At 67.3% G+C, this 57,671-nt stretch carries 55 protein-coding genes and 1 tRNA gene (2 of these 56 running past the window's edge); 31 read left to right on the top strand and 25 right to left on the bottom strand.

Features of this window, described 5'->3' with window-relative positions; all coding sequences use genetic code 11:
- Window positions 1–238, bottom strand: the 5' portion of a protein-coding gene (locus tag A5790_RS17500; RefSeq protein WP_066846878.1) for a hypothetical protein. It extends 632 nt beyond the left edge of the window; only the first 238 of its 870 coding nucleotides appear in the window; it begins with the start codon at window positions 236–238; its stop codon lies off the left edge, out of view.
- A gap of 179 nt (window positions 239–417) precedes the next feature.
- On the opposite strand from A5790_RS17500, the gene A5790_RS17505 reads away from it, so the two are divergent.
- The gene (locus A5790_RS17505) at window positions 418–2,313 is read left to right on the top strand and encodes a DNA polymerase III subunits gamma/tau (protein ID WP_066847204.1); all 1,896 of its coding nucleotides are present in this window, start codon (window positions 418–420) and stop codon (window positions 2,311–2,313) included.
- A gap of 14 nt (window positions 2,314–2,327) precedes the next feature.
- On the opposite strand, the gene A5790_RS17510 is transcribed toward A5790_RS17505, so the two are convergent.
- A complete protein-coding gene (locus A5790_RS17510) occupies window positions 2,328–3,641 on the bottom strand; it encodes a class I SAM-dependent methyltransferase (RefSeq protein WP_066846881.1) in 1,314 nt (437 codons plus the stop codon).
- Window positions 3,638–5,029: an FAD-binding oxidoreductase gene (locus A5790_RS17515; protein WP_066846883.1), complete on the bottom strand. Its 1,392-nt coding sequence runs from the start codon at window positions 5,027–5,029 to the stop codon at window positions 3,638–3,640. Before A5790_RS17515 ends, A5790_RS17510 begins: the two co-directional genes overlap by 4 nt.
- A 69-nt stretch (window positions 5,030–5,098) precedes the next feature.
- Between A5790_RS17515 and A5790_RS17520 the strand changes: the two genes are divergently transcribed.
- Window positions 5,099–5,536, top strand: coding sequence for an SRPBCC family protein (locus A5790_RS17520; protein ID WP_066846886.1), 438 nt, complete (start codon window positions 5,099–5,101; stop codon window positions 5,534–5,536).
- A 65-nt stretch (window positions 5,537–5,601) separates the two neighbouring features.
- Here A5790_RS17520 and A5790_RS17525 read toward each other — a convergent pair whose 3' ends face one another.
- Window positions 5,602–6,375 (bottom strand): Rv3717 family N-acetylmuramoyl-L-alanine amidase, encoded by a 774-nt coding sequence (locus A5790_RS17525; RefSeq protein WP_066847207.1) that lies wholly within the window; start codon window positions 6,373–6,375, stop codon window positions 5,602–5,604.
- A 111-nt stretch (window positions 6,376–6,486) separates the two neighbouring features.
- Here A5790_RS17525 and A5790_RS17530 point away from each other — a divergent pair, with 111 nt between their 5' ends.
- The 3 genes from A5790_RS17530 to A5790_RS17540 are packed head-to-tail and all read left to right on the top strand — an operon-like array spanning window position 6,487 to window position 7,843.
- Entirely contained in the window at window positions 6,487–6,819 is a 333-nt protein-coding gene (locus A5790_RS17530; protein WP_064419215.1) for a YbaB/EbfC family nucleoid-associated protein, read from the top strand.
- Complete coding sequence (recR, locus tag A5790_RS17535; RefSeq protein ID WP_064397861.1) at window positions 6,820–7,431, top strand: recombination mediator RecR; 612 nt, start codon at window positions 6,820–6,822, stop codon at window positions 7,429–7,431. It begins immediately after the preceding gene.
- 16 nt (window positions 7,432–7,447) lie between these two features.
- Window positions 7,448–7,843, top strand: coding sequence for a hypothetical protein (locus A5790_RS17540; RefSeq protein ID WP_066846891.1), 396 nt, complete (start codon window positions 7,448–7,450; stop codon window positions 7,841–7,843).
- Window positions 7,844–7,946: 103 nt separating this feature from the next.
- On the opposite strand, the gene A5790_RS17545 is transcribed toward A5790_RS17540, so the two are convergent.
- Complete coding sequence (locus A5790_RS17545) at window positions 7,947–8,663, bottom strand: type 1 glutamine amidotransferase (protein WP_066846894.1); 717 nt, start codon at window positions 8,661–8,663, stop codon at window positions 7,947–7,949.
- A complete protein-coding gene (locus A5790_RS17550; RefSeq protein ID WP_066846898.1) occupies window positions 8,656–9,927 on the bottom strand; it encodes a Mur ligase family protein in 1,272 nt (423 codons plus the stop codon). Before A5790_RS17550 ends, A5790_RS17545 begins: the two co-directional genes overlap by 8 nt.
- Before the next feature lie 83 nt (window positions 9,928–10,010).
- Between A5790_RS17550 and A5790_RS17555 the strand changes: the two genes are divergently transcribed.
- Window positions 10,011–11,051, top strand: coding sequence for a DEDDh family exonuclease (locus tag A5790_RS17555; RefSeq protein ID WP_066846901.1), 1,041 nt, complete (start codon window positions 10,011–10,013; stop codon window positions 11,049–11,051).
- Window positions 11,052–11,064: 13 nt separating this feature from the next.
- Here A5790_RS17555 and leuA read toward each other — a convergent pair whose 3' ends face one another.
- Complete coding sequence (gene leuA / locus A5790_RS17560; RefSeq protein ID WP_231987825.1) at window positions 11,065–12,924, bottom strand: 2-isopropylmalate synthase; 1,860 nt, start codon at window positions 12,922–12,924, stop codon at window positions 11,065–11,067.
- A gap of 173 nt (window positions 12,925–13,097) precedes the next feature.
- Between leuA and A5790_RS17565 the strand changes: the two genes are divergently transcribed.
- The 7 genes from A5790_RS17565 to A5790_RS17605 all read left to right on the top strand — a co-directional run bounded on the left by A5790_RS17565 (window position 13,098) and on the right by A5790_RS17605 (window position 23,762).
- The gene (locus A5790_RS17565; protein WP_231987826.1) at window positions 13,098–13,550 is read left to right on the top strand and encodes a hypothetical protein; all 453 of its coding nucleotides are present in this window, start codon (window positions 13,098–13,100) and stop codon (window positions 13,548–13,550) included.
- Window positions 13,551–13,571: 21 nt separating this feature from the next.
- Window positions 13,572–14,555, top strand: coding sequence for a linear amide C-N hydrolase (locus A5790_RS17570; protein WP_066846911.1), 984 nt, complete (start codon window positions 13,572–13,574; stop codon window positions 14,553–14,555).
- A gap of 102 nt (window positions 14,556–14,657) precedes the next feature.
- The gene (locus tag A5790_RS17575; RefSeq protein ID WP_066846913.1) at window positions 14,658–15,923 is read left to right on the top strand and encodes an aspartate kinase; all 1,266 of its coding nucleotides are present in this window, start codon (window positions 14,658–14,660) and stop codon (window positions 15,921–15,923) included.
- Window positions 15,923–16,960 carry an aspartate-semialdehyde dehydrogenase gene (locus A5790_RS17580; RefSeq protein ID WP_066846915.1) on the top strand — a complete coding sequence of 346 codons (1,038 nt, stop codon included), beginning with the start codon at window positions 15,923–15,925 and terminating at the stop codon, window positions 16,958–16,960. Before A5790_RS17575 ends, A5790_RS17580 begins: the two co-directional genes overlap by 1 nt.
- A 67-nt stretch (window positions 16,961–17,027) precedes the next feature.
- Window positions 17,028–18,104, top strand: a complete 1,077-nt coding sequence (locus tag A5790_RS17585) for a DUF4185 domain-containing protein (protein WP_231987827.1) — start codon at window positions 17,028–17,030, stop codon at window positions 18,102–18,104.
- Between the two features lie 286 nt (window positions 18,105–18,390).
- Window positions 18,391–22,983, top strand: a complete 4,593-nt coding sequence (locus tag A5790_RS17600; protein WP_231987839.1) for an Ig-like domain-containing protein — start codon at window positions 18,391–18,393, stop codon at window positions 22,981–22,983.
- Between the two features lie 467 nt (window positions 22,984–23,450).
- On the top strand, window positions 23,451–23,762 hold the full coding sequence (locus A5790_RS17605) for a DUF3303 domain-containing protein (RefSeq protein WP_066846938.1): 312 nt from the start codon (window positions 23,451–23,453) through the stop codon (window positions 23,760–23,762).
- A gap of 87 nt (window positions 23,763–23,849) precedes the next feature.
- Here A5790_RS17605 and A5790_RS17610 read toward each other — a convergent pair whose 3' ends face one another.
- Window positions 23,850–25,067, bottom strand: coding sequence for an oxygenase MpaB family protein (locus A5790_RS17610; RefSeq protein WP_066846941.1), 1,218 nt, complete (start codon window positions 25,065–25,067; stop codon window positions 23,850–23,852).
- 143 nt (window positions 25,068–25,210) lie between these two features.
- Between A5790_RS17610 and A5790_RS17615 the strand changes: the two genes are divergently transcribed.
- The 8 genes from A5790_RS17615 to egtE all read left to right on the top strand — a co-directional run bounded on the left by A5790_RS17615 (window position 25,211) and on the right by egtE (window position 32,384).
- Window positions 25,211–25,606: a hypothetical protein gene (locus tag A5790_RS17615; protein WP_231987828.1), complete on the top strand. Its 396-nt coding sequence runs from the start codon at window positions 25,211–25,213 to the stop codon at window positions 25,604–25,606.
- 208 nt (window positions 25,607–25,814) lie between these two features.
- Window positions 25,815–26,243: an organic hydroperoxide resistance protein gene (locus A5790_RS17620; protein ID WP_197696821.1), complete on the top strand. Its 429-nt coding sequence runs from the start codon at window positions 25,815–25,817 to the stop codon at window positions 26,241–26,243.
- Window positions 26,244–26,297: 54 nt separating this feature from the next.
- The gene (locus tag A5790_RS17625) at window positions 26,298–26,897 is read left to right on the top strand and encodes a sensor domain-containing protein (RefSeq protein ID WP_064425936.1); all 600 of its coding nucleotides are present in this window, start codon (window positions 26,298–26,300) and stop codon (window positions 26,895–26,897) included.
- Window positions 26,898–27,018: 121 nt separating this feature from the next.
- Window positions 27,019–28,311: an ergothioneine biosynthesis glutamate--cysteine ligase EgtA gene (egtA, locus tag A5790_RS17630; protein ID WP_066847210.1), complete on the top strand. Its 1,293-nt coding sequence runs from the start codon at window positions 27,019–27,021 to the stop codon at window positions 28,309–28,311.
- A complete protein-coding gene (gene egtB / locus A5790_RS17635) occupies window positions 28,308–29,594 on the top strand; it encodes an ergothioneine biosynthesis protein EgtB (protein WP_066846947.1) in 1,287 nt (428 codons plus the stop codon). Before egtA ends, egtB begins: the two co-directional genes overlap by 4 nt.
- Window positions 29,594–30,283, top strand: coding sequence for an ergothioneine biosynthesis protein EgtC (egtC, locus tag A5790_RS17640; RefSeq protein ID WP_066846949.1), 690 nt, complete (start codon window positions 29,594–29,596; stop codon window positions 30,281–30,283). The genes egtB and egtC overlap by 1 nt, the downstream gene beginning before the upstream one ends.
- Window positions 30,283–31,272, top strand: a complete 990-nt coding sequence (gene egtD / locus A5790_RS17645; protein ID WP_066846953.1) for an L-histidine N(alpha)-methyltransferase — start codon at window positions 30,283–30,285, stop codon at window positions 31,270–31,272. The genes egtC and egtD overlap by 1 nt, the downstream gene beginning before the upstream one ends.
- Entirely contained in the window at window positions 31,269–32,384 is a 1,116-nt protein-coding gene (gene egtE / locus A5790_RS17650; RefSeq protein WP_066846956.1) for an ergothioneine biosynthesis PLP-dependent enzyme EgtE, read from the top strand. Before egtD ends, egtE begins: the two co-directional genes overlap by 4 nt.
- Window positions 32,385–32,388: 4 nt before the next feature.
- On the opposite strand, the gene A5790_RS17655 is transcribed toward egtE, so the two are convergent.
- Window positions 32,389–32,829, bottom strand: coding sequence for a hypothetical protein (locus tag A5790_RS17655; RefSeq protein ID WP_231987829.1), 441 nt, complete (start codon window positions 32,827–32,829; stop codon window positions 32,389–32,391).
- 8 nt (window positions 32,830–32,837) lie between these two features.
- The gene (locus tag A5790_RS17660) at window positions 32,838–34,322 is read right to left on the bottom strand and encodes a glutamate--cysteine ligase (protein WP_066847215.1); all 1,485 of its coding nucleotides are present in this window, start codon (window positions 34,320–34,322) and stop codon (window positions 32,838–32,840) included.
- Window positions 34,323–34,370: 48 nt separating this feature from the next.
- Between A5790_RS17660 and A5790_RS17665 the strand changes: the two genes are divergently transcribed.
- Both A5790_RS17665 and A5790_RS17670 read left to right on the top strand, forming a co-directional pair.
- A complete protein-coding gene (locus A5790_RS17665) occupies window positions 34,371–35,204 on the top strand; it encodes an MBL fold metallo-hydrolase (protein WP_066846959.1) in 834 nt (277 codons plus the stop codon).
- A gap of 10 nt (window positions 35,205–35,214) precedes the next feature.
- Window positions 35,215–36,357, top strand: a complete 1,143-nt coding sequence (locus A5790_RS17670) for an acyltransferase (protein ID WP_066846962.1) — start codon at window positions 35,215–35,217, stop codon at window positions 36,355–36,357.
- Window positions 36,358–36,484: 127 nt separating this feature from the next.
- On the opposite strand, the gene A5790_RS17675 is transcribed toward A5790_RS17670, so the two are convergent.
- On the bottom strand, window positions 36,485–37,318 hold the full coding sequence (locus A5790_RS17675; RefSeq protein ID WP_369829791.1) for a class I SAM-dependent methyltransferase: 834 nt from the start codon (window positions 37,316–37,318) through the stop codon (window positions 36,485–36,487).
- Window positions 37,319–37,354: 36 nt separating this feature from the next.
- Between A5790_RS17675 and glpK the strand changes: the two genes are divergently transcribed.
- Complete coding sequence (gene glpK, locus A5790_RS17680) at window positions 37,355–38,881, top strand: glycerol kinase GlpK (protein ID WP_082961769.1); 1,527 nt, start codon at window positions 37,355–37,357, stop codon at window positions 38,879–38,881.
- Here glpK and A5790_RS17685 read toward each other — a convergent pair.
- Complete coding sequence (locus A5790_RS17685) at window positions 38,878–39,750, bottom strand: oxidoreductase (protein WP_066846965.1); 873 nt, start codon at window positions 39,748–39,750, stop codon at window positions 38,878–38,880. The two genes, glpK and A5790_RS17685, sit on opposite strands and share 4 nt — an antisense overlap.
- 29 nt (window positions 39,751–39,779) lie before the next feature.
- The gene (locus A5790_RS17690; RefSeq protein WP_082961774.1) at window positions 39,780–40,337 is read right to left on the bottom strand and encodes a PadR family transcriptional regulator; all 558 of its coding nucleotides are present in this window, start codon (window positions 40,335–40,337) and stop codon (window positions 39,780–39,782) included.
- Between the two features lie 79 nt (window positions 40,338–40,416).
- On the opposite strand from A5790_RS17690, the gene A5790_RS17695 reads away from it, so the two are divergent.
- Window positions 40,417–41,751 carry a carotenoid oxygenase family protein gene (locus tag A5790_RS17695; RefSeq protein ID WP_066846969.1) on the top strand — a complete coding sequence of 445 codons (1,335 nt, stop codon included), beginning with the start codon at window positions 40,417–40,419 and terminating at the stop codon, window positions 41,749–41,751.
- A 16-nt stretch (window positions 41,752–41,767) separates the two neighbouring features.
- On the opposite strand, the gene A5790_RS17700 is transcribed toward A5790_RS17695, so the two are convergent.
- Window positions 41,768–42,631 carry an RDD family protein gene (locus tag A5790_RS17700; protein ID WP_066846971.1) on the bottom strand — a complete coding sequence of 288 codons (864 nt, stop codon included), beginning with the start codon at window positions 42,629–42,631 and terminating at the stop codon, window positions 41,768–41,770.
- A gap of 28 nt (window positions 42,632–42,659) precedes the next feature.
- Here A5790_RS17700 and A5790_RS17705 point away from each other — a divergent pair, with 28 nt between their 5' ends.
- Window positions 42,660–43,652, top strand: a complete 993-nt coding sequence (locus A5790_RS17705; RefSeq protein WP_066846973.1) for a stage II sporulation protein M — start codon at window positions 42,660–42,662, stop codon at window positions 43,650–43,652.
- Here A5790_RS17705 and A5790_RS17710 read toward each other — a convergent pair.
- The 5 genes from A5790_RS17710 to A5790_RS17730 are packed head-to-tail and all read right to left on the bottom strand — an operon-like array spanning window position 43,649 to window position 48,923.
- Window positions 43,649–44,971: a DUF58 domain-containing protein gene (locus A5790_RS17710; protein ID WP_066846975.1), complete on the bottom strand. Its 1,323-nt coding sequence runs from the start codon at window positions 44,969–44,971 to the stop codon at window positions 43,649–43,651. The genes A5790_RS17705 and A5790_RS17710 overlap by 4 nt on opposite strands.
- Window positions 44,971–45,933 carry a MoxR family ATPase gene (locus A5790_RS17715; RefSeq protein WP_066846976.1) on the bottom strand — a complete coding sequence of 321 codons (963 nt, stop codon included), beginning with the start codon at window positions 45,931–45,933 and terminating at the stop codon, window positions 44,971–44,973. Before A5790_RS17715 ends, A5790_RS17710 begins: the two co-directional genes overlap by 1 nt.
- The gene (locus A5790_RS17720) at window positions 45,930–47,078 is read right to left on the bottom strand and encodes a DUF4350 domain-containing protein (RefSeq protein ID WP_066846977.1); all 1,149 of its coding nucleotides are present in this window, start codon (window positions 47,076–47,078) and stop codon (window positions 45,930–45,932) included. Before A5790_RS17720 ends, A5790_RS17715 begins: the two co-directional genes overlap by 4 nt.
- Window positions 47,075–47,728 (bottom strand): DUF4129 domain-containing protein, encoded by a 654-nt coding sequence (locus A5790_RS17725; RefSeq protein ID WP_066846980.1) that lies wholly within the window; start codon window positions 47,726–47,728, stop codon window positions 47,075–47,077. The genes A5790_RS17720 and A5790_RS17725 overlap by 4 nt, the downstream gene beginning before the upstream one ends.
- Window position 47,729: 1 nt before the next feature.
- On the bottom strand, window positions 47,730–48,923 hold the full coding sequence (locus tag A5790_RS17730) for a glycerophosphoryl diester phosphodiesterase membrane domain-containing protein (RefSeq protein ID WP_066847223.1): 1,194 nt from the start codon (window positions 48,921–48,923) through the stop codon (window positions 47,730–47,732).
- 82 nt (window positions 48,924–49,005) lie between these two features.
- Between A5790_RS17730 and A5790_RS17735 the strand changes: the two genes are divergently transcribed.
- Genes A5790_RS17735 through A5790_RS26030 form a run of 3 tightly spaced genes read left to right on the top strand, consistent with a single transcriptional unit; the run spans window position 49,006 to window position 50,679 of the window.
- Window positions 49,006–49,470, top strand: coding sequence for a GatB/YqeY domain-containing protein (locus tag A5790_RS17735; RefSeq protein ID WP_064399344.1), 465 nt, complete (start codon window positions 49,006–49,008; stop codon window positions 49,468–49,470).
- 49 nt (window positions 49,471–49,519) lie between these two features.
- Window positions 49,520–50,506 (top strand): LLM class F420-dependent oxidoreductase, encoded by a 987-nt coding sequence (locus A5790_RS17740; RefSeq protein WP_066846982.1) that lies wholly within the window; start codon window positions 49,520–49,522, stop codon window positions 50,504–50,506.
- Window positions 50,507–50,517: 11 nt separating this feature from the next.
- Window positions 50,518–50,679: a hypothetical protein gene (locus A5790_RS26030; RefSeq protein WP_164674022.1), complete on the top strand. Its 162-nt coding sequence runs from the start codon at window positions 50,518–50,520 to the stop codon at window positions 50,677–50,679.
- Here the strand turns inward: A5790_RS26030 and A5790_RS17745 are convergent, their stop codons facing one another.
- The gene (locus tag A5790_RS17745; protein WP_066846992.1) at window positions 50,680–51,351 is read right to left on the bottom strand and encodes a phosphodiesterase; all 672 of its coding nucleotides are present in this window, start codon (window positions 51,349–51,351) and stop codon (window positions 50,680–50,682) included. It abuts the gene before it with no gap.
- 124 nt (window positions 51,352–51,475) lie between these two features.
- On the opposite strand from A5790_RS17745, the gene A5790_RS17750 reads away from it, so the two are divergent.
- Both A5790_RS17750 and A5790_RS17755 read left to right on the top strand, forming a co-directional pair.
- Window positions 51,476–52,171: a HemK2/MTQ2 family protein methyltransferase gene (locus A5790_RS17750; RefSeq protein ID WP_066846995.1), complete on the top strand. Its 696-nt coding sequence runs from the start codon at window positions 51,476–51,478 to the stop codon at window positions 52,169–52,171.
- Complete coding sequence (locus A5790_RS17755; protein ID WP_066847005.1) at window positions 52,168–52,422, top strand: CDGSH iron-sulfur domain-containing protein; 255 nt, start codon at window positions 52,168–52,170, stop codon at window positions 52,420–52,422. Before A5790_RS17750 ends, A5790_RS17755 begins: the two co-directional genes overlap by 4 nt.
- Here the strand turns inward: A5790_RS17755 and A5790_RS17760 are convergent.
- From A5790_RS17760 to ponA2, 5 genes are all read right to left on the bottom strand, one after another.
- The gene (locus A5790_RS17760; RefSeq protein ID WP_197696822.1) at window positions 52,402–53,421 is read right to left on the bottom strand and encodes an iron-containing redox enzyme family protein; all 1,020 of its coding nucleotides are present in this window, start codon (window positions 53,419–53,421) and stop codon (window positions 52,402–52,404) included. The two genes, A5790_RS17755 and A5790_RS17760, sit on opposite strands and share 21 nt — an antisense overlap.
- 92 nt (window positions 53,422–53,513) lie before the next feature.
- A tRNA-Pro gene (locus tag A5790_RS17765) sits at window positions 53,514–53,587 on the bottom strand.
- A gap of 344 nt (window positions 53,588–53,931) precedes the next feature.
- On the bottom strand, window positions 53,932–55,038 hold the full coding sequence (locus A5790_RS17770) for a PLP-dependent cysteine synthase family protein (RefSeq protein ID WP_066847010.1): 1,107 nt from the start codon (window positions 55,036–55,038) through the stop codon (window positions 53,932–53,934).
- Entirely contained in the window at window positions 55,035–55,997 is a 963-nt protein-coding gene (locus A5790_RS17775) for a metallophosphoesterase (protein WP_066847013.1), read from the bottom strand. The genes A5790_RS17770 and A5790_RS17775 overlap by 4 nt, the downstream gene beginning before the upstream one ends.
- 72 nt (window positions 55,998–56,069) lie before the next feature.
- Window positions 56,070–57,671: the 3' portion of a transglycosylase/D,D-transpeptidase PonA2 gene (gene ponA2 / locus A5790_RS17780; protein WP_066847017.1), read on the bottom strand. 852 nt of this gene lie beyond the right edge of the window; only the last 1,602 of its 2,454 coding nucleotides appear in the window; the start codon falls outside the window, past its right edge; it ends in the stop codon at window positions 56,070–56,072.

Genomic DNA, 57,671 nt, shown 5'->3' on the forward strand with positions numbered 1-57,671 from the left:
CCGACCCGTCGATGTACTTGGTGCCCAGTACCGCCGCTGCCGACAGGCCCGCGACGATTCCGCGCCGCTTCGACCACAGCCAGGCCGCTTGCGCCCGATCGCGCGCCGACACCGTGGCGTCGCGTGGGACGTAGACACCCGGATACATCGGGACGTACAGGCGGCGCATCGCGCGCTCGGAGACGGCGCCGGTCGCCAACGCTTCGCTCCCGACGAAGGGCCACGGCAGCTCGGTCATGCTCGAACGGTGCATGCGGGGACCGACGGATCACGGCCGCGGTCCCGAGTCATCCACAGGGTCGCCACCGTTTGTGAACCTGACGACGCTTTGAGCGTCCAAACCGTCGCCAGATGCACAATCCAGCGACACCGTGGTGGCCCGGCGAGCCGTCACACCACGCCGGTAGCCTGCTGATCGTGGCGCTCTACCGCAAGTACCGGCCCGCGACCTTCGCCGAAGTCGTCGGCCAGGAACATGTCACCGAGCCGCTGTCGACGGCACTGACGTCGGGCCGGATCAACCACGCGTATCTGTTCTCCGGTCCGCGCGGGTGCGGCAAGACCTCGTCGGCGCGCATCCTGGCGCGGTCGCTGAACTGCGAGCAGGGCCCGACGGCCACCCCGTGCGGAGTGTGCGATTCGTGCGTGGCACTCGCACCGAACGGGCCCGGCAGCGTCGACGTCGTCGAACTCGACGCGGCCAGCCACGGCGGCGTGGACGACACCCGCGAGTTGCGTGACCGCGCGTTCTACGCCCCCGCGCAGTCGCGGTATCGGATCTTCATCGTCGACGAAGCGCACATGGTCACCACGGCGGGCTTCAACGCGCTGCTGAAGATCGTCGAGGAACCGCCCGAACATCTGATCTTCGTGTTCGCGACCACCGAGCCGGAGAAGGTGCTGCCGACCATCCGCTCGCGAACCCACCACTACCCGTTCCGGCTGCTGGCCCCGCGCACCATGCGCACGCTGCTGGAAGGCATCTGCGAGCAGGAGAACGTCACCGTCGACGACGCGGTGTACCCGCTGGTGATCCGCGCCGGCGGCGGGTCACCCCGCGACACCCTGTCGGTACTCGACCAATTGCTCGCCGGCGCCGAGGGCAACCACGTCAACTACACGCGGGCGTTAGCACTGCTGGGTGCGACGGACGTCGCGCTCATCGACGACGCGATCGACGCGCTCGCCGCCGGCGACGGCGCGGCGCTCTTCGGGGTCGTCGAGGCGGTGATCGACGCCGGTCACGACCCGCGCCGGTTCGCGACCGACCTGTTGGAGCGGTTCCGCGACCTGATCATCCTGCAGTCGGTACCCGACGCCGCGGCGCGTGGAGTCGTCGACGGACCGGAGGATGTGCTCGACCGGATGCGCGAGCAGGCCACCCGCATCGGCATCGCGACGCTGACCCGCTACGCCGAAGTGGTACACGCCGGCCTCGGTGAGATGCGCGGCGCCACCGCACCCAGGCTGCTGCTCGAGGTGGTGTGCGCGCGGCTGCTGCTCCCGTCCGCTAGTGACACGGAATCGGCGCTGCTGCAACGGATCGAGCGCATCGAGACCAGGCTGGACATGTCGATACCGGCCGGGGAGGGCCAGTCGGTTCAGGCGGGTGGGCCGCCGCGGCAGTACGCCCGCAGGAGTAAGGCCGAGGCGCAGCCCGCCGATTCGTCGCCGCCGCCCCGTAGCGAGCCGTCGCCGCCCCGCAGCGAGCCGCGGCCCGAACCGAAACCCGAACCCAAGCCAGTACCCAAGGCCGAACCCAAGCCTGAATCCCCGCCGACGGCGCCGGCTGCCGAGAGCAAACCGCCGTCGCCGCCGCCGGTGCGGCCGCCGTCCGATCCGGTCGTGGCGGCGCCGCCGCCTGCCGCGGTGACCGGTGAGCCGAACGCCGCCGCCGTGCGCAGCATGTGGTCGACGGTGCGGGACAAGGTGCGCGAGCGCAGCCGCACCACCGAGGTGATGTTGTCGGGTGCGATCGTCCGCGCGCTCGAGGGTGACACGCTGGTGCTCAGCCACGACTCGGCGCCGCTGGCCAAGCGGTTGACCGAACAGCGCAACGCCGACGTCATCCGCGAAGCGCTGAAGGACGCCCTCGGGGTGAACTGGAAGATCCGCTGCGAGGCGGGTTCGGCCGCCGCGCCACCGCCGACGGAACCGGTCCCGGCCGGCCCGCCGCCCCGCAGCGACGACGACGAGGAAGCCATGCTGGCCGAGGCCGGCAGCGACACCTCGGACACACCGCGCCGCGATCCGGAGGAAGCCGCGCTCGAGCTACTGCAGAACGAGTTGGGCGCCCGGCGTATCGACGGCTGAAGCTACGGCCTCGACTATGGCGTCCACCACGGACGCAGCGGCAGCCCGCCGTCATAGCCGTCGCGATCCAGCTTGACCGCCAGGACCTGGTGCAGCTGAACGACATTCGTCTCGAAGCCCAGGCGCGAGCCGGCCATGTACAGACCCCACACCTTGGCCGTCGCCAGCCCGACCTCGGCCACGGCCTCGTCCCAGTGCTCCACCAGGTTGCGGCACCAGTCGCGCAGCGTCAGCGCGTAGTGGTGACGCAGGTTCTCCTCGTGGACCACTTCCAGGCCGACGTCCTGCGCCTCGGTGATGATGCGTCCGGAACCGGTGAGCTCCCCGTCGGGAAAGACGTAGCGGTCGATGAAGCCGCCTGCGGTGGAGCCGGTTCGGTTGTCCGGTCGGGTGATGCAGTGGTTGAGCAGCAGTGCGCCGTGGCGCATCTTCGACTGGAGGAATTCGAAGTAGGCGGGATAGTTGTGCACGCCGATGTGCTCGGTCAACCCGATCGAGGACACCGCGTCGAAATCGGACTCGCGCACATCGCGGTAGTCGGCGTGACGGACTTCGGCCAGATCCTCGAGCCCGTCGCGAGCGATCGCCTCTCGTGCCCAGGACGCCTGCTCCTTCGACAGCGTGACGCCGAGCGCCTTGACCCCGTGCCGCGCGGCGTAGCGCACCATGCCACCCCACCCGCAGCCCACGTCGAGTAGGCGGTCGCCCGGCTTGAGGCGCAGTTTCTCGAACACCAGTCGGTACTTGTTCTCCTGGGCCTCTTCCAGCGTCGACCCGCTGTGCGGATAGCACGCGCACGTGTAGGTCATCGACGGGCCGAGCACCCATTCGTAGAACATGTTGGAGACGTCGTAGTGGTGATGGATCGCCTCGGCATCACGAGTCTTGCTGTGGCGCAGACCTTCTGCGATTCGACGCCACCGCGGCAGCGCCTCCTGCGGCGGGGGCGCGATCGGCTTGAGATGCTCGATGCCGATGGAGCGCACGATCTGGGCGAGCACCCGTGCCGGCGGACGTCTGAAGTCCATCTTGTCGGCGAGCGCCCTGAGCAACTCGTAGGGATCGCCGGGATGCACACCGTGTGTGGCCAGATCGCCCGATACGTAAGCCCGGGCCAGTCCCAGATCCCCAGACGCAGTAGCCAGATACGTCGTACCGCGCGGCGTCAACAGCTCCAAGCCGAGCGGGGCGTCCTCGGGTCCGGCCGTGCTTCCGTCGTAGGCGCTGAAGCGCAGCGGCAGGTTTCCACCGGCGAAGATTTCCAGAATCTCGGCCAGCGTGAGCTTTCCGGCCGGCGCCTGTGCCGCGTGTTCTTTGAAAGTCGTCATCGTCTCTGCACCGCCTTCGCATAAAGATCGAGCAGCCGTGAATCTGGATCGTATGCCTTCTTCACGATCTTGTAGGTTTCACCGCCGTACAGATCGTCGAACTCTTCGCGGCTGTAATACGAATCCGAGTACAACGATTTGTGACCGTCGAGTTGGCCGACCGTGTGTTCGATCAACCTGTTGGTATGGCCTTCGCCGGGGCCTTCCGGCACCGACGACCAGAACCCGACGTTGACGTAGGTGTGGTTCGGCCGAAGTGGGTACAGCGGCCACGCACCGTCTGACCCGGCGTCATCGCGAAGCCGCAACGGGCACAGCCAGATCGGTTCGATCGGAACATTGTCGAGGAACCAGTGCAGGAACTCCGCGACCCGTCCGACCGGCACCTCGACGTCTTGTACGACGCGTTCGCGCGGCGGTCGCCCGTTGCGCTGCTCGATCCGGTCGGCGATGTCGAACCGCTGGTCGAGCGCGATCAGCTTCCAGTAGAAGCTGCTGCGCCGGTACCGACGTGGCCACCACCGGCGGATCCGCGGATCCTGGACGCCGAACGCCCGTGAGCACCAGAACCAGTCGGTGTCCCAGCGCCACAGGTAGTCGTGGACCGTCAACCGGTCGTGCTTCTCGGCGCCGTCGTGCTGTATCGAGCGGTAGTAGATCTGCTGACCGGTGTAGTCGCTGACGGGCCCGGGTGTGGTGGTCTTGAATCCGAGTGTCAGGTAGGCCTCGTCGGCGGAGAACACCACACCGTCGAGGTAGTCGACTGGAATACCGTCGTAGCCGCGCGTCTCGACGATGCGATCCATCGCGGCGACGAGGTCCTCGATGGTTTTGAACCGCAGGTGGCGCAGCGCGACGAACGGTTGCACGGATTCCAGCTCGATCTTCAATCGAACCGAATAGCCCAACGTGCCATAAGAATTCGGAAACGCCCGGTACAGGTCGGTGTTCTGCTCCGGCGACGCGGTGACGACATCGCCGGTGCCGGTGAGGATGTCCATCTCCAGCACCGACTCATGTGGCAAGCCGTTGCGGAACGACGTGGACTCGATGCCGAGCCCGGTGACGGCTCCGCCGAGCGTGATCGTCTTCAGCTGCGGTACCACCAGCGGCGACAAGCCGTATGGCAGCGTCGCGGCGACCAGATCTTCGTAGGTGCACATACCGGCCACGTCGGCGGTGCACGCGTCGGGGTCCACAGCGATGACACCGGTCAACCCCGAGACGTCCAAGCCCTTCGCGGTGGTCTTGGCCCGCGCGCGGAACAGGTTCGACGTGGGTTTGGCCAGGCGAACGGTGGCATCGGGCGGAATTGCACGGTAGCTGTTCAGCAGCCGCTGCACGCCCGCGGCATGAACAGCCCGTGCGTCGGTTCGGGCAACAGACACGGATATACGCTAGTCCGCGGTCGCAGGCGATGCGACCGCATGGAACTTCTACCAAGGAGCGTGCACCCGATGGGACAGGTCAGCGCATCGAGCACCGTCTTGATCGACGCGGCACCGGAGGCGGTGCTCTCGGCCGTCGCGGACTACGCGAACGTGCGTCCGAAGATCCTGTCGCCGCAGTACAGCGACTACAAGGTGGTCGAGGGCGGACAGGGCGCGGGCACGGTGGCCAGCTGGAAGCTGCAGGCGACCAAGTCGCGGGTGCGCGACGTCAAGGCCGAGGTCGACGTGGCCGGTCACACGGTCATCGAGAAGGACGCCAACTCCTCGATGATCACCAACTGGACCGTCGCGCCCGCCGGTAACGGGTCCTCGGTGACGGTCAAGACGTCCTGGCAGGGCTCGGGCGGGATCGGCGGCTTCTTCGAGAAGACGTTCGCACCGCTGGGGCTGCGCAAGATCCAGTCCGAGGTGTTGGAGAACCTGAAGAAGCACCTCGAGGGATGACGCCTTGACGGGTGGATTCCACGCACCTGGTGCGTGCGATCAACCCGTTAGAGGCCGCCGGAGGCTTAGGTCGACCCCAGGAACCCCGCGATGCCGCGCACGACGGCGTCGGCGTACTTCTGCCGCCCTTCCGGCGTCTTCATCAGCGCCGAGTCGACCGGGTTCTTCATATTGCCCAGCTCGACCAGGATCGACGGGTACTGGGCCAGGTTCAGTCCCGCGATGTCCGACCGCGGGTTGAGCCCGTTGGAGCCGATGTAGGTCGACGGCACGAAGCCGGACGCCTGCAACTGGTCGCGCATGATGCCCGCGAACCGGGGAGACGGCCCCGCCTGCGCGTCGTTTAGCGGCGGGGACGAGTACAGGACATGGAATCCGCGTCCGGTCGGCGGTCCGCCGTCGGCGTGGATGCTCACGATCGCGTTCGGCTTGATCGAGTTCGCCAGCGCGGCGCGTTCGTCGACGCACGGACCCAGCCCGGTGTCGTCGCCGCGCGACATGGCGGTGCGCACACCCAGCGCGTGCAGGGCCTGTCGGACCCGCAGCGTGGTCTCCCACGCGAACGTGTGCTCGGCGTAGCCGTCCTCGGTGGACGTGCCGCTGGCCTGGCAGTCCTTGGTGCCGCCGCGGCCGGTCGGCACCTGCTTGCTGATCGAGGCGTCGTTGGCGCCGTTGTGACCAGGGTCGAGGAACACGATCTTGCCCGCGATGTTGGCGGGCGCGGCCCCGGCCTCGAAGGCGGGGCTGACGAGCGTCGATGCGGCGACGAGTAATCCGGTCGCCACCGCGGCGCAGCCGCGCAATGCTCCGGTGGCGCCGACACGCAGGCGGGCAGGCACGGCCGTCACCGTAACCGCACCGACGACTACGCTGAAAGCTCAAACGGCCGCGAGCCGAGGACAGAAACCAAGTCGAGACCGGACCGCAACTAAGACGCAAGGGGACCACTCATGCAACCGCAAGGCCAACCCGATATGTCCGCGCTGCTCGCGCAGGCCCAGCAGGTCCAGCAGCAGCTGATGGAGGCGCAGGAGGCGCTGGCCAACGCCGAGGTGCACGGTCAGGCCGGCGGCGGCCTGGTGCAGGTCACGATGAGGGGCAGCGGCGAGGTGATCGCCGTGTCGATCGATCCGAAGGTCGTGGATCCCGAAGACATCGAGACGCTGCAGGATCTCGTGGTCGGCGCCATCTCCGATGCCTCCAAACAGGTCACCATCCTCGCCCACGACCGACTCGGGCCGCTCGCGGGCGGGATGGGCAACCTCGGTATCCCGGGAATGTAATTGTTCGAGGGACCCGTCCAGGATCTGATCGACGAGCTCGGCAAGTTGCCCGGCATCGGGCCGAAGAGCGCTCAGCGGATCGCCTTTCACCTGCTGTCGGTGGAGCCGCCCGACATCGACCGGTTGACCGCCGTGCTGAACAAGGTGCGCGACGGGGTGAAATTCTGCGCGGTGTGCGGCAACGTCTCCGACGACGACCGCTGCCGCATCTGCAGCGATTCCCGGCGCGATGCATCCTTGGTCTGCGTGGTCGAGGAACCGAAAGACGTGCAGGCCGTCGAGCGCACCCGCGAGTTCCGCGGGCGCTACCACGTGCTGGGCGGCGCCCTGGATCCGCTCTCCGGGGTGGGGCCCGAACAGCTGCGAATCCGGGAGCTGCTCAACAGGATCGGTGAGCGCGTCGACGGGGTGGACGTCACCGAGGTGATCATCGCGACCGACCCCAACACCGAGGGTGAGGCGACGGCGACGTATCTCGTGCGCATGCTGCGCGACATCCCGGGGCTGACGGTCACGCGGATCGCGTCCGGCCTGCCGATGGGCGGTGACCTGGAGTTCGCCGATGAGCTGACGCTCGGCCGCGCGCTGGCCGGCCGACGCGCGATGGCATAGCCGAGGAAGGAAGTTCATGCCGGACGACGAATTCAAGGTCGAGGTGGAGCTCGGCGCCGAGCACCAGCTCTCGTTCTGGGAAAAGTTGCGAACCCTGGATCTGGACGACAATGCGCGCGAGCGGCTCGGATCGCGAGTCACCGTCACCCGCGACGGTGATCGCATCCAGCTGTACACCACGACCTTGGCCGACGCGCAGGAGGCCGAGCGCACGGTGCGCGCGTTGGTGGCCGACGACGGCGTGGACGCGCAGTACGCCCTGAGCCGGTGGGACGCCGCGAGCCAGGAATGGGTGGACCCGGTCAGCGGGCAGGAGGTGCCCGACGACGCGCGGGAGGTGCCGCCCCCGGATCCGGGCTACGTGATCCTCGAGGCGTACAAGCCCGAGTTCCTGCGCGACCTCGGGCTGTAACTTTCCGAGCCGCGAAATTGCATTCCAGCAGGCCTCTTCTCGCACTTTCGCTGCTGGAATACCATTTCGCGAAAAGTTGTCGGTGGTCGCGGGCTTGACGGGCTCAGACTCGCCGGGATGCGGCGAGTCGTTCGCGTCGAAGCTGTTCCACTTCGTCGATATTCAGGGGTGCCAGCTCACCGACCACCCGGCTCAGCAGGTGGTCGGCCAGCTCCGGATTGCGGGCCAGGCACGGACCATGCATGTACGTCGCGACGACGCTGCCCTGCACCGCACCGTCGTAACCGTCACCGTCGCGGTTGCCCGCACCCTTGACGACCTTGCCGAGCGGGCGTGCCTCGGCACCGAGAACGGTTCCGCCGCGGTGGTTTTCGAAGCCGGTCAGCCGCTGTGAGAGCCCGGCGAGCAGCGGTTCGGACACCACTTCGCCGATCGTGCGCGTGTCCTGCGGTGAGGTCGTGACATCGAGCAGGCCGACGCCGTCGACGCGTTCACCCGACGAAGTCTCGTACCAGTGCCCCAGCACCTGGATGGCCGCGCAGATCGCCAGCACCGGCGCACCCCGCGCGGCCGCCTGTTGCAATCCGGGATACCGCAGCAGGTGCTTGGTCGCCAGGCGCTGCGCGTAGTCCTCCGCTCCGCCGAGCGTGTACAGGTCCAGCTCGGAAGGCACCGCGTCATCCAGGGTGATCTCGACGATCTCGGCCTCAAACCCGCGCAGCCGCAGGCGTTGTCGCAACACGACGGAATTGCCGCCGTCACCGTAGGTTCCCATCACATCGGGCAGCACCAACCCGATGCGCACCGCCGACTCACCCACCGCGACGCTCCAACGCCCGGTTCAACTGCAGGAACGCCGTGTAGTTGGCGATCACCTCGACGTGTCCGGGAGGGCACGACGCGATCGCCGCGAGGGTGTCGTGCACCAGCGTGTGCTCGACACCCGCGTAACCCAACCGCACCGCGAGGTCGGTGCCCCGCTCGCCTGCGGCCACCACGTGAGTGTCCTCGAAGTGCTCGAAGCGGACATCCCACAGCCATGACAGGTCCTCACCGTCGGGCACCTGGCCGTTGACCGAGATCACCACGCCCGCACCGTGTTTGTCGACCATCGAAAGCGCTTCCTGCCAGCCCGCCGGGTTCTTCGCCAACAGCACCCGCGCGGTGTGCTCGCCGAGGCGCACGGTGCGGTAGCGTCCGGCGACCTCGTCGACCTCCGATACCGCGGCCACCGCAGCCGCCGGATCGGCGCCCATCGCGACCGCCGCCGCCACGGCCTGTGTGGCGTTGCCGCGGTTGACGGAGCCGGGCAACGACAGCGTCATCGGCAGCGAAAACCCGTCCGGCCCATAGATGTTGGTGTCATCGAACCACCAGTGCGGGCTTGGCCGCTTGAAATCGGTTCCGGTGGAACGCCAGTCGCGGCTCTTACCGCCGTCGCGCAGGATGATCTCGCCGGACCGCGGGCAGCTGACCGAGTCGTTGGCCCAGCTTCCGCCGGCGGCGACCCACACCACGTTGGGGCTGTCGTATGCGGCCGAGGTCATCAGCACGTCGTCACAGTTGGCGACCACGACGGCCGACGGGTGACGGGCCAGTCCGGCGCGCAGGGTGCGTTCGATGTGGTTGATCTCGCCGACGCGGTCCAGCTGATCGCGGGACAGGTTCAGCAGCACGATCACCTTCGGGGCGACCGCCTCGGCCACATGCGGCACGTGCATCTCGTCGACCTCGAGGGCGGCAAGGGGTGCCTCCCGCGCAGCGGCCAGCGCGGCCACCAGCCCGGCGTCCATGTTCGCGCCGGTGTCGTTGGTGGCGACGTTCGCGTGTCCCCGGCCTCCCGGCTCAGCGGGGGCGATGGTGCGCAGCGCCGCGGCGATCATCCGGGTGGTCGTCGACTTGCCGTTGGTTCCGGTGACCACCACGGTGCGACGGCCCGCGCCGAGCTGGCGCAGCAGCGACTTGTCGAGCGCCAGCGCGACCAGCCCGCCGATCATCGCGCCGGCACCGCGCCCGGTGACCCGCGACGCCCAGCGGGCGCCCGCGCCGGCCCCGAGGGCGAGCCGTCCACGTGTCGTGACCACCCCGGCAGTTTAGGTAGCCGACACGCTGACGGGCGATTCGGCGAGGTCCCGGCTTTGTCACACCACCGTGCGATCCTGACGACGTGGGCCTAACGGACGCCGGAGGTCACCGGCCGAGCGGCTCTGACGCCGAGAATCGGCCGGGCTGGGGCCGGCCGGCTGAACACGCCGGACCAGGCTGGGCGGTCGTCGACGTGGAGACCTCCGGGTTCCGACCGGGGCAGGCCCGCATCGTCAGCATCGCCGCGCTCGCCCTCGGCGACGACGGCAACGTCGAACAGAGCCTGTACAGCCTGCTCAACCCGGGTGTGGATCCTGGTCCGACACACGTACACGGTCTGACGGCCGACATGTTGGAGGGCCAGCCGACGTTCGGCGACATCGTCGACCACCTCGTCGAACTGCTCGACGGCCGCACGCTGGTCGCGCACAACGTCGGCTTCGACTACTCGTTCCTGGCCGCCGAGGCCGAGTTGGTCAACCGCGAGCTGCCCACCGACACCGTGATGTGCACGGTCGAGCTGGCGCGCAGGTTGAACCTGGGCACCGAGAACCTGCGGCTCGAGACGCTGGCCGCGCACTGGGGGATCAGCCAGATCCGGCCGCACGACGCCCTCGACGACGCCCTGGTGCTCGCCCAGATCCTCAAGCCGGTGCTGCTACGGGCGCGGGAACGCAAGGTCTGGCTGCCGGTGCACCCGGTATCCCGCAGGCGCTGGCCCAACGGCGTCGTCACCCACGACGAGCTGCGCCCGCTCAAGGCGGTCGCGTCCCGCCTTCCGTGCCCCTACCTCAACCCCGGCCGGTACGTCGCCGGGCGACCGCTGGTGCAGGGCATGCGGATCGCGCTGTCGGCCGAGGTCGGACGCACCCACGAAGAGCTCATCGAACGGATCCTGCATGCCGGGCTCGCCTACACCGACACCGTCGACACCGAGACCTCGCTGGTGCTGTGCAACGAGGCCCAACCCGCTCAGGGCAAGGGCTACCACGCCAGGGAGTTGGGTGTCCCGCTGGCCTCCGACGCCGAATTCATGCGCGGGATCGACGGCGTCGTCGGCGGTACCGGGATCGACGACTTCTACGACACCACCCTCGCAGGCGCCCAGTTCGCGCTGTTCTGACCGATCCCGGTGATCAGCGTGCGGCCCTGTTGACCGCCGAGACCACCGCCCGCAGCGATGCGGTGGTGATCGACGTCGCGATGCCGACACCCCAGACCGTCGTTCCACCGATCGACGCCTCGACATAGGCCGCGGCTTGCGCTTCTTCGCCCGCCGACAGCGCGTGCTCGGAGTAGTCGAGCACCGACACGTCGAACCCGATGGCGCCCAACGCATCAACGAACGCGGCCAGCGGACCGTTGCCCGCGCCGACGATTTCCCGCTCGACGCCGTCGACCATCACCACCGCCTCGATGGTGTCGGTGCCGCCATCCACCTCCGCTGCCGTCACCTTCTGGCGGATGCGTTCGAGTGGACGGATCGGCGCCAGGTACTCCTCGGCGAAGACGTCCCACATTTCCTTCGGGGACACCTCGCCGCCCTCGCCGTCGGTGATCTTCTGGATCGCCTGGCTGAACTCGATCTGCAGCCGCCGCGGAAGGGCCAGACCGTGATCGGCCTTCATGATGTAGGCGACGCCGCCCTTGCCGGACTGCGAGTTCACCCGGATGACGGCTTCGTAGGTGCGACCGACGTCCTTCGGGTCGATCGGCAGATACGGCACCTGCCACAGGATGTCGTCGACGTCCTTGTCCGCGGCGTCGGCGTCGACCTTCATCTGGTCCAGGCCCTTGTTGATGGCGTCCTGGTGGCTGCCCGAGAACGCGGTGTAGACCAGATCGCCGCCGTACGGGTGGCGTTCGTGCACCGGCAGTTGGTTGCAGTACTCGACGGTGCGACGGATCTCGTCGATGTTCGAGAAGTCGATCTGCGGGTCGACGCCGCGCGAGAACATGTTGAGTCCCAGTGTCACCAGGCATACGTTTCCGGTGCGCTCGCCGTTGCCGAATAGGCACCCCTCGATCCGGTCGGCGCCGGCTTGATAGCCCAATTCGGCTGCTGCAACGGCGGTCCCGCGATCATTGTGCGGATGCAGGCTCAAGATGATGCTGTCGCGGGGGGCCAGGTGCCGGTGCATCCACTCGATCGAGTCGGCGTACACGTTCGGGGTCGCCATCTCTACCGTCGCGGGCAGGTTGACGATCAGCGGCGCGACGGGCGTCGGCTCGATGATCTCGGCGACGGCGTTGCACACGTCGACCGCGTACTCCAGTTCGGTGCCCGTGTAGGACTCCGGCGAGTACTCGAACCGCCACTGGGTGCCCGGATACTTCTTGGCTTCCTCGACGCACATCCGCGCGCCGTCGGTGGCGATCGCCTTGACCGCGTCGCGCTCGGCGCGGAAAACCACGCGCCGCTGCAGGATCGACGTCGAGTTGTAGAAATGCACGATCGCGCGGGGCGCGCCTTCGCAGGCCTGGAACGTCCGCTCGATCAGTTCCGGGCGGCACTGCGTCAGCACCTGGATGGTGACGTCGTCGGGGATGACGCCTTCGGTGATGATCTCGCGGACGAAGTCGAAGTCGGTCTGGCTGGCCGACGGGAAGCCGACCTCGATCTCCTTGTAGCCCATGCGCACCAGCAGGTCGAACATGCGGCGCTTGCGTTGCGGGCTCATCGGGTCGATCAGCGCCTGGTTGCCGTCGCGCAGGTCGACCGCACACCACATCGGCGCGGAGTCGATGACCTTGTCCGGCCAGGTGCGGTCGGCCAGCGTGACCGCCTCGACCTCTTCGGCGAAGCTGCGATACCGGTTGATCGGCATCGCCGAACCGCGCTGGGTGTTGCACGGCGGCTGGCCGGGATTGGGCGGGCCGGACGGCTTGGTGATCTGGCGGACCGACGAGAACGCGTCAGGTGAGTCCGGTGATGGTTTCGAGAACGTGGTCACGGTATTGCTCCGGGAGTTTGAAGGGGGACTCGACCGGCGCATCGCGAACACCCGCGACGGGAAGCCGGTCTGATCAGACCCCGTCGCGGCTGCCGAGAAGGAGCACCCGCTGCACGTCGAACACTGTACTCCGCACCCGCGAGCGCACCAAAATGCAAATCCGCTAGACCTGCGTGAGCTGTGTGACGAATCCGGCGCTGGCTAGAGTTGCGGCGGTGAGGACTCTTGATCGGCGGTGGTGGGTGGCGATCGCCGTCGTCGTGATCGCGATCGTGTCCCTGGTCTACAGCCAACTGCAGCAACCGCCCGAAGAATGCCGTCCGGTGCTCGATTTCCTCGAATACAACAAGCAGCAGAACGACCTGATCAGCTCTAAGAGCGAGGGCGCCGAGGGGCCGCCGACCGCGGCCGAGGAGCTGGCCTACCGGGAGTGGGCCAACGGGCTCTCCGAGCGCGCACGCAAGATCGACACCCCCGAGCTGCGGTTCACCGCGGTGGAAGTCGCCGATCTCGCAGGCCTGTTCGTCCAGAAGATGCCTCAGGCGCGCGCGGAGACGGAGTCTCCGGCGCCCGGTGCGCCCGCGCCGCAGATCTACTACGAGATGTCGGCGCTCGACAGCCAGTTGCGGCGCAAGCTCGCCGAGCTGTCCGAGGCCTGCACCAACTGAGCACCTCCTACGATGCGGGGCATGTGCACCCGCGTCGTCTACCTCGGAACCGATAACCGCAACATCACCGGTCGCTCCATGGACTGGAAGTCGGAGATCCAGACCAATCTGTGGGCGCTGCCGAGCGGCGTCCGCCGGACCGGCCAGGCCGGCCCCGACTCCGCGGAGTGGACGTCGAAGTACGGCAGCGTGGTCGCGACCGGCTACGACATCAGCACGACCGACGGCGTGAACGAGGCCGGACTCGTGGTCAACCTCCTGTGGCTGGCCGAATCGGTCTATCCCGCCCAGACCGCTCCGGGTCCCGCGGTCTCGTTGGCGCTGTGGGGCCAGTACGTGCTCGACAACTTCGCGACGGTGGCCGAGGCCGTGCAGGCATTGAGCGCGACCCCGCTGCGGGTGGCCACCGCCGCAGTACCCGGCGAGGAACGGATGGCGACGCTGCATCTGGCGATGTCGGATGCCGGCGGCGACAGCGCGATCGTCGAGTACATCGACGGTGAGCAGGTCATCCACCACGGCAGCCAGTACCGGGTGATGACGAATTCGCCGACCTTCGACAAGCAGCTCGCGATCAGCGAGTACTGGAAGCAGATCGGCGGCACCGTGATGCTGCCGGGGACCAACCGCGCCGCGGATCGGTTCGTGCGGGCGTCGTTCTACATCGACGCGGTGCCCAGGACCGACGACCCGCTGCTGGCCGCCGCGACCGTGTTGAGCGTCGTGCGCAACGCGTCGGTGCCGTACGGAATCTCCACGCCCGACGAGCCGAACATCTCTACCACCCGCTGGCGCACGGTCGTCGACCACAAGGCGTTGCGGTACTTCTTCGAGTCCGCGCTATCGCCGAACACGTTCTGGGTCGAGTTGGGCAACCTCGACTTCTCACCCGGCGCCCCGACGCTGCGGCTGCCGCTCGGCGAAGGCGAGAAGACGATCTACGCCGGCGATGCCAGCGCGAACTTCACCGAAGCCGACCCGTTCCCGTTCCTCGGAGTGCCCTGATCGCCGACGGTTCCTGTCGGGCCCACCACGGGCGAAAGAAATCCGGTGCGCACAGCCCTTATCCTTGTTGGGATCCTTCCCAGCACCTGAAAGGCTTGATCAGTGGCGCTCGTCGTGCAGAAGTACGGCGGATCCTCGGTTGCCGACGCCGAGCGGATCCGACGCGTGGCCGAGCGGATCGTCGAGACGAGGAAGCAGGGCAACGACGTCGTCGTGGTGGTCTCGGCGATGGGCGACACCACCGACGAATTGCTCGACCTGGCCAACCAGGTATGCCCCGCGCCGCCGCCGCGCGAGATGGACATGCTGCTGACGGCCGGTGAGCGCATCTCCAACGCGCTGGTCGCGATGGCCATCCACTCGCTTGGGGCACAGGCGCGCTCGTTCACCGGTTCGCAGGCCGGCGTGATCACCACCGGCATCCACGGCAACGCGAAGATCATCGACGTCACCCCCGGCCGGCTGCGTGACGCGCTGGACGAGGGTGTGATCGTCCTGGTCGCCGGCTTCCAGGGCGTCAGTCAGGACAGCAAGGACGTCACCACGCTGGGACGCGGTGGCTCGGACACCACCGCCGTGGCGCTGGCCGCAGCGCTGAAGGCCGACGTCTGCGAGATCTACACCGACGTCGACGGCATCTTCACCGCGGACCCGCGAATCGTGCCCAACGCTCACCACCTCGACCAGGTCAGCTTCGAAGAGATGCTGGAGATGGCCGCCTGCGGCGCCAAGGTGCTGATGCTGCGCTGCGTCGAGTACGCCCGGCGCTACAACGTGCCGATACGCGTGCGCTCGTCATACTCGGACAACCCAGGCACCCTGGTGACCGGATCAATGGAGGACATTCCCGTGGAAGACGCCATTCTGACCGGAGTCGCACACGACCGCAGTGAGGCCAAGGTCACCGTGGTCGGTATCCCCGACGTGCCGGGTTATGCCGCCAAGGTGTTCCGCGCCGTCGCCGACGCCGACATCAACATCGACATGGTGTTGCAGAACATCTCCAAGGTCGAGGACGGCAAGACCGACATCACGTTCACCTGCCCGCGGGACAACGGCCCGGCCGCGGTGCAGAAACTGACCTCGCTGCAGGGGGAGATCGGTTTCACCGGGGTGCTGTACGACGACCTCATCGGCAAGGTGTCGTTGGTGGGCGCCGGTATGAGGAGCCATCCCGGGGTGACCGCCAAGTTCTGCGAGACGTTGGCCGAAGTCGGGGTGAACATCGACCTGATCTCCACCTCGGAGATCCGGATCTCGGTCCTGGTCAAGGACACCGACCTGGACAAGGCCGTCGCCGCGCTGCACGAGGCGTTCGGCCTGGGCGGCGACGAGCAGGCCATGGTGTACGCGGGGACGGGACGATAATGGTCAATCTAGGTGTTGTCGGCGCGACCGGTCAGGTCGGCCAGGTGATGCGAACGCTGTTGGAAGAGCGGGACTTTCCGGCGTCCAGTGTGCGGTTCTTCGCCTCGGCGCGGTCGCAGGGCAAGAAGCTCTCCTTCCGCGGGCAGGAGATCGAGGTCGAGGACGCCGCGACCGCCGATCCCGCGGGCCTGGACATCGCGTTGTTCTCCGCAGGGGCGACGATGTCGCGCGTGCAGGCGCCGCGCTTCGCCGAAGCCGGTGCGATCGTGGTCGACAACTCGTCGGCATGGCGCAAGGACCCCGACGTTCCGCTGGTGGTCAGCGAGGTGAACTTCGCGCGCGACGTGCGGGGCGTCACCCTCAAGAAGGGCATCATCGCGAACCCGAACTGCACCACGATGGCCGCGATGCCGGTGCTCAAGCCGCTGCACGACGAGGCGGGTCTGGTGCGGATGATCGCCTCGACGTATCAGGCGGTGTCGGGCAGCGGCGTGGCCGGTGTGGAGGAGTTGTTCGATCAGGCCAGCGCGGTCGTGAACAGCAGCCGGGACCTGGTCGCCGACGGGTCCGCGGTCGATTTCCCCGCGCCGTCGAAGTACGTGGCACCGATCGCGTTCAACGTCGTCCCGCTGGCCGGGTCGTACGTCGACGACGACTCCGGTGAAACCGACGAGGACCAGAAGCTGCGCAACGAGACCCGCAAGATCCTGAACATCCCGGACCTGGCGGTCAGCGGTACGTGTGTGCGGGTCCCGGTGTACACGGGCCATTCGCTGTCGCTGAATGTCGAATTCTCCCAACCGCTTTCGGTGCAGCGGGCGACCGAGTTGTTGGGAGCGGCGCCTGGCGTGACGCTCGTCGACGTCCCGACGCCGCTGGCCGCGGCCGGGGCGGACGACTCGCTGGTCGGACGCATCCGGCAGGATCCCGGCGTGCCCGACGGGCGCGGGCTGGCGCTGTTCGTGTCCGGGGACAACCTTCGCAAGGGCGCGGCACTCAACACTATTCAGATCGCCGAGCTTCTGGCCCGGGGTTGATTTGCGTCGGGACCGACGTTTCGGCGGAAAATCGCGACTGCTTTCAGCCATTTCGTCGGTCTCGGCGTTGGGTCTCGTCGCGGCGCCCTCGGCCGTCGCACAGCCCGCGCCGATCCCCGATCCCGTGCTGCCGCCGCTGGCGCCGGGTCAGGTCATCCGGATCGGTCCGACGGCCGGAACAGGCACCCCGACACGCGATTACGGTATCGGCGCCACTGATCTCTGTGAGTTCATGGAATTTCCCAGCGGGATCCTGCAGGTGTGCGGCGACAGCTTCGCGGGGCAGGGCGTCGGCTACGGCGGGTGGTTCTCGCCGATTGCCTTGCACGTCGAAACGGAGTCGATTGACGATCCTGGCGGTGTGCGCTACGACGGCGTGACCGGAACCGATCGGCCGCTGCTGGCCGATCCGACACCCGAAGGCATGTCGCAACTTCCCGCGGGCGTCGTGCAGATCAACCGGCAGAACTACCTGATGATCACCAAGGTGCGGGAGCTGGTGCCGCAGACGTCGCGGCTGGTGAAACCCGAGCCCGGGCAGGGTAATTGGCCGACCCTGCCGGACTCCGAGCGCCCGGCGTCCTACGCCGAGGGCAGGCAGTCGCAGATCAGCGGCTACTACGACCCGATTCCGCGCACCGACTCCGAGACGGGTTGGGTGTACATCGTGGCCAACAACTTCGATCGCAGCGCGCCGCTGGTGCTGTACCGGGCCACACCCCAGGATTTCGAGGACCGGTCGAGCTGGCAAGGCTGGTCGGCAGATTCGGGTTGGGGGCGTCCGCCCACACCGCTGTGGCCGGACGCGGTCGGCGAGATGAGCATCCGGCAGATCGACGGTAAGACCGTGTTGTCGTACTTCAACGCCACCACCGGGAACATGGAGATGCGGGTGGCCAACGATCCGACGGGTCTGGGCGCCGCGCCGGTCACCACCGTCGTCGTCGCGACCGAGTGGCCCGACCCGGCCGACCACCTCGGGCCGCCGGAGAACAACCGCCTCGCCCAGCCCTACGGCGGGTACATCTCACCGGGGTCGGCGCTCGACGAGGTGCGGGTGTTCGTCAGCCAGTGGAACACCGGGCCGCGCGGCGGGTCGCCGTACCGGGTGATCCAGTTCGCGGTCAATCCGTTCAGGCCCTAGTCACATGGTGTTTTTGCAGCTTTCGTCGCAGTGCGTCCGCAGTAGCCGGGGGCGATCCCGGTCATGCTAAGCGTTGATCTTGATTTTATTTGAATGCAAAGTAATCACGGCCTTTTCCAGGTCAGGACGTATGACGGTATTTTGACGTATAGGGAAATCCCTGATTCGTTACAGCGCTTTCCCGGCAAGACTGGATCTGTTAGCTGCGCTTCGGAACGCGTAATAGTCGGGGAGGGTCTTTGGTATGGGGTATGGGCGCTACGTAGGGCGGGTCGGCACATTGGCAGTGGCGCTGGGAGTGGGCTTTGCGATCGCCTCGTCGCCGGGGCCGGCGTGGGCCGAGGAGGGTAGCACTACTGGTGCTTCCGGCGGCGGGGGTGAGGACACCTCGTCGGTAGACCCCAAACCCGCGACCACCGAGACCGGCACCGAGCCTGACACTCAGGCCAATAGCGGCGGTGGTGATCCGGGCGATCCGGGATCGGCCGGCTCAGGTACCATCACCACGACGACGACGGGTAGTTCGAGCACCACGGTGATCGGTGGCGGCGGGTCACCGCAGGTGACGATCAGCGCCTCGACGGTCACCTCGGGCAGCTCGACCCAGCAGACCGCGGAGTCGAACACCGCGACAGCAACGGCTACCCCGACCGCTGACGTGGAACCGACTGGAGCGGCCGAGATCCCGAGCTACACCCCGCCAGAACGAGAACCGACACCGACGGCCGAGCCGACACCGACGGCGGCGCCGAGACCGACCGTGGAACCCACACCGTTGTCGTCGAGCGTGCCCGAACCCGATCCGCTGCCGTCGACAGCACCCGACGGCGGCGAGCTGCTCGAGAATTCCGGAGACAATGATCGGCAGCCGGCAGGGACGCCGGAGGTCGAGATTGAGGACGCCGCGGGGTTGAACGCTTTCGATGGCGCCGCCTCGGGCGCCGAGGATTTTGGGTTGCGGATGTCAGGCCCGAACGCGGCCGCCGGGGTTGATGAGAACCAGCCTTTGATGGCGGCGAACTTCTCGACCGGGTCGACGGTGTTGAATACGCCGGCGCCGGCGCCGGATCCGGTTGAGGCGATTTTGGTGTTTACCGGTTCGATCATCAGCGCGGTGGTCAACGCGGTTACTGCGGCGTTGGCACCGGTCTTCGGTCCGGGTGCGCCGCTGTATAACTCGGTGTTCTGGGGGGCGATCGAGGCGGTGCGCCGCCAAACCAACCAGGTCTGGAACAACTCCACCCCGGTGGTGGATTTGCAGACCACCGGACAACAAGACGTCGATGACCGCGAAATCCACGGCACCCTCGGCGGATCCGACGTCGATGGAGATGCGCTGACCTATAGCGTGCCCACCACCGGCGCGGGGGCACCCACCAACGGCACCGTGACTATCGACGCCGCGGCAGGCAAATGGACATATAAACCTAATGATGATGGCTACAGCGGCACCGACAGCTTTACCATCACCGCCTCCGACGCGGTCGCCGGCTGGCATATCCACGGCCTGGGGCAATCGCATACGGGTAGCGACACCATCACCGTCACCATCGCCCCGGCGGTAGCTCCGAACCGGCCGCCCGTCGCCAACAATGACTCATTCAGCATTGACGAGGACACCGCATTGTCCACGGGCAATGTGTTGACTAACGACACCGACGTCGACGATATGACTGCGGCTTTGGTGACCGGCCCCTCGAATGCCGCTGACTTTCAACTCAATTCCGACGGCACCTTCAGCTACACACCGAAACCAAACTACAGCGGGTCCGACGCATTCACCTACGTCGCGCAAGACGACACAACCACGAGCAACATGGCCACGGTCACGATCAACATAGACGCGATAAACGACGCTCCGGTTGCCCTCTTCACGGCTAACGTCGCCGATCCCACCACCGGCGTAGTCACCGGAACCATCACCGCGACTGACCCTGACAACACCACTTTCGCCTACACCCTGAAAACCATGCCGCCATCCTGGCTGGGCGCCGTCGAGCTTGACATGGCCACCGGGGAATGGACTTTCACGCCTACAACTGAGGGGCTCGTGGGCGCATGGCAAGCACAAGGCGCTGGCGCCGTTAGCTTCTCTGTGGATGTATCGGACGGGCTAGCTACATCGACTGTGGATGTTCAGGCACCGATCGAGATAACCACGGCGGCTGCTATCGCTGCTGTCGAGCGATACGGCAGCACCCCCTCAGGGATAGCCGTCTCAAGCTCCGGTGTCCTCTACGTGGTAAATGCGGGCGCGAACACCGTGTCGGTCATTGAGAATGGGAACACCACGCGGGTCACCAAAATCGGCAAGGCGCCAGGGGCGATCGCGATTGGCACCAACGGACGGGTGTACGTCGCGAATTCCGGCGACAACACAGTCAGTGTGTTGAACTCCAACGGTACGCTGCACCGCACGATTTCTGTTGGCGCTTCACCGGTTTCGCTGGCAGTGGGCAGTGACGGCAAGGTATACGTCGCGAACTCCGGTGACAACACCGTCAGCGTCATCGATCCCACACAGAACCTCTCGGTGCGCTCGGTCACCGGCGTTGGAGTCAACCCGGTTGGGCTTGCGGTTGGGCCGGACGGGCGTGTCTACGTCGCCAGCTTCGGTGACGATTCGGTAGTGATCCTCGACCCAGCTAGTAACCTGGCCGCGTCGACCATCGTCGGCGTCGGGGGCAATCCGTACGGCATTGCGGTGTTGAGCGACGGAACGGTGTATGTCACCAATCCCGTTGACGGTACGGTGACCGCGTTGACTCCTGATGGAAGCGGTTATACCCGAGACACATTCGGCGTTGGCGGCTCTCCCTTTACAATCGCTACAAGCAGCAGTGGTGATGTCTACGTAACCGACGTGACAGGGGACTCCCTCACCGTGTTTGACCCGCGGACGCAAACCAGTACGACTATCCAAGTGGGAACCCGTCCCATCGGCATCGAAATCGCAGGCGACGGCTCCGTCTACGTCGCCAACAGCGGGGATGACTCCGTGACGCTGCTCAACCCACAGAACGAGCAGATCGCAGCAATCGGAGTCGGTGTCAACGTCTCCGAAGTCAGTGTCGGGCCGACAGGAGAACTCATCGTCGTCAACAACTACGACGGTGCCGTCTCAGTGATTCGCAGTGTCAGAGAGCCTGCGCCCGCCTACGACACCGCCAGTTGGTCGGCGTCGAGCAGCACCGCCGGGATAGTGCTTTCGGTCGGACCAGATGCGCGCGTCTACGCCGCCAAAACCAGCTTCGTTGGTCCTCGTGTCGAGGTCTATGGCCTAGATGGGAAATTTATCGCTAGCTTCGGCAACCACTTTGTCGCTGGCGGCGGTTCGATGGACACGGTGACGCCGGTCGCTGACGGTCGCGTGTTTTACGTCCACAGCGGCGGATTGTATGTGGCCAATCCGGACCAATCCGGTACCCACTACGGCGTTGTGCACATTCCGGTCGACCATCGCTCGAACTTCGGTGGCATCGTTGCGGTCGACGACCAACGCCTATACGTGACAAGAACAGGCGACAACACTTTGGCCGTTCTGAATCTCGATGACTACTCATTGGAAGCCACAGTTAATCTGCCGTGGGAGGTAAATGGCCAAATAGGTTCGGCCTCGGCCCTGGATGGACGCATTTTTCTCACGCAACGCACCACCGAGATACTGGTCGTCAATCTCGACCTTTCCATCGAAGTTGTCGACGTCGGCCGCAACTCTTATTCGCCTGCGGTCGGCGCAGACGGGCGAATCTACCTCAGCAACGGCGGCGTCAGCGAGGAGAACACGATCACGGTCTTGAATGCGAGGGATTACTCGGTTGACGCAGTGGTTGACCCAGGGCCCATACCTCAGGCCTTGACCGTCGGCCCAGACGGCAGAATCTTTGCGACGCTGTGGGGCAACTCGCGCAGCCTCCTGGTGATCGATCCTGAGGACTACTCGGTCAGCGCGCTCGGTCTAGGCGGTGAAGTACGAGACCTCGCGGCAGGAGGGGTCTACGGCGTTTTCGTCGCCCTTCAGACCGGCAGGTCACCGGGCGGGGCGAACTTTATGGACGTCACGCGGATCGCGCCCGAGGAGACGTTCCCCGACCCGCCTGACAACACCGACCCACCCGATGACCTCCCGCCGGGCGAGGACTACTACGGCGAGGCTCCTCGTAGCTTGGAAGACCTCTGGCAGACCCTGCGCAACCACACCAGTGACATCGAGTCCGAGAACGAAGGCATTTACATCCAGACCGTCCGAGGAACGGACGGATACCGCCTCATTGTCTATCTGGGTGGGACTACAGACGATGAGAGTAATCAGGCGGTCTTCGAAAATCTGGTCGCGGTCACCAATCAACCGAAACAAGAGCATGTCGACGCCATCGCCGAAGCGGTCAGCAAGTGTGAAGCAAGCGCCACATGCGGCTCGATTAAGGAAGTCCTCCTAGTGGGCTACAGCCAAGGCGGCATCGATGCCCAGAACCTGGCAAGAAGTGCGCTCGACATAGACTTCGTGACGACGGTGATCACTTTCGGTTCACCCATCGTCAACCAGCCTGAGCCGGGAGACGCAACACTTCACATTCAGGACTTCTGGGATCGGATACCAGGCATCGTGCCTCTCGCGAACGCGCCTATTGTGCTGAGCGCAAAACTAAGTGGTGCGGTGCACACAGACGTTTCGGGCATCGTCGAGTTCAGCGTCTTGCCATGGGAGGACGGATTCTGGCCCTGGCAGGGCACACACGCGAACCCGGAAACCTACCGGATCCTCTCCGAGCGTTTCCCAATTGATACTGAGGGAAGATTCAAGGCGGTGAAAGATGCTCTTCCCAGGTTCTGGGGATCTATCGTTGGTATCACTGAAGGGCAGCCGGCGACTACCTGACGGCCCAGAGAAACTCGCTTCTCTTCGGCAGCAATGTTGGCCGGCCATCAGAGGATGGGGTGGCGTCTAATCGAAAAGACGCCGCTGGGTCGCGCAGCACGCTTCCCGTCCGCAGAGCGTCCGCAGTGGCTTCACGAATTACTGATCGCCACCAACATTGCCAACGCGGCTGACCTGCAACGACTTCTATTGTCAACAAGAATCAAACTAGCCAAACGCCCAGAAACGGGTTCGCGGTCAATCCGTTCAGGCCCTAGCCCGGAGCATCCGAAGTTCTCGGGCGACTGAGGCGTTCGTAGTAGAGCTAATACATAGCGGGTCAACACTTTTCGATGTGAAATGATCGCCACCGAGGGTCTCGGTTTCTCCACCGGGACGCCGATTCCGGAGCACACTTCGACTGTGCAGAAACGCCGTGAACGACGCCTCCGCACACCACTAGTTCAGCACAGTGCTAGGAGGAACGAATGAAGTACGCCATGACCTGGACGAGCCGTCTGGGAGGCTCCGGTAAGGAAAACGAGGAAGGCATGCGACGCGCTCTCGAGTTGTTCTCGAAGTGGCAGCCGCCCGCGGGGACGACCTTTCACCAGTTTGTCGGCCGAATGGATGGCGAGGGCGGGTTCGCCATTGTCGAGACGAACGATCCGACCGAGCTCCTCACCGAGACGTTGAAGTTTGCGCCGTTCAATGCGTTCAACATTTACCCCGTGGTCGACATGAATGAGTGGGCCGAAGCGGCACAAGGCGGCATTGACTTCAGAGGCTCTGTCCCCTGAGAGCAACGTCACATCTGGTGGGGCCGGTCCTCGAGGCCGGCCCCATCGCCGTTTGGGCGGCACGGACTCTCGGGCATTCGAAGGTGTTCAGGCGACCGTGCCGACGTGTTCGGCCGACTCGCCGATCGTGGCGCCGGCGTCGCCGACGATCGTCCGCATCAATGCCTGGTGCTCGCGGTCGCCGCGGGCGATCGCCCTGGCCATGCCGCCGGGCAGCGCGACCGCGGCCGCACTGCGGGTCAGGTTCACGGGGAGCCGCAGCACCGGGTACCACGGCACATGGGGGCGCAGGCCCAGTGCGCGCATCGTGCGGGGCCCCAGAAAGCCACTGGTGACCGAAAGATGTTGCGCGCGTGCGATACGACGCCGGATCGCGGGCATGGTGTCGTAATGCCAGATCATCGGGTCGTCGGCCATCGGAACCGCAAGCTGCCTCGACGACTCGTCGGGCTCGGCGAGTGCGCCAAGGGTGTGATAGAGCACGCGGATGCTGTCGCGGAATCCGCGCGGCAGCCACTCGTCCTCCACACCCATCAACCATCCGACATAGCGGGTCAAGTGGGCGACGGCGTCGTAATCTCTGGGCCGCAACACGATTCCCATCCCCACCACACCGACGGCCGGTGCGACGAGTGCACCGATCAGCGTCGCCGCCATATCGGTCTGGTTGATCGGGACACCCCAGTCGTCGGCGCGCCAGTCAGGCATCGCAGACACATGCCTGCGCACCAGTCCGTGAATCAGCCGAACCCGCAGAGTGGACCGGTAGCCGACGCCCAGGTGTTCGAGACCACCATCGGAGATGACGTCCATCGCCCACTGCATCGTCTCGGCGAAGCGTTTGTTCGAACCCTTCTCCAGAGCGCCGGTGCGCAGCAGTGTCTTGTTGAAACCCGAGAACTGGTAGCCGCCGAGAAGCGATACGTCACGTGCGACGTACATGCCGTCGGCGCCGCCGCGACGCAGCGCTTCTGCACCGCGGCGCAGCTTCACCGGGTCCACCCAGTCGGGCAGAGTCTCCACGGCCGTGAAGAACTCGCGCAACGGTTCCGGGGCGTCGGAAACCGCATCGACGCCGTAGGTGAGCGCCCGGTCGAACAACGGCCGCGCCTGCTTGACGCCGACGCCAGACATCCACTCGACGAGGCGGTCCATCGGTTCGTCTCCGACGGTCAGCCGCTCGCCGAGCCTGCGCCACTGCGCCGGAGTGGGTTCACCGATGGCCAGCGCCTTGGCAATGACGCGGATGCCGGCAGGCACGGTCCGAGGCCGCTCCGGATGTCGCGTCGGGATCGGACGCTGCATGGTCGCGGTTCCCTTCCAGCCAAAGTGACAACGCGTGTAGTCGAAACTATTCGGCGGGTTGACCGGTGTCAATCGTCGCTTTCACAGCTCGCTCATAGGTGCCACATGACGGGCTCATCGAATCAGCTCGCATGATGGCAGCCATGACCGAAACACCATCCGAACCCGCCACCACTCCAGTGGCCGCGGCACCCCACCAAGACCACGTCGCCACGCGGCGCTCCAAGCTCGGCGTCGCTGCCGCCTGGGTGGGCATAGTCGCCGGCGTCGTCTTCATTGTCGCGGTGATCTTTTTCTCCGGTTTCATCCTCGGTTCGCACTCGGGCGGCCATCACCGCGGCGGCCATCATGGCGGCCACGACCGCGACGTCGCGATCTTCCATCGCGGACCGCCGCCGGGCGCCCCGATGGGTCCCGGCGGGTCGTTCGGCCGCCCGCCGTTCGGCGGACCGGGAAATTCGCAGGGGCCGCGCTTCGCGCCACCCGAACCGCCGCAGTCACCCGAGGTGCCGACCACCACGGCGCCGTCGCGCCCGTAACGACTGGCTCGACGGATATCGTCGGTTCGGCCGATATGCGGCTTTTTGTCGATCTGAGTGCACACCGGAGCCGAGCGTGTGTGACGAGCGGGAGAGCTTGGCCCACAACGCCATCGGGCATGGATCGCAACGGTGTAAGAGCCGTGTCGGCGACGAGAACTGAGACGGGTGTCTTGCCGAATTCGAGCAGACTGGCATGATCGAGCCCATGAGCATTGAGGTCAAGTACACCGCAGAGTCCACCGCGTCCGGAGGCGGCCGTGACGGCCACGTCCGGTCCTCCGACGGCAAGATCGATCTCGACACCCGCCCGCCCAAGGAGCTCGGCGGCAGCGGCGAGGGCGTCAACCCCGAGCTGCTGTTCTCGTCGGGGTACGCGGCATGCTTCCTCGGCGCGCTGCGGCTGCAGGCCAAGAACAACAAGATCGACATCGACGAAGCCACCTCGATCACCGCGCAGGTCGGATTCGGACCGGACTCCGATGGCGGCTTCGGGCTCACGGCTCACCTGATCGGCTACCTGCCGGGCCTGGAGCAGAGCGTGGCCGATGACCTGATGGCCAAGGCGCACGACTTCTGCCCGTACTCGAAGGCCACTCGCGGCAACATCGACGTCAAGTTGTCCGCGAAGGTCTGACGGGTGCGGGCGGTCGCCGCGGCGGGCCTCGGCGTGGCCATCGGGCTGTCGGTCATGGCACCCGCCGGCCCCGCCGCAGCGCGCCCCTCCGATCCGGGCGTCGTCAACTACGCCGTGCTGCCCAAGGGCTCGGTGGGCAATATCGTCGGCGCCACAATGCGATTCGAGTCATTGTTCACCGAGCCGGTGCAGACCTTCTCGGTCGACCTACCCGCGTGCAACAACTGGGCGGACATCGGCCTGCCCGACGTCTATGCCGACCCGGATCTGGCGTCGTTCAACGGTGCGGTGGCCCAGGAGTCGCCGACGGACGCCACGCATCTGGTCAAACAGGCGGTCGGTGTGTTCGCGACGGCCGACGCCGCCGACCGCGCCTTCCGTCGCGTGGTCGACCGCACCGGCGGCTGCAACGGGCAGACCACCGCGATGCACCTGGACAATTTCACCACCCAGGTGTGGACCTTCACTGGCGGGCCGACCACGGCGACGGACGCCGACTGGGTCAAACAGGAGGCGGGCACGGACCGGCGCTGTTTCACCACCACGCGCAAGCGCGAGAACGTCCTGCTGCAGGCGAAGGTCTGCCAGTCCGGTAACGGCGGCCCAGCGGTCAATGCGCTGGCCGGGGCCATGCAGAACACCCTCGGCCAGTAACTCGGGGCGGGGTGAAGGTCCTCGTAACGAAGGCGTCATCCAAAAAACGCTGGATTTGTCGGTCCCGTCTGGAAGATGGTTGAAGGGGCGAGCGGTCCACTCCCGGAAGGGGATGGTTGGAATGACCTTCACCATCACGTCCGAGTTAAGCGACGCGCACCCGCCGCCGAAGCCTTGCGACGAGCTGACCAGCGCCGATGCCGCTGCTCGCCAGGTCGGCGTCGGTTGTCTGCGCGACGGCCCGGTGGGCCGGGTCGGACTCGAGATCGAGGCGCACTGCTTCGATCTGACCGATCCCACGCGCAGGCCCGGCTGGGATGAGCTCACCGCCACCATCGCGGGACTGCCACCGCTACCGGGCGGCAGCCGGGTCACCGTCGAACCCGGCGGCGCCGTGGAACTGTCTGGTCCGCCGCTCGCGGGCCCGCTCGCCGCGATCGACGCGATGGTCGGCGACCGCATCGTGCTGTGCGCTGCGTTCGCCGGCGCCGGGTTCGGGTTGGTGTCGCTGGGCGCCGATCCGCTGCGGCCGCCGCAGCGAGTCAACCCGGGTGCGCGGTACCGCGCGATGGAAGCGTTCTTCGCCGCCAGCGGCACCCCCGCCGCCGGTGCGGCGATGATGACCTCGACGGCTTCGGTGCAGGTCAACCTCGATGCGGGCCCCCGTGACGGCTGGGCGGACCGGGTGCGGCTCGCGCATGCGCTCGGGCCGACGATGATCGCGATCACCGCGAACTCGCCGCTGCTGAGCGGACAAGACCCCGGCTGGCAGTCAACGAGGCAGCGCGTGTGGAGCCAACTGGATTCGGCGCGCTGCGGCCCGGTGCTAGGCGAGAACGGCGAAGATCCGGCCAGCGACTGGGCCCGGTACGCGCTGAAAGCTCCGGTGATGCTCGTCAACCACGCCGACGCCGACGCCGAACCGGTACCCGACTGGGTGCCGTTCGCCGACTGGGCCGACGGCCGGGTCGCGCTCGGCGGCCGCCGTCCCACCGCCGCCGACCTCGACTATCACCTGACCACGTTGTTCCCTCCGGTCCGCCCGCGGCAGTGGCTGGAGATCCGCTATCTCGACAGCGTGCCGGACACCGTCTGGCCTGCGGTCGCGTTCACGCTGGTCACCCTGCTCGACGACCCGACGGCCGCCGAGCTGGCCGCCGAAGCCACCCATCCCGTCGCCACCGCCTGGGATCAGGCCGCCCACATCGGCCTGGCCGACCCCCGGTTGCAGGCGGCCGCGCAGCGGTGCGTGCGGGCGGCCGCCGAACGCGCGCCTGCCGAGCTCGCGGAATCGATGCAACGGTTGGTGCGTTCGGTCGAACAGGGACGCTGTCCAGCCGACGACTTCCGCGACCGCGCCGCACGACACGGGATCGCGCCCGCGGTCACGCAACTGGCACGAGGGGAACTGTGACACCTCGCGAAACGATCGCGCGCGAACTCACCAGGGCACGTCAGCGCACCCTGCGCCTCGTCGACTTCGACGACGCGGAGCTGGGCCGTCAGTACAGCCCGCTGATGAGCCCGTTGGTGTGGGACCTCGCGCACATCGGGCAGCAGGAGGAGCTGTGGCTGCTGCGCGACGGAAACCCGGACCGGCCCGGCATGCTGCGCCCCGACGTCGAACGTCTCTACGACGCGTTCGTCAACTCCCGCGCCAGCCGGGTGGACCTGCCGCTGCTCCCGCCCTCGGATGCCAGAGCGTATTGCGCCACCGTGCGCGACAAGGTGCTCGACACGCTGGACGTCCTACCCGACGACGAGCCCGGTTTCGCCTTCGGCCTGGTGATCAGCCACGAGAACCAGCACGACGAAACCATGCTGCAGGCGCTGAACCTGCGAACCGGCCCTCCGTTGCTCGACACCGGAGCTGCGCTTCCCGAAGGCCGCCAGGACGTCGCGGGCACATCGGTGTCGGTGCCCGGGGGCGAGTTCGTGCTCGGCGTCGACGCGACCACCGAACCGTACTCACTGGACAACGAACGCCCGGCACACGTCGTCGACGTACCCGCATTCGGCATCGGACGCGTCCCGGTCACCAACGGCGAATGGCGCAGGTTCATCGACGACGGCGGATACGACGAACCCCGGTGGTGGTCGCAGCGTGGTTGGCAGCACCGGACTGAAGCAGATCTGACGGCGCCGCAATTCTGGAATCCGGACGGAACCCGCACCCGGTTCGGCCACGTCGAGGAGATCCCGGAAGCCGAGCCGGTCCAGCACGTCACGTTCTTCGAAGCCGAGGCCTACGCAGCGTGGGCGGGCGCCCGGCTGCCCACCGAGGTGGAATGGGAGAAGGCCTGCGCGTGGGACCCGGCCATCGGCGCGCGTCGGCGTTATCCCTGGGGCACAACAGAACCCACCGCGGCGCTGGCCAACCTCGGCGGCGACGCGCTGCGTCCGGCGCCCGTCGGCGCCTACCCCGCCGGTGCGTCGGCCTACGGTGCCGAACAGATGCTGGGCGACGTGTGGGAGTGGACGACGTCGCCGCTGCGCCCATGGCCGGGATTCACGCCGATGATCTACGACCGCTACTCGCAACCCTTCTTCGAAAGTGTTGGGGGTGGCGACTACAACGTGCTGCGCGGCGGATCGTGGGCGGTCGCGTCGGCGATCCTGCGGCCCAGTTTCCGCAACTGGGACCACCCGATCCGACGTCAGATCTTCTCGGGCGTCCGGCTGGCTTGGGACGCGTGATGTGCAGGCATCTCGGGTGGCTCGGCGAACCGGTTTCGGTGGCCTCGCTGACTCTTGAACCCGCCAACGGCCTTCTGGTGCAGTCGTATTCACCGCGCAGGCAGAAGCACGGGCTGATGAACGCCGACGGGTGGGGTGTGGGTTTCTTCGACGGCGCGACACCTCGGCGCTGGCGAAGCGCGACGCCGATGTGGGGGGACGCCTCGCTCGCCTCGGTCGCGCCCGCGCTACGCGGCGGTTGTATCGTCGCCGCGGTGCGATCTGCGAGCATCGGCATGCCGATCGAGGCGACCGCGGTCGCGCCGTTCACCGACGGTCATTGGCTGCTCTCCCACAACGGACTCGTCGATCGCGAGGTGCTCCCGCTGTCGGCCGCCGCCGAGTCCACCAACGACAGCGCCCTGCTCGCCGCGCTCATCTTCGACCGCGGGCTGGACGCGCTGGGCGACACCATCGTCGAGGTCGCCGCGGCGGACCCGAACGCGCGGCTGAACATCCTGGCGGGAAACGGGTCACGGCTGGTCGCCACGACATGGGGCGACACGCTGTCCGTGCTGCGACGTCCCGACGGCGTGGTCCTGGCCAGTGAGCCGTACGACGACGACCCCGCCTGGGAGGAGATCCCGGACCGGCACCTCGTCGAGGTCACACCGTCAGGTGTGCAACTCGTCGCACTGAAAGGAGCCTGATGGCGCGGGGAGCGGATCACGCGGGCACGCTGTCGTTGTCGAACCACCTGCCGGCGGACTCGGCAGCGAACGCGCTGCGCCGCGACGTTCTCGACGGCTTGACGTCGAGACCGAAGTCATTGCCGCCCAAGTGGTTCTACGATGCGATCGGCAGTGACCTGTTCGATCAGATCACGCGGCTGCCCGAGTACTACCCGACGCGTGCCGAGGCCGAGATCCTCAGAAACCGATCCGCCGACATCGCCGCGGCTTCCGGTGCCGACACACTGGTCGAACTGGGCAGCGGCACGTCGGAGAAGACCCGGATGCTGCTCGACGCGCTACGTCGCCGCGGGTTGTTGCGCCGGTTCATCCCGTTCGACGTCGACGCGAGCGTGCTGGCCGCCGCGGGCTCGGCGTTACAGGCCGAGTATCCCGGCCTCGAGATCGAAGCCGTCTGTGGGGATTTCGAGAAGCACCTGGACAAGATCCCTCATGTCGGGCGCCGCCTGGTCGCATTCCTCGGCTCGACGATCGGCAACCTCACCGCAGGCCCGCGTGGCGACTTCCTCGCCGCTCTTTCCGACACCCTGGAACCCGGCGACAGCCTGCTGCTGGGCACCGATCTGGTGAAGGACGCCGATCGTCTGGTGCGCGCGTACGACGACAGCGCGGGTGTGACCGCGCGCTTCAACCGCAACGTGCTCGCCGTCGTCAACCGTGAGCTGGACGCCGATTTCGACCTCGAGAAGTTCGCACACGTCGCGGTGTGGAACGCCGGTGACGAGCGCATCGAGATGTGGCTGCGCGCCACCGAAGCGCAGCGGGTGCGCGTGCGCGATCTCGATCTGACAGTCGAGTTCGACGCCGGTGAGCCGATGCTGACCGAGGTGTCCTGCAAATTCCGGCGCGAGGGCGTGGAAGCCGAACTCGGCGCCGCCGGGCTTCGGATGACCCACTGGTGGACCGACGCCGCTGGCGACTTCGGCCTGTCGCTGTCGACGAAATGAGACTCGCCGATCGGTGGCGGGCGGCCAGGCCTGCGGTGGCCGGAATCCACCTGGACAGTGCCGCCTGTTCGCGTCAGAGCGTCGCGGCGACCGACGCGGCCGTGCAGCACGCGCGCCACGAAGCAGAAGTCGGCGGCTACGTCGCAGCCGAGGCCGCCGTCCCGGTGCTCGACGCCGGACGCGCCGCGCTCGCCGCGCTGACCGGCTTGGCGAGCACCGACTTCGTGTTCACCACCGGCGCGAACAACGCGTTGGACCTGCTGCTCGGCGCGTGGCCCGGACAGCGGACCCTGGCCTGCCTGCCCGGCGAGTACGGGCCGAACCTGGCGATCATGGCCGCCAACGGGTTCGCCGTCCGCGCGCTGCCCGCCGACGACCACGGGCGACTCGACGTCCCGGCGGCAACGCGTCAACTGGCCGCCGACCCGCCCGCGCTGGTGCACCTGACGGCGCTGGCCAGTCACCGCGGGCTGGCGCAGCCGGTTTCGGCGCTGGCCGCCACGTGCCGCGAACTCGGTGTGCCGCTGATCGTCGACGCTGCCCAGGCGCTGGGGCATCTGGACTGCGCGGTCACACCTGCGGCGATCTACGGTTCATCGCGTAAGTGGATCGCCGGGCCGCGCGGAGTGGGATTCCTCGGCGTCCATCGCGAGCTCGCGGAGCGGCTGCGCCCACGCCTGCCGCCGCCGGAGTGGAACCTGCCCCTGCCCGTCCTGCAGCGCTTGGAGCACGGCGAGGCGAATATCGCTGCCCGTGTGGGCTTCTCGGTGGCACTCGGAGAACATCTGGCCGACGGACCGACCGCGGTGCGGGCCCGGCTGGCACAGGTGGGCCGCATGACCCGCGACGCCGTGGCTGCCCTCGACCGATGGCGGGTCGTCGAATCGCGCGAAGAACCGACCGCGATCACCACGCTTGTCCCTACCGACGGCGCCGATCCGCGGAAGGTCCGCGACTGGCTGATCGCCGAACACCGCATCGTCACCACGTTCGCCGATGTGCAGCGAGCCCCATTCGAGATGACCACGCCGGTGCTGCGGGCGTCACCGCACGTGGACGTCACCGAAGAGGAGCTCGCGCGGTTCGCCGCGGCCCTGGCGGCTGCGGGGTGAGGCGTCAACCGGTTCGGCGCACCAGCAGCGTCGCCCGGTAATCCGATAGGGGCGGGACGTCCTCGGGGGTGCGGGGATACGGGTCGAGCGCCTGCAACGTGAGTGCGTAATCGCCGGTCTGCACCGTCTGCCGGTTCTGCCCCGGCGCGGGGTTGGTGTTGAACTCGAGGGTCTGCTCGCCGGATCGCCCGTCGTCGACCACGACGACGACTCGCGCCTGCCCGGTCCAGAAGCACTCGACCTCGGTCGGGCACCGCGAATCCTCCGGTACCTCGGCGATTCGCAGTCGCAACGGCTCGCCCGCGATCTCGGCTTGCTGTCCGCCTGCGAGCACGAAGGGACGATCCAGCCCGGCGTCGACGGTGTCCGCACGCGCGTGCTGACCGCCGTGGCAGCCGGCCGCCAGCGCCACCAGCACCAGTGACGGCAACAAGAAACCGCGCACGGCCACTCTCACTCGTCGAATCCCTCGCCCCAGGTGTGGACGGGTTCGTTGCTGTGCATGCGCTCGCAGTAGTGGCGCAGCATCTCCGCGAGCGCGACGGGCCGCGCCATTCCGCGCTCCTGCAGCGCGCGCACCGTCGCGACCTGCCAGGTGGCGCCGTTGCGGCCGGTCTTGGCGCGTCCCTCGACGACCCCGAGGTACCGGTCGCGCACCTCGGACGCGACCTCCCAGCGGCGCAGGCCCTCGTCGGCCATGGGCAGCAGTTCACGCAGTATCAACTCGTCGGCGGTCACCTCGCCGTAGCCGGGCCAGTACAGCCGGGCATCCATACCGTGCTGGGCGGCGGTGACGAAATTGTGTTGTGCCGCAGCAAAGCTCATCTTCGTCCACAGCGGCCGCTCCTCCTCGGACAGCGCGCGCAGCGTGCCGTAGTAGAAGGCGGCGTTGGCCATCATGTCGACGACGGTCGGCCCTGCGGGCAGCACCCGGTTTTCCACGCGCAGATGCGGGCGGCCGTTCACGACGTCGTAGACCGGCCGGTTCCACCGGTAGATGGTGCCGTTGTGCAGCCGCAGCTCGGAGAGCCTGGGCGTGCGGCCCTCGGCGAGCTCACGGACCGGGTCCTCATCGGACAGCTCGGGCAGCAGCGAGGGGAAGTAGCGCACGTTCTCCTCGAACAGGTCGAAGATCGACGTAATCCAGCGTTCCCCGAACCACACCCGCGGCCGGACGCCTTGGGCCTTGAGTTCGTCGGGCCGGGTGTCGGTGGCCTGGGCGAACAGCTCGATGCGGGTCTCGGCCCACAGTTCGTGGCCGAAGAAGTACGGGGAGTTGGCGCCCAACGCCACCTGCGGACCGGCCAGCACCTGAGCGGCGTTCCAGTTCTGCGCGAAGTCGGCCGGCGACACCTGAAGGTGCAATTGCATGCTTGTGCACGCCGACTCGGGTGCGATGGTGGCGGTCTGCAGGCTCAGCCGCTCCGGCCCGACGATGTCGATCAGGATGTCCTCGCCGCGGGCGGTGAAGATCGAGTCGTTGAGCGCCTGGTACCGCGTCGACTCGCTCATCCACCGGCCCGCGAGATGCTCGGGCAGCAACGTCGGCAGGATCCCGATCATCACGATGTGCGCGTCGTGCCGGTTGGCCTTCGTCTCGGCCGCATTGAGGCTCGCCCGGACCTCGGTCTCCAGGTCGAGCGCGGCGCGCCCGGGCAACCGCCGCGGCGGCACATTGAATTCGATGTTGTAAGCGCCCAATTCGGTCTGATACGCCGGATCGGCGATCGCGCGCAGGACCTCGGCGTTGCTCATCGCGGGCTGATAGGCCGAGTCGACGAGATTGCACTCGATCTCCATCCCGGTCAGCGGCCGCTCGAAGTCGAAGCTCGACTGGGCGAGCATCGTCTCGAAGACGTCGAGGCACTGCTGCACCTTGCGGCGGTACTCCCGGCGGTGCGCGCCGCTGTAGCCGGTGCCCTTCACTTCCTCGCCCACACCGCCATTGTTCGGCATAAACCCGGCCGTGGTGGGTAGGTGAGGCAGATGGACGTCACCGTCACCTTCATCGGCACCGCCACCACGCTGATCTCCGGCGGCCGGCGTCACGGCGATGAGCGCTCGCGCGAAGAGCAGATCACCCTGTTGACCGACCCGAACTTCCTGCACCAGGGGCAGCACGCGTACCTCGGATACGGGCTGCTGTCCAAGCGGCTCAAAGGACCGGCGCTGGACATCGAACAGTTGCCGGCCCTCGACGCGGTGGTGCTGTCGCATATGCACGGCGACCACTGGGACCGGGTGACGCAGAACCGCCTCGACCACGATGTTCCGATCCTGACCACTCCGCACGCCGCCAAACGGCTGACCCATCGCGGGTTCGGCCGGTCGCTGGCACTCGACACCTGGCAGCAGCACACGATCACCAAGGGGACGGTGAGCGCCACCGTCACCTCGCTGCCGGGTCGGCACGCTCCCACGCCGGTCGACCGGTTCCTGCCGCCGGTGATGGGCAGCATGGTCGAGTTCTCCGACGGCGCTGCCCGCCGCAGGCTCTACGTCTCCGGCGATACCCTGTTCGTCGACGAATTACGGGAAATACCAGTGCGATTCGAATCGATCGACGTCGGCGTGCTGCACCTGGGCGGTACCCGGCTGCCGTTCGGCAGGCACCTGCCGTTCGGGCTGACCGTGACGATGGACGGACAACAGGGCGCCGACGTGGTCGAACTGCTGAACCTTCCCAAGATGATCCCGGTGCATTTCGACGACTACGGGGTGTTCGCGTCCCCGCTGTCCGACTTCGTCCACGAGATGAAGCGCCGCGGGCTGTCCGATCGGATCATCGAATTGGAGCGCGGTTCCTCGGTCACGGTTTGATACTTACGCAGTGTCAGCACAATGGCCGGGCGAGCTGGACCAAGGCGGCCTGGAACAGGTCTCGAGGGTCGATCGCGTCGCGTCGCTGACGGGAATCAGGGCGGTCGCCGCACTGCTAGTGATGGCCACCCACGCCGCGTACGGCACCGGCGCCTACAACCGCGGATACGTCGGGCTGATGTTCGCACGTATGGAGATCGGCGTCGCGATCTTCTTCGTGTTGTCGGGATTTCTACTGTTCAACGGATGGGTGCGCTCGGCGGCGACCGGCGCCGCGCCGCCACCGATACGCCGGTACGCCCGAAATCGGGTGCGGCGCATCATGCCGGCCTATGTGGTGACGGTGTTGCTGGCGTTCGCGCTGTACGAGTTCCGGCCCATCGAGCCCAATCCCGGCCACACCTGGCACGGCCTGGTCCGCAACCTCACGCTCACGCAGATCTACAGCCGCGAGTACATCACGGCCTACATGCATCAGGGGTTGACCCAGATGTGGAGTCTCGCGGTCGAAGTGGCGTTCTACGCGGCGCTGCCGGCGCTGGCCTACCTGCTGCTGGTCGTCTTGTGCCGGCGCCAGTGGCGCCCCAGTGTACTGCTGGCCGCGCTGGCGGTGCTGGGTGCGCTGAGCCCGCTGTGGCTGTTGGTCATCCACACAACGGACTGGCTGCCCAACGGCGCGGGGTTGTGGCTTCCGCACTACCTCGTGTGGTTCGTGGGCGGTATGGCCCTCAGCGTGCTGGCGCGCACCGGTTTTCGCTGCTATACCGTGATCGCGCTGCCGCTGGCGGTGGCGGCGTACCTGGTGGTGTCGACACCGATCGCCGGGCGCATCGACGCTCCTGCGCTCGATCTCGGCCAAGACATCGTCAAGGTGATGTTCTACGCGGCGATCGCAACGCTGGTTGTCGCGCCGTTGGCCCTCGGCGACACAGGCTCCTACGCAAGGCTACTCAGCAGCAGGCCGATGGTGTGGCTGGGTGAGATCTCCTACGAGATCTTCCTGCTGCACGTGATCGTGATGGAGATCGCGATGGTGTCGGTGCTGCAGTGGCGGGTGTACACCGGTTCGGTGGTGGTGCTGTTCATCGTGACGCTGATACTGACGATTCCGGTTGCGTGGCTTCTGCATCGGCTCACCCGTCCGCGAACCTGACCTGCAACGATCGACGTTTGACAAGTGAAAAGACGGGTATCACCCTCGGCGTGAGGATGATTGGGTCTCTGCTGGCGCGCCATCCGGGTCTGTACGACGTGCTCGATGCCTTCATCGAGTTCGGCTATCAGCGTTGGCCGTTCGGTCGCAACGGATCCGGGGCGCCGCGTTGAGCCACGACGACCTGGGGGCTCAACAATCCGCCGCGTAGCTCGACCGCGATCGCGGGGTCGGCATACGCGGCCAGTGCCCGCAGCGCCGACGGACTGTAGGAGCGCAGCGAGCTGATCACGCCGTCGTGTACGAACGGCAGCAATGGAACGAACGGCAGCATGGTCGCCAGGCGCACCAGATGCAGAGGCGACGGCGGTCGCGGCAGATCAATGACGACCAACTTGGCTGCCACCCGGGTGCCTTCCGAGATCGCTCGCGCGGCCGCGGCCGGCGGCAGGTGATGAAACGACAGCGCGAAGACCGCGAGGTCGAACGAGGCGTCGGGGGCGTCGATCGCCGTGGCATCCATCTCACGGACGGTCGCGCGGGGGTTCTCCCCGAGGTCGCCGGCGGCCATCGCCGTCACGTTCGCCGCGTCCACGTCGGTGACGGTCAACCGCGCTGAGGGGTGCCAGGCGAGCAGCGTGCGCGACAGCGCGCCGTGACCCGCCCCGAGTTCGAGGATCTTCGGGTCCGCGACGTCCTCGACCTCGGCGAGCGCGATCTCGGCGAACCGCTCGGTGCTGCCGAACCATCCGCCGGTCCACTCGAGCGCGCGGATCACGCTGCGCTTGCGGGCGGCGTCGACCGGCGCGTCGGAGTCGCGGTCCAGATACTCGATCCGATCGGTCTGCAACAGGCGGTCCAGGCAGGACGCGTCGGGACCGCCGCGCGGCATGCGGTCGATCTTGGATGCGCTCAGCGTTCCGGCTTCAATCCCGGCGGGCTTTTCGGCCATGTAGTCCATGATGGACGACGGACCGCAGCAAGAGGGGAGCGCGAGTTGGCCGGAAACGCCGAGTTCATCGCCGCGATCGATCAGGGCACCACGAGTACTCGATGCATGATCTTCGACCACGGCGGCGTCGAGATCGGTCGCCATCAGCTCGAGCACGAACAGATCCTGCCGAAAGCCGGGTGGGTAGAGCACAATCCCGTCGAGATCTGGGAGCGCACCGCGGCCGTCATCATGTCCGCGCTCAACAAGACGAACTTGTCGGCGACCGACCTCGCCGCGCTCGGCATCACGAACCAGCGCGAGACGGCGCTGGTGTGGAACAAGCGGACCGGCAGACCGTATTACAACGCGATCGTGTGGCAGGACACCCGCACCGACCGCATCGCCTCGGCACTGGATCGTGACGGTCGCGGCGACGTGATCCGCGGCAAGGCCGGCCTGCCGCCGGCGACCTACTTCTCGGCAGGCAAGGTCCAATGGATTCTGGAGAACGTCGACGGGGTACGGCGCGACGCCGAGAACGGCGACGCGCTGTTCGGGACTCCGGACTCGTGGCTGTTGTGGAACCTGACCGGAGGGACCCGCGGCGGGGTGCACGTCACCGACGTCACCAACGCCAGCCGCACCATGCTGATGAACTTGGAAACGCTCGACTGGGACGACGAGTTGTTGTCGTTCTTCGACATACCGCGACAGATGCTGCCCGAGATCAAGCCGTCGTCATGCCCGGAGTCCTACGGCATCGCCCGCGACAACGGGCCCCTTGCCGGCCAGGTGCCGCTGACCGGAGCGCTCGGTGACCAGCAGGCGGCCATGGTCGGGCAGGTGTGCCTGAGTGCGGGCGAGGCCAAGAACACCTACGGCACAGGCAATTTCCTTCTTCTCAACACCGGCGAGAAGATCGTCCGGTCGGAGAACGGGCTGTTGACCACGGTGTGCTACCAGTTCGGCGACGCGAAACCCGTTTATGCCCTTGAGGGTTCGATCGCGGTCACCGGTTCGGCTGTGCAGTGGCTGCGTGATCAGCTCGGCATCATCAGCGGCGCGGCGCAGAGCGAGTCTCTGGCGCGCCAGGTTGACGACAACGGGGGCGTCTACTTCGTTCCGGCGTTCTCCGGACTCTTTGCGCCGTACTGGCGTTCGGATGCCCGCGGTGCGATCGTCGGGCTGTCGCGGTACAACACGAACGCACACCTGGCCCGCGCGACACTGGAGGCGATCTGCTACCAGAGCCGTGACGTCGTCGACGCGATGGAAGCCGACTCCGGTGTGCACATGGAGCTTCTCAAGGTCGACGGCGGTATCACCGCCAACGACCTGTGCATGCAGATCCAGGCCGACGTGCTCGGTGTCGACGTCGTCAAGCCCGTCGTCGCCGAGACCACTGCGCTGGGCGCGGCCTATGCCGCCGGCTTGGCGGTGGGGTTCTGGGAGAACGCGGACGACCTGCGGGCCAACTGGCAGGAAGGCAAGCGCTGGACGCCGTCGTGGAGCGACGAGCAGCGCGAATCCGGTTATGCCGGTTGGCAGAAGGCGGTGCAGCGCACGCTGGACTGGGTCGACGTCGATTAGCCGGCCGCGTCGAGGTCGCGTTTGGTTTCGTCGTCGAGTTCGATGCCGGCGACCGCCGTGTTCTCCTCGAGATGGGCCACCGACGACGTGCCGGGGATCAGCAGCACGTTCGGTGCGACGTTCAGCGTCCACGCGAGCACGATCTGGGCCGGTGTGTGCCCGAGCTTTTCGGCCTCCCGCTTGACCGCCGGATGCCCCAGCACCGGGTTGTCGGCGACGAAGCCCGAGCCCAGCGGGAAGAACGGCACGAACGCGATACCGCGCTCGATACACGCGTCGAGCACCGGCTGCGAGCTGCGGTCGATGAGGTTGTAGGCGTTCTGCACACAGACGATCTCGGTGCGGTCCAGCGCGATCCGCAGATGGTCGACGCCGACGCCGCTCAACCCGATGCCGCCGATCAGACCTTCGTCGCGCGCCTTGATCATCGCGGTCAGCTGCCGGTCGAACAGCTCCCGGTCGACCGCCGCCGCCGCGGTGGGGTCGTCGGAATGGATGCGCAGGTTGACCGCCGCCAGTCGGTCGGTATCGAGCGTGCGGAGGTTCTTTTCGATGTCGGCCCGCAGTTCGTCGGGCTGCTGTGCAGGCAGCCACGCACCGACGTCGTCGCGGCGAGCACCCACCTTGCTGACCAGAGCGAGATCGGCGGGGTAAGGATGTAACGCCTCGCGAATCAGTTCATTGGCGACGTCGGGTCCGTAGAACTGCGAGGTATCGATGTGGTTGATGCCGAGCTCGACCACCCGCCGAAGCACGGCCAGCGCCTGCTCGCGATCGCGCGGAGGACCGAAAACACCCGGACCCGGCAGTTGCATCGCGCCGAAGCCGACGCGTCCGACATGGATTGAGCCCAGCGGCAAGGTTTGCATACTCAATCCGTACACCCTGCCCGCCGGGCTTATTCGACGAGGCGGCTCCTCGGATCAGTCGATCTAGCCGATGTGGCGTCGATCTGCCCGATCACCGAACGGGCCCACTCCGCGTGCATCGTGTGCATACGCAGTCCGTAGTCGAGGGCCGCCAGCCCGAAGTCCGGTCCCTCGCCGTCGCCCCAGTCGATCGAGTCGCGCAGCGCTTCGAGCCGCTTGACCTCGGCGTCGGCACGCTCGGCCATCTCCGTCAATTGCGCGCGCGCCTGCTCGCGGGGGATCTCGCCGAGCAGGAAAACCCGCAGAAGGCTCGTACTGCGAAAAGGCGGATCGTCCTGGGGGTTGCTGATCCACCGCCGTAGTTCAGCTCGCCCCGCGTCGGTGATCTGGTACTCCTTGCGCCCCCGCGGGCCGATCGCGGCGACCTCGATCAGCCCGGCATCGGCGAGCTTGTTCAGCTCGCCGTAGAGCTGGCTCTGGGTGGCGGGCCAGACATTGGCCAGCGATTCCTCGAAGAGCTTCAGCAGGTCGTATCCGCTGCCCGGCTTCTCGGCGAGCAGGCCCAGCGCGGCGATTCGCAGACTCACCGCGTAATCGTACATCCACTATTGACAGGTCACTAATGACATGTCAGTGTGGCCCTATCGCAGCACACAAGGAGATCCCATGACCGAGACGACGGAATCGACGCTCTTCGGCGCGGACGAATTCTTCAGGCGCGGCAACTATGCGCCCATCGCAGACGAACTGACCGAGTACGACCTGCCCGTGGAGGGCGCCATCCCGGCCGAACTCGACGGTTGGTATCTGCGCAACGGCCCGAACCCGCGCCAGGCCGCCGCGCACTGGTTCACCGGCGACGGCATGATCCACGGCGTCCGCATCGAGGACGGCCGCGCCAAGTGGTATCGCAACCGCTGGGTGCGCACCGACAGCTTCATCGAGGACTTCGGACTTTACAACGCCGACGGCACCCGCAACCTGCGCTCGAGCGTGGCCAACACCCACGTCGTCAACCACGCGGGCAAAACGCTGGCACTCGTGGAATCGTCGCTGCCCTACGAGATCACCAACGATTTGGAGACGGTCGGGGCATACGATTTCGGCGGCAAGCTGCTGGACTCCATGACCGCTCACCCCAAGATCTGCCCGCGGACCGGCGAACTGCACTTCTTCGGATACGGCAACATCTTTGCGCCGCACGTCACCTACCACCGCGCCGATGCCAACGGCGAACTGACCGTCAACCGGCCGCTCGAGGTGCCCGCCCTGACGATGATGCACGATTTCGCCCTGACCGCTTCTCACGTGGTGTTCATGGATCTGCCGATCGTGTTCGACTTCGACGTCGCGACGAAGGGCAACGATGAGATGCCCTACCGCTGGAACGACGACTACGGCGCCCGCCTTGGTGTGCTGCGCCGCGATGACCCCTTCGGCGAGGTGCGGTGGTTCGACATCGCACCCTGCTACGTCTTCCACGTCGCCAACGCCTACGACGACGGGAATTCGATTGTGCTGCAGGCGGTCCGATATCCCGAGTTGTGGCGTGACACCGATGGTTTCGAAGCCGACGCTGTGCTGTGGACGTGGACGATCGACCTGTCGGCCGGCACCGTCACCGAGCGCCAACTCGACGACCGCCCGGTCGAGTTCCCGCGCATCGACGACCGCCTGGCGACACTGCCCGCGCGCTACACCGTGGTGGTCGGCGACGGTCGTCTGCTGCGCTACGACCTGACCACGGGCGACGCGGTCGAGCACGCATTCGGGACCCCCGGTGCGCCCGGCGGCCCAGGTGAGGCGGTGTTCGTTCCGTCGTCATCGGGTGCCGCCGACGAGAGCAGCGGCTGGTACCTCGGCTATGTATACGATCCTGCGCGCGACGGCAGCGATCTCGTCATCATCGACGCCGCCGAATTCGCCGGTCCGCCGGTCGCGAGAATCGCGCTACCGCAACGTGTTCCCTACGGCTTCCACGGCAACTGGATCACCGGTTGATATCGGGTGGACTCCCTCATCCCGGTGGTGCGAAGCCGCCGGGATTGGGTGGCGCCGAATATCGCTGAGGTGGTGATGAATACCCACCGGGCGACGGTGGGGGTCCCGGCCATTGCGGCGGCGCAGGCGTCACCTGCAAACGCGCCAATTCCCGGCGGTGACGCTCGGCCAGCACCGCGGCGAGCACCATCTGCGGCGGTGTCCCCGGAGGCGGGGGCGGGGAGATCTGCGCGACGACGTCGGCGGTGATGCGGTACGCCATCTGATCGCGCACAGTCGGATGCAATTGCGCTGCGCGGCCGAGGAACTGGCGTGCCAGCTCGGCCTGCTCCGGCTGCAGCCCGGAGAGCTGCAACGACGATGCCCACCACGCCAGCTGCGGCGGCATCGGCGGGGGAGGCGACATCCGTGGTGTGCGCTCACTGATCACAATGGTGCCCGCGAAGATGTCACCGAGCCGCTTCCCTTTGGCCGACAACAGGCTGCTGATCACCGCAGGACCACCGGCCAGCATCCAGATCTCGATCACACCGGACAGCGCGCGGAAGAACGCCTGCCGGAACCGTTCTGGGCCGCCGTCTTCGGACACCACCCGAAGGCCCATCGCCATCTTGCCCAGCGAACGCCCCCGGGTGGCGGTCTCGAAAACGAGCGGATATCCGAGCAGGGCGAGCACGGTGAAGATGATCAGCACTGCCGCCGACAGCGCCGGGTCCAATTGGGTCAGCGTCAGGCTGAAGAGCAGGATGCCGATCAGGTAGAGCAGGAACACCACGGTGATGTCGATCAGCGCGGCGACGGCACGCACGGGGAGCTGGGCGATCTGGACGTCGAGGACCACCGCGTCGCCGGTCACGACGGGTTCCTGCTGCCAGACCATAAGGGTCAACGCTACTAGGATTCACCGCGTGGATGTCGACGCGTTCGTGCTCGCGCACCGTCCGACGTGGGACCGGCTCGAGCACCTGATCAAGCGGCGTCGAGAGCTCACCGGTCCCGAGGTCGACGAGCTGGTCGATCTCTACCAGCGCGTGTCGACGCATCTGTCGATCGTGCGCACCGCGAACGCGGAGCCGGTGATCGTCGGCCGGCTCTCGGGGCTGGTCGCGCAGGCGCGAGCCGCGGTGACGGGCGCGCACGCCCCGCTGTGGCGTGAGTTCGTGCGGTTCTGGACCGTGTCGTTCCCCGTCGTCGCCTATCGGTCGCGGTGGTGGTGGCTCAGTACGGCCTTCGCGTTCTTCGCGTTGGCCGCCATTATCGCGGTGTGGGTTTCGGGCAGCCCGGAGGTGCGGGCCATGATCGGAACGGCCGACGAGATCGATCAGATGGTCAACAACGACTTCGCGGCGTACTACAGCGAGCACCCGGCAGGCTCGTTCGCGCTGCAGGTTTGGGTGAACAACGCGTGGATTGCGTTGCAGTGCCTCGGCTTTGCGATCCTGCTTGGTATTCCGATTCCCTACGTGGTCTTCCAGAACGCCGCCAACCTCGGTGTGGCGGCGGGACTGATGTTCGGCGCGGGCAAGGGTGACATCTTCCTCGGCCTGATCACACCGCACGGGCTGCTCGAACTGACCGCGGTGTTTCTGGCTGCCGGGGCGGGTATGCGGCTGGGCTGGAACGTCATCTCACCGGGTGACCGGCCGCGCGGACAGGTGCTCGCCGAGCAGGGTCGTGCGATCGGCGCGGTGGCGGGCGGGCTGGTGGCGGTCCTGCTGATCTCGGGCCTCATCGAGGCGCTCGTGACGCCGTCGCCGTTGCCGACCGCCGCGCGCATCGCCATCGGTGTGGCCGCCGAGATCGCGTTCCTGGCCTACATCTTCTACTTCGGGCGCAAGGCCGAGCAGGCGGGGGAAACCGGAGACGTCGAGGACGCTCCCGACGTCGTCCCGGTGGGCTAGAGACGGCCGGTGGTCTTGAGGGCCAGGTAGTGGTCGGCCAAGGCGGGCGCCAGCTCCTCGGGTGCGGCGTCGACCACATCGACGCCCCGGCGCCGCAGCCGAGACGCGATGGCACGCCGCTCGTTGCGCGCCCGTTCGGCCGCTGCGGCGTCATAGACCTGCGGGGCGTCGGCGCGGCCTGCGGCAAGCGCCTCGACCCGGGGATCGGCCACTGCGGCGACGAGCACCGCGTGCTTGGCCGTCAGCTGCGGAAGCACATTCATCAGGCCCTCGTCGAGCGCTGACGCGTTGAGGTCGGTGAGCAGCACCACCAGCGCGTGCCTGCGGACGCGGCGCAGCACCGCGGCGGCCATCGCGCCCGCATCGGATTCGATCAGCGCCGGCTCGATCGGGGCCATCGCCGCGACCAGCTGAGCGAGCAGCTCGGTACGCGAAGCGTTGAACACCGCGGCCCTGGTGACCCGGTCGTGGGCCAGGAAGTCGACGTGGTCGCCTGCCCGCGAGGCCAGCGCGGCCAGCAGCAGCGCGGCGTCCATCGACCAGTCCAGCCGTGGCCACCCCGACGGATCGTTCGAGGTCGGATCGATGCCGACGCGGCCCGCCGATGTGCGAGAGGTGTCGAGCACGATCACCACGCGCTGGTCCCGTTCCGGGCGCCACGTTCTGACCACCACGTCGGCGCGGCGAGCGGAGGCCCGCCAGTCGATCGACCTGACGTCGTCGCCGATCACGTATTCGCGCAGCGAGTCGAACTCGGTGCCCTGCCCGCGAATCAGGACCGGTGTATTGCCTTCCAGCTCACGAAGTTTGGCCAGCCGTGAGGGAAGGTGCTTGCGCGACAGAAACGGCGGCAGAATCCGGATCCGCCACGGCACCCGGTGCGAGCTCTGCCGTCCGGCCAGCCCAAGCGGCCCCGTCGCGCGGACGGTGACCAACGACGATTCCTGGTCGCCTCGGCGCACCGGCCGCAGCGTCGTTTCGAATCGAAGTTGTTGACCCGCGGCCAGGTTCACCGGATGGAGACGGGGATGGGCCCGCGCGCTCGGTGGCCACGCGTCGCGCACGACGCCGTTGATGCGCCGGCTGCCGGAGTTATCGGTGTGCAGAACGGCCGTGACGTCTTGGCCAAGCCGGGCGGTGGTGTCGCCGGACCGGGTGAACCGCACGCGGCGGGTGTTGCCCGCCAGGGCGGCATCGAGCCCGATCAGTACGACGAGCGCACCGAGCAGGACGGCGAACGTGGACGCGGGCCGGGGAGAGACCGCGATCGGCAGGACGCACACCAGTGCGACCAGCGCGGAGCGCCCGGTGAGGATCACTAGCGTGGCACCGGTACTGCCGCGAGGGTCCCGTCGAGCACGCCGTCGGGTGTGACGCCCTCCAACTCGGCTTCCGGCCGGAGTTGGATGCGGTGGCGCAAGGTGGAACGGGCCATTGCCTTCACGTCGTCGGGAGTCACGTAGTTGCGTCCCGACAGCCAGGCCCACGACCTTGCCGTCGCCAACAGGGCGGTCGCCCCGCGCGGCGACACTCCCAACTGCAGCGACGGTGAATGCCTTGTCGCGGCGCAGATGTCGACGATGTAGCCGAGCACCTCGTCGGCGACCAGGACTTCGCGCACGGCCGCCCGCCCGGCGGCCAGCTCCGCCACTCCCGCGACGGGCCGCACGTGGGACAGGTCCCGGGGGTCGAAACCGTGCGCGTGCCGGTTCAGGATCGCGACCTCCTGCTCGCGTGTCGGCAGCGGCACGTTGAGCTTGAGCAGGAAGCGGTCCAACTGTGCCTCGGGCAGTTGGTAGGTGCCCTCGTACTCGATCGGATTCTGGGTTGCGGCAACGATGAACGGATCGGGCAGGGGACGGGCTTCGCCCTCCACGCTGACCTGACGTTCCTCCATGGCCTCCAGCAGCGCGGCCTGCGTCTTGGGTGGTGTCCGGTTGATCTCGTCGGCCAGCAGCAGGTTGGTGAACACGGGACCGGACCGGAACTCGAACTCCGCGGTGCGCGCGTCGTAGACCAGTGAGCCGGTGACGTCGCCGGGCATCAGATCGGGCGTGAACTGGAGGCGTTTGAAGTCCAGCTGCAGTGCCGAGGCCAGCGTGCGCACCAGCAGCGTCTTGGCGACGCCGGGCACCCCCTCCAGGAGAACGTGACCGCGGCATAGCAGCGCGATCACCAGTCCGCTGACCACGGCGTCCTGTCCGACGACCGCCTTGGCTATCTCGGCGCGCAGCGCCAGCAATGCGGTTCGCGCGGAATCGTTTCCGCCTGACTGAGTCACGAGCGTGCGACCTGCCTTTCGATGTTGTCGAGTTCGCGTGCGAGGTTGACCAGTTCGTCGTCGCCGCGGGGCGGAGGACCGAACAAGGTGTGTGCGACCGCCTGGGGATGGACACCGCTGTGCGCGGCCACCGCCTGGACCACCGCGGCCGGATCGGGGTTGACGCCAAGGCCGAGGCGGGGCTGCATGCGCTGCAGCGCGGCGGTGCGCAACGCGTCTGCCGCACTGTCGCGGGCACGACGCGAGCGGTAGAGACGGCCCCGCCCCTCCACGGTCTCGGAGGCTCGCACGACCACGGGCAGGCGTTCGGCGACCAGAGGACCGATGCGGCGGCCCTTCCAGAGCGCCAGTAGCACCACCACTGCGACCAGTTGCCACAGGATCCAACCCACGTGTTCGGGTGCGAGGTCGAACAGGCTTGCCGCGCCGTCGGATTCGCCCTCGGTGAACTGCGGCGCATACCAGATCATCCGCGGATTCGTGCCCGTGAGGTTCATCGCGAGCGCCGCGTTGCCCGCCTTGGGCAGGCCGCGGTTCGTCATGAACCCGGTATCGCCGACCAGCGTGATGTCCCGGCCGTCGGCGGTGTAGCGGACCAGCGCGCCTTCGTAACAGCGCGTCAGGTCGATGTCCTCGTCGGCGGCCTCGTAGGCGTCGCTCACGCTGAACTGCACGGCTCCGGCGCGGGTGGCCTCACGAAGGTCGCAGTCAGGGCGTTCGCCGCCGCCGAACGTGGTGGCTCCGCTCAGCGTCACCTCGGGCGCCAGTGCTTCGCGAGTGCGTGAATTGGGTTGCACCAGCAGGCGATCACCCGGTAGCGCCGCAAGACGCTGGAGCACTCCCTCGTCGACGAGGTGATAGGTCTGCACCACGACAAGCAGGGTGTCGGGCCGCGCGGCCGCCTCCACTGCGGCCACGTCGGGCGCTTCGACGACGTCGACCCCGTTTTCGGCCAGCAGCGTCATCAAGGCCCGGGCCCCGTCCGGTCCGGTGGAGTTCGGGTCCATCCATCCCCCGGGACGAGGTGCGGTCAGGTAGGCGCTGAGAACGGCGAATGCGACGATGACGGTCAACCCGAGCACGATCCAGCGCGCTCCGCGCCATCGTGTGCGCAGCGTCGGCTCCACGGCGGTGTCGGTCGTCATCGAATCTCGGCCCACCCGTCAGACGCGGCGGGGGTGACAGTGGTCGAGGCTGCCACCGAAGCCCGCGACCTCACGTGGTCGTCAAGATCGGCGACCAGCCGGTAAGCCTTCTCGGTGCCCGGAATCTCGCCATACGTGACGTCATTGAATGCCGTTGAAGCGGCGACGAGTTCGTCACTCAGATGCGGGAGCTGGCGGCCCGCGTCACGAGCAAGCTCGGTGGCGGTGCGGCCGGGGACCGGGTCGAGCACACCGATCTCCTCCAGCTGTCGGGCGACGGCCCGCAGGCGGTGCCGGATCGCCGCGGCCCAGTCCGCTGCCGTTGCGCACTGTTCGGCGGTCGCCCGATGCTGTGCTGCCGTCATATCGTGCTCGCCGAACAACGCCTCGGTGTGGCCGCGGCCCGTTCGCATGGCCCGGCGCCCGATCCGGATGGCCACGAGAACCCCGATGGACACGAGGATCAGCAGGACCGTGATCGTCACCCAGCCGCCCGGTATCGACGCGCCCTCCGCGGCCAGCCGGTAGATCACATCGTCGATCCATTCACCGAAGCGGTCCGTCAGGGAAGGCTTGGGGTATATCGGCTTTGCGAGCTCGCGCTGCGCCGCATCGTGCGCGGCATCACTGTCGATGTCTATTGTCGGCACGTCAGTTCTGGCGGGTCAGCCACAGATGATCGGTGGAGTCGGACGGGGCGGCGGGACCATAGCCGGCGCCGGTCTGCAGCACCAGGTCGAAGGCCTCCCTGCGGATGCGGGCGTCGGTGTACTGCAGCGCGACCACACCCGCACTGAATGGGGCGGTGATGATCTGGCCGATCGCGCCCCCGACCGACAGCAGGACCAAGGCGAACAGCGCGGCCGTCGTCGTCGTGGCCGCCATCAGGATTATCTGCCCGCCGAGACTGAACGGGAACGCGACAGCCCCGGCGACGAGTTGCGCTACGATCACCGCGAGCAGGCGAATGCCCAACACGCGCCAGAAGTCTCGTTTGATCAAGGCGAATGACCGCTTGACCGCGTCGATGATGCCGAGTCGCTCGAGGACGATGATGACCGGAGTGAATGTCAGCATCGTCCCCAGGTACACCAACGCCGCAATCAGCGCCAGCACCAACGGGATACCGATGAGGACAGCGGCCGCGCCGCCCGCCGCGGCCCCCACTGCGAAGATGAAGCCGACCACCACGGCGATCAACAGCATCGCACCGAGGACCTCCAAAACGGAGAAGCCGACCAGCGCCCAGAGCCGGCCCCGAAGCCGTTGCCACGCTTGCCCGATGGTGATCCCGGAGCCGAACACGGCCCTGCCCACGACGACGGTGAGCAGACCGCTCAGCAGAATCGCGGCCAACCCGGTCGCGACCGATCCGGCGAGGCTCGACAGCATGGTGCTCACCAGCACACCCGCCGACACCTCCTCCTCACCGCTGAGCGTGGGGATCAGTTGCCCGCCGACAGCGAGCGGGCCGACGGACAGAATCAGCGCGATCAGCTGGGTGGCGACCACCACGATGGTCGTCAACCCGAGCGTCGCTTTGGGATTCGCCCGGATGTAAGCGACCGCACCGTTGAAGATGTCCGACAGCGTCAGTGGGCGAAGGGGGATGACACCCGGCTTGAGTGCGGGCGGCCCGTACCCCGGATGGCCATAGCCTGGGCCGTACGCCGGCGGAGGTCCGTAACCCGCCGGGCCGTACCCCGGCGGTGGCGCATAACCGGGCGGCGGATACCCCGGCGGTGGATAACCCGGCGGCGGATACCCCGGTGGCGGATAGCTCGGAGGTGGATAGCCCGGCGGCGGTGGGCCTGCAAAACCGGACCCGCCGGCGTCGGTGCTCATGGCCACTATCCTGTCGAGGACGGTGCGAATTGACAACGTCGTCGGGCGGTCGTGGCGGTCGAGCGCAGCGTAGTTTTGGCTCATGGGCGAACTCAAAGAACGGTTGCGAAGCGACCTGACGGCGGCGATGAAGTCGCAGGACAAGCTGCGCACCGCGACGCTACGGATGCTGCTCGCAGCCATCACCACAGAAGAGGTCGCAGGCAAGGAGTCGCGCGAGCTGACCGACGCCGAGGTGCTCAAGGTGCTGGCCAGAGAGTCCAAGAAACGGGGCGAGTCCGCACAGATCTACACGCAGAACGGGCGCGGTGAACTCGCCGCCAACGAGCATGCCGAAGCGCAGGTCATCGACGAGTACCTGCCGACTCCGTTGACCGAGGCCGAACTGGCCGACGTCGCCGACACCGCGATCGCACAGGTCGCCGAGGAGATCGGTGAGCGGCCCGGCACCAAGCAGATGGGGCTGGTGATGAAGGCCGCGACCGCCATCGCGGCCGGTAAGGCCGACGGTGCACGGCTCTCGGCGGCGGTGAAGGCCAGGCTGTAGCGAGCCGGGCACCCGTTTTCGCGGGGTGGGCCTCGGGTACCCCGCACCCATGACGCGGTTCGGATACACCCTGATGACAGAGCAGAGCGGGCCAAAAGAACTTGTCCGCTACGCGGTTTCGGCCGAACTCGCGGGCTTCGACTTCGAGGTGTCCTCCGACCACTACTTCCCGTGGCTGTCTGCACAGGGACATGCGCCGTACGCGTGGTCGGTGCTGGGCGCGGTCGCCCACGCCACCAAGCGTGTGGAGCTGTTCACCTACGTCACCTGCCCCACGATGCGCTACCACCCGGCGATCGTCGCGCAGAAGGCCGCGACGCTGCAGATCCTCGCCGACGGCCGTTTCACGCTGGGTTTGGGCAGCGGTGAGAACCTCAACGAGCACGTCGTCGGCAAGCGCTGGCCGACGGTGGCGCGCCGCCAGGAGATGCTGCGCGAAGCGATCCAGATCATCCGCGAGCTGTTCACCGGAGACCTCGTCGACTGGAAGGGCGAGTACTTCGAGGTCGACTCCGCACGCCTGTGGGACCTCCCTGAAACCCCCGTCGCGATCGCTACCGCGGTTTCGGGTGAGCGGTCGGTCGAGACGTTCGCGCCGCTGTCGGATCACCTGATCGCCGTCGAACCGAACAAGGATCTCGTCGATGCGTGGCACGAGGCCAGGCGCGCCACCGGCCTGCCCGGTGACGTGCGCGTCGTCGGGCAGATCCCGGTCTGCTGGGACACCGACAAAGACGCCGCGGTGCGCCGGGCGCACGACCAGTTCAGGTGGTTCAGCGGTGGGTGGGCGGTCAACTCCGACCTTCCGACCACCGCCGGCTTCGACGGTGCGACGCAATACGTGCGCCCGGAGGACGTCGCCGAATCCATCCCCTCCGGACCCGATCTCGATGCGATCGTCGAGGCGGTCAGCAAGTACTGGGAAGCCGGCTTCACCGACATCGCGCTCGTGCAGATCGGCGACGAGGGACAAGAGCAGTTCCTCAAGGAAGCCGCAGCGCCGCTGCTGGACAAGCTGCGTTCCGCAGCCAACTAGAAGGGACCGATATGCCGACCGGAAAAGGCATCTACGACGACGACGACGCCGACGAGCGCGACAAGCGCAAGGCGCAGCGCACCGGGCCGAAGGACGAGGGCGGCGACGGCGGCATGGCAACCCGCGAGAACGCCCCGGACGTCGCGGAATCCGGCGGGGAGCCTACGGCCTGATCACTCGGCGTCGCGGCCCTGCCTGCTGCGCTTGTACGCCGAACGCCGGAAGTCGCCGAGCCAGCGCGGGGCCAACTCGACCTCGGGATCGCTGTGCAGGGCCGGGTCGAACGCGATGTCGTCACAGCTTGGGTCGACGTGGCGAAGGGTCAACCGGGCCAGCGGGCGGAACCCGCCCTTGGCCGGCGCCTGGTCGATAGTGAATGCCAGCCCGGACGAGTCGATCTGCTTTTCGACGGCGTCGAGCGACAGTCCCGGCGCGTCGATCCGGGTGGCCAGCCGGGCGCGCACCCACCACAGCGCGTCGTGATACCGCAGCGGCATCAGGCTGGAGAACGTCGCCCCGGACCACGACAGGACGGGGGCCAGGCCGACGCGCGTTCCCGAGAGCGTCGACGCCAACAGCACATCCCACGGACTGCAGGCCCGGAGATCCGGCGGCGGCGGAATCCGAAAAGCCAGACCGGCGACGTCCGGAGCGGCGCCGGGCAGGCCGATACCCTTGGAGACACGTGCGATGACGTCGCAGGAGTTCATCGGAAGCCCTTCACCCTCGGGGGCGATACGTTCGAGGATGCCCTCGGCCATCACCCCTGACGGATGAAACAGCCGCCGGTCCCGAATGGCGGCGCCGAGGCGGATGGGAAGCGAGGCGATATCGGAGGCTTGCACGGTAGAGGTGTGCCCCCGCGGCGTCGCAGCAAAACGAGCACCCACGTTTTAACACGCCCGATACCGGGCATTAATTCCGGGCAATGCTGCATTGCGCAGCAGAGGAACCTGTCGAAAGGCCGTTGTGACAACCGCATACACCGACGTCCGTGGGCCCCTGATCGCGGATGAGGGCGTCTACGCGCCGCAGGAAGATTCGCAGCTGCTCATCGAGGTCATGGACCAAATGGCGCTGGCACGCGGCCGGCACGTGGTCGACTTGTGTACCGGAAGCGGCGTCGTCGCAATCGGGGCCGCTGAACAGGGTGCCGCATCGGTGACCGCCTTCGACATCTGCCAGCGCGCGGTGCGATGTGCGCGGGCAAACGCGGTCGCGTCCGGAGTCGACATCGATGTGCACCTCGGATCATGGGCGCGGGCAGTTGAATTCGGACCGTTCGACCTGGTCGTCTGCAATCCGCCGTATGTACCGCATGATCCGAGCGCCGAATGCGAACCGCTCCCGGCCTACGTCGGACCCCCTCGGGCGTGGGATGCCGGATGCGACGGCCGGCTCGTACTCGACCCGCTGTGCGCGACGGTGCCCGACCTTCTCGACCACGGAGGCAGTCTGCTGCTGGTGCAGTCGGAGTTCGCCGATCCGCGGCAGACGCTCGGTGCACTTGCCTGCGCCGGTCTCGACGCGGAAATCGTTGCACGGCAGTGGATTCCATTCGGACCGGTGCTGTCGTCGCGGGCATTGTGGCTCGAGGAGTGCGGCCGCCTCGAACCGGGACGCCGCGAAGAGGAACTGCTGGTGATCCGGGCGGACAAGCCATGAGCGATGCCGAACCGCGCACCGTGCGGGTGGTGCCGAACGGCCCGCTGATGGTGCAGGGGCCGGTGCGCATCGAGATGCCCGACGGCCAGGTCGTGGAATCGGACCGGTTCATGGTCGCGGTGTGCACGTGCCGGCGCAGCAAGGACTATCCGTTGTGCGACACCAGTCACCGGCGTCGCAAGCGCGCCGACATGTCTACTAAGGGCGACGTGCCCGACGACAAAGTCGCGTCAGCTCAGCGGCCGGCGTAGCGACGAGCGGTTCTCGGTCCAGCAGTTCATCAGGTGCGTGGCCAGGCGGCCCTCGACCACGTCCAACGCCCGCATGCCGAACACGACGTCGCGGTCCAGATGCGGCTCCTTAGCGACGAGATCGCCGACGACATCGGTGCGGACCACCTGCTCGTGGACGGCATCGGCCACCACATGTTCGTGGTAGAACGCCACGCAGGCGTCGGGAGCGCCCATGCGGCGCAACGCTTCCACCAGCCGCCGTGAGCCGGGCGACGAGGTGATCTCCGTCGACGCGAAATGCCCGATCGACGCGCCGCGCAGTTCGCGGTGCAACCCGAACAAAGACATCAGGTTCACCGATGCCAGTGCGTCGGCGGAGACGTGGTCGAGGTAGCCGAGGTACGACGAGTCGAGGCCCGCGGCGTCCAGCAACTGCGCGTACAGGTGCTGATGCACGTGTTCGCCACGGCCACCGCCGAACTCGTCGAACTCGACTGCGACGAACGCCGCCTTGGAGTGTCCGGTAAGGCGAGGGATGGTCCAGGCGTGCGGGTCGCCCTCTTTGAGGTGATACACCGAGCGGTGCACGAAGTATTCGAGCATCTGCTCCCAGGTGCCCTTGTCGCGCAGGAAGTATGACGGACCCTCGCCGTCCACCGGTTCGATCGCCAGCTTGTCCATCTCGGCTTCCGCGGTCTCGCCTTCGGCGATGTCGCCGACGTCCTGGCGCACCGCGTCCAGGAACGCCTCCTCGAACCGGCCGCGCAGGTGCAGCAGCGCGGGGTTCCACTCCCAGCGCGGGCTCACGTCGGCGAAGCCGCGGTAGTGCAGCTCGTAGCAGATGTAGAGCGCGAGTTGGAGATCGAGGCCATACGGATCCGCGTCGAACATCGGCACGTCGATCGGACGCAGCGGCAACGACGGACGGCCGCGCTGCAGGAGATCGATGACGGCTGCAGACAGTGGCCCGGCGGCCTTCGGCAGGGCAGGTTCGACCCGCGTCGACGGTAAAGTCACGCCCTTCTCAATACCCTCATCCGCACCGGTCAAACGCATGTTCGGTATCAGTCGTTCGGCTCACAGCGAATCTGAAGCCGACACTTTCGCAGTCGGGGTGGCGGGATTCGAACCCACGACCTCTTCGTCCCGAACGAAGCGCGCTACCAAGCTGCGCCACACCCCGCGTGAAGCCACGACAGCGTATCGCACCAGCGGGTCGCCTAGCCAAACGCCTTCGGGCGTGCGGGCCTTCCCGTTCGCGAGAGCTACACCAGGGCTGCGATCCGCCACCGGATCGCGACCCTGGTGTACGCCTCGCGACGGCATAAGTGCTCGGCCGAAGTCGTGATTTGCGACACGCCGCGGGAAGCAACGAGTTGTCGGTGGCGTTGTTCATCATGTAACCAAACGACGAAGCGAGGACAAGATGACTGGCTTAGGCGCATCCATCTACCTGGGGTTCTTCGTTCTCGCCGCGGTGTGGCTTTTCCTCACCTCCGACGGCCCGCTGATCGGCGGTGACGACGATCAGGGCCAGCGCCCCGAGCGTTCGAACTCGGCCAATACCGACGCGAACTCCGAGGGGTCCAACCCCTGGCTGGTCAGCCACTCGTCGCAGAAGTAGGTCTCCGCGTAGCGGTCACCGCTGTCGGCGAGCAGTGTCACCACTGATCCGCTGCGACCCTCGTTCCTCATCTCGGCCAACAGGCCGAACGCCCCCCACAGGTTCGTCCCCGTCGACGGTCCCACCCGCCGGCCCAGCACCGCGCTGGCGTGCCGGGCCGCGGCGACCGACGCGGCGTCCGGTACGACGACCATTCGGTCGACCACGCCAGGCAGAAACGACGGCTCCACCCGCGGTCGGCCGATCCCCTCGATGCGCGACGACATACCGGTGACGACGTCACCGCGGCCCTGCTCGTATGACGGGAAGAAGGCCGAGTTCTCCGGGTCGACCACGCAGAGCCGGGTGGCGTAGCGCCGGTAGCGGATGTAGCGGCCGATGGTGGCGCTTGTCCCGCCGGTGCCCGCGCCGACCACGATCCAGTCGGGCACGGGGTGCGCTTCGTCGCGCATCTGCTCGAAGATCGACTCGGCGATGTTGTTGTTGCCGCGCCAGTCGGTGGCCCGCTCGGCGTTGGTGAACTGATCGATGTAGTGTCCGCCGGTGGCTACGGCGAGCCGTTCGGCCTCGGCGTATACCTGACTGGACTCGGCGACGAAATGGCAACGGCCGCCCTGAGCTTCGATCAACGCGATCTTGCTGGTGCTCGTCGACGACGGCATCACGGCGATGAACGGCAGGCCGAGTAGCGCCGCGAAGTAAGCCTCGGACACCGCCGTCGACCCCGACGACGCCTCGATGATCGTGGTGTTCTCCTCGATCCACCCGTTGCACAGCGCGTAGAGGAACAGTGACCGCGCCAGCCGGTGTTTGAGGCTGCCGGTGATGTGGGTCGTCTCATCCTTCAGGTACAGCTGCAGATCGCAGCCGTCACACCAGGCCGACGGCAACGGATAGCGCAACAGGTGGGTGTCTGCGCTTCGGCGTGCATCGGCCTCGATCAACCGGACGGCGTCGTCGACCCACGCGCGTGGGCTACTCCGGCTTGCGGTGAGGGCCTTGTCGGTCACCGCACCGCGACGCTCGGATGGGACGTGCCCGCCCGAGCGTCCGCGTCCTGACCGCCGATCGGGGCAGCGACCAGTGTCAGCAGCGTGGCCTCGGGACGGCAGCAGAACCGCAGCGGCGCGTACGGCGAGGTGCCGATGCCCGCCGAGACGTGCAGTTGGGTGCGCGCACCCCAGCGCGACGGGCCCTTGACCCGCGACCGGTCCAGGCCGCAGTTCGTGACGAGGGCGCCGTAGAACGGCAAGCACAACTGGCCGCCGTGGGTGTGGCCCGCCATCACCAGCTGATAGCCGTCGGCGGCGAACCGGTCGAGGACCCGTGGCTCCGGCGAATGGGTCAGGCCCAGGGTGAGGTTCGCGGCGGGACTGGCCGGACCGGCGACGGTCTCGTAGCGGTCCCGCGACAGATGCGGGTCGTCGACGCCTGCGGCCGCGATCAACTGGCCGCGCACCTCCAACTCGCGGCGGGTGTGGGTCAGGTCCAGCCAGCCACGCTCGGTGAATGCCGCCCGCAGGTCCTGCCACGGCAGGGGTTCGCCGTGGACGCGATGGCCGGGCCGGGTGAGGTAGTTCAGCGGGTTCTTCGGCGTCGGCCCGAAATAGTCGTTGCTGCCGAACACGAACAGGCCCGGGACCGACAGCAACTCCGACAGCGACTGCACCACGGCGGGCACGGCCTTGGGGTGGGCGAGGTTGTCGCCGGTATTGATCACGAGATCGGGTTCCAAGGCGACCAGCTCGCGCAGCCAGGCCTGCTTGCGCCGCTGTCCGGGACGCATGTGGATGTCGCTGATGTGCAGCACCTTCAACGGTGAGGACCCGGGTGCCAGCACCGGCATCGTCACTTCTCGCACCACAAAGGCGTTGCGCTCGATCACCGCTGCGTAGCCGATGCCGGCGACCAGCGCGCCTGCGGACGCTGCGGCGGAGTTCTTCAGGATCGTCGTCGAACGGGCGGACATGCTGCAGAGCCTACTGCCAGTGGACCCGACGAAGCGCTCTCGACCGCTCGGGCGTGGGCAATTGCACGTCGATCACGGTGGAGGCGGTGGCGCAGGCGGAGGGGGCCCGAGTATCGGCACGGTGATCGGCGGTAGGCCGGGAATCTCGACCACCGTCTGGCCGACCGGCGCCGGTAGGCCGGGTATCGCGCCGGGCGGAGGCGGCGGCGGAGCCGGCGGAATGCCGTTGGAGACCTGGATCGTGATGATCGACCCCGGCACCGTCTGACCGCCCGGGGTCGTGCCGACCACGGAGCCGCGCGGCGCATTGCTGTTCACCGAGGACGCCTGGTCGGCGACCTGGAAGCCGGAGTCACGCAACCGCTGTCGGGCCGCGCTCTCGGTCAGGCCGGAAACGCTGGGCACCCGCGAGCCCGGGCCGCCCTCGACGTACCGAGGATCGGTCGGGGGCAGTCGGACCTCGCCGAAGTTGTTGGCGATCGGTTTCATCGCGGCGAACCACGTCCTGGCCGGTTCGTTACCGCCGTACAGGTTGCCGTACCCGCACTTTCGCAGCGGGAACGAGCACAGTTCACCGGGTGCGGTGGAGTCGTCGTAGATGTAGTTCCCGGCGGCGAGTGTGTTGGTGAAGCCGAGGAAGGCCGACGAGCGGTGGGCCTCGGTGGTGCCGGTCTTACCCGACATCGGCAGGTCCCATCCGACCGAACCGGCCGCTCCCGCGGCGGTGCCCGCCCCCTCGTCGTCCTTGCTCATGGCGTTGGCCAGCGTGTTCGCCAGGCCCTCGGGCACCGCCTGCTCGCAGGTCTCTGTGGTGACCGAGACCTCCTCGCCGTTCCGGTCGATGACCTGGGCGATCGGATTCGGCGGGCACCACACGCCGCCGGAGGCCAGCGTCGCTCCGACGTTGGAGAACTCGAGCGCGTTGATCTCGATCGGTCCCAGCACGAACGAGCCGAGGTTCTGCCGCTTGATGAAGTCGGCCAGGCTCTCGTTGCTGTCCGGGTCGTAGTCGCGCGCGGTACCCGGCAGCGCGTAGGAGCGCAGTCCCAGCCGGACCGCCATGTCCACGCTGCGCTGCACGCCGACCTGCGAGATCAGCTTGGCGAAGGCCGTGTTGGGCGAGGTGGCCAACGCGTCGGTGATGTTCATGGTGCCGCGGTAACCGCCCGCGTTCTTCACACACCACGTCGCGGCCGGGCAACCCGGGGTGTCGCTGCTGCCCAGGCCCTTGGCCTGAAACTGTGCGGGCACGTCGAGTTGGGCGTTGATGCCCATCCCCATCTCCAAGGCCGCCGCAGTGGTGAACAGCTTGAACGTCGACCCGGCACCGTCGCCCACCAGGGAGAACGGCTGCGGCTGCATGGTCTCACCGGCATCGAGGTTGAGCCCGTAGGTGCGGCTGCTGGCCATCGCCAGCACGGGATGCGATTCCTTGCCCGGCTTGATCACGCTCATCACGCTGGCCACACCGTCGAGGTCAGGGGCGGCGAACTGGTTGACCGCCGCCTTCACCGGACCCTGGACGTCGGGGTCGAGGGTGGTCCTGATCAGGTATCCGCCCCTGGCGACCTGTTCCTTGCTGATGCCTGCGCGCGCCAGGTATTCGAGCACGTAGTCGCAGAAGAACGCGCGGTCGCCGGCGGCGATACAGCCGCGCGGCAGTTCCTTGGGCTG

Source organism: Mycobacterium sp. 852002-51152_SCH6134967 (assembly GCF_001667105.1).
GTDB lineage: Bacteria > Actinomycetota > Actinomycetes > Mycobacteriales > Mycobacteriaceae > Mycobacterium > Mycobacterium neumannii_A.

Coding starts and splice junctions, on each gene's coding strand:
- A5790_RS17510 (WP_066846881.1), bottom strand. CDS start 3,641: ATGACGACTTTCAAAGAACACGCGGCACAGGCGCCGGCCGGAAAGCTC.
- A5790_RS17520 (WP_066846886.1), top strand. CDS start 5,099: ATGGGACAGGTCAGCGCATCGAGCACCGTCTTGATCGACGCGGCACCG.
- A5790_RS17530 (WP_064419215.1), top strand. CDS start 6,487: ATGCAACCGCAAGGCCAACCCGATATGTCCGCGCTGCTCGCGCAGGCC.
- A5790_RS17540 (WP_066846891.1), top strand. CDS start 7,448: ATGCCGGACGACGAATTCAAGGTCGAGGTGGAGCTCGGCGCCGAGCAC.
- leuA (WP_231987825.1), bottom strand. CDS start 12,924: ATGCGCCGGTCGAGTCCCCCTTCAAACTCCCGGAGCAATACCGTGACC.
- A5790_RS17570 (WP_066846911.1), top strand. CDS start 13,572: ATGTGCACCCGCGTCGTCTACCTCGGAACCGATAACCGCAACATCACC.
- A5790_RS17580 (WP_066846915.1), top strand. CDS start 15,923: ATGGTCAATCTAGGTGTTGTCGGCGCGACCGGTCAGGTCGGCCAGGTG.
- A5790_RS17605 (WP_066846938.1), top strand. CDS start 23,451: ATGAAGTACGCCATGACCTGGACGAGCCGTCTGGGAGGCTCCGGTAAG.
- A5790_RS17610 (WP_066846941.1), bottom strand. CDS start 25,067: ATGCAGCGTCCGATCCCGACGCGACATCCGGAGCGGCCTCGGACCGTG.
- A5790_RS17615 (WP_231987828.1), top strand. CDS start 25,211: ATGACCGAAACACCATCCGAACCCGCCACCACTCCAGTGGCCGCGGCA.
- A5790_RS17620 (WP_197696821.1), top strand. CDS start 25,815: ATGAGCATTGAGGTCAAGTACACCGCAGAGTCCACCGCGTCCGGAGGC.
- A5790_RS17625 (WP_064425936.1), top strand. CDS start 26,298: ATGGCACCCGCCGGCCCCGCCGCAGCGCGCCCCTCCGATCCGGGCGTC.
- egtA (WP_066847210.1), top strand. CDS start 27,019: ATGACCTTCACCATCACGTCCGAGTTAAGCGACGCGCACCCGCCGCCG.
- egtC (WP_066846949.1), top strand. CDS start 29,594: ATGTGCAGGCATCTCGGGTGGCTCGGCGAACCGGTTTCGGTGGCCTCG.
- egtD (WP_066846953.1), top strand. CDS start 30,283: ATGGCGCGGGGAGCGGATCACGCGGGCACGCTGTCGTTGTCGAACCAC.
- egtE (WP_066846956.1), top strand. CDS start 31,269: ATGAGACTCGCCGATCGGTGGCGGGCGGCCAGGCCTGCGGTGGCCGGA.
- A5790_RS17665 (WP_066846959.1), top strand. CDS start 34,371: ATGGACGTCACCGTCACCTTCATCGGCACCGCCACCACGCTGATCTCC.
- A5790_RS17675 (WP_369829791.1), bottom strand. CDS start 37,318: ATGGACTACATGGCCGAAAAGCCCGCCGGGATTGAAGCCGGAACGCTG.
- A5790_RS17685 (WP_066846965.1), bottom strand. CDS start 39,750: ATGCAAACCTTGCCGCTGGGCTCAATCCATGTCGGACGCGTCGGCTTC.
- A5790_RS17695 (WP_066846969.1), top strand. CDS start 40,417: ATGACCGAGACGACGGAATCGACGCTCTTCGGCGCGGACGAATTCTTC.
- A5790_RS17700 (WP_066846971.1), bottom strand. CDS start 42,631: ATGGTCTGGCAGCAGGAACCCGTCGTGACCGGCGACGCGGTGGTCCTC.
- A5790_RS17720 (WP_066846977.1), bottom strand. CDS start 47,078: ATGACGACCGACACCGCCGTGGAGCCGACGCTGCGCACACGATGGCGC.
- A5790_RS17730 (WP_066847223.1), bottom strand. CDS start 48,923: ATGAGCACCGACGCCGGCGGGTCCGGTTTTGCAGGCCCACCGCCGCCG.
- A5790_RS17735 (WP_064399344.1), top strand. CDS start 49,006: ATGGGCGAACTCAAAGAACGGTTGCGAAGCGACCTGACGGCGGCGATG.
- A5790_RS17740 (WP_066846982.1), top strand. CDS start 49,520: ATGACGCGGTTCGGATACACCCTGATGACAGAGCAGAGCGGGCCAAAA.
- A5790_RS26030 (WP_164674022.1), top strand. CDS start 50,518: ATGCCGACCGGAAAAGGCATCTACGACGACGACGACGCCGACGAGCGC.
- A5790_RS17755 (WP_066847005.1), top strand. CDS start 52,168: ATGAGCGATGCCGAACCGCGCACCGTGCGGGTGGTGCCGAACGGCCCG.
- A5790_RS17775 (WP_066847013.1), bottom strand. CDS start 55,997: ATGTCCGCCCGTTCGACGACGATCCTGAAGAACTCCGCCGCAGCGTCC.